The organism is Pedobacter sp. AK013 (assembly GCF_014205835.1).
In the GTDB taxonomy this organism is placed as follows: Bacteria; Bacteroidota; Bacteroidia; order Sphingobacteriales; family Sphingobacteriaceae; genus Pedobacter.
In genome coordinates, this window is the sequence record NZ_JACHCQ010000045.1 from 1 (window position 1) to 40,710 (window position 40,710).

The window sequence follows — 40,710 nt, forward strand, 5'->3', positions numbered from 1 at the left end:
AATATAACACTACAAAGGGTAGACTTAAAGCTACCCTTTTTTATAAACAAAAAAATATTTCTCCGGACAACAGTGAAATAAATTCAGCATGACGAACATTAAAAAACAATGAATTACAAACAATACTTCGAAAAAGCAAAACAGGCAAGCCGTACTTTGATTAGTTTGAGCAAAGAAACTACAGATGCTGTCTTACTAGATTTAGCCGCTGCTTTAGTGGTAAACACAGACGAGATTCTTACAGAAAACGAAAAGGATTTAGCTAAAATGCCCATCGAGGATCCCAAATACGACAGGTTGAAGCTGAGTGCAGCACGTATTATGGATATTGCGAGTGATCTTAAAAATGTTGCAAGCTTAAGCAGTCCATTAGGTAAAATTCTTTCTGATAAAACGCTGCAAAACCAGCTTCATATCCAAAAAGTTAGTGTGCCATTGGGTGTGGTTGGTGTAATTTACGAAGCTCGTCCAAACGTTACTGCTGATGTATTTTCGCTTTGTTTTAAAACCGGAAATGTTGCTGTATTAAAAGGAGGCAGTGATGCTGAATTTTCGAATCGGGCTATTGCAAAGGTGATACACGAGGTTTTGGATAAGTATAAAATCAATCGCAATGTTTTAACCCTATTGCCAGCCGAAAGAGCAGCAACTGAAGCTTTATTGAATGCAAGAGGTTTTGTAGATGTGCTAATCCCAAGGGGAAGTCAATCCTTAATTAATTATGTCCGCGAAAACAGTAAAATCCCGGTTATTGAAACCGGAGCCGGAATTGTACACACTTATTTTGATGAGACGGGTGATTTAGAGAAAGGTAAAGCCATTATTTTTAATGCCAAAACAAGAAGGGTTAGTGTTTGTAATTCTTTAGATTGTGTGCTGGTTAATGAAAACAGATTGAATGACCTACCTGCACTTTTATCCCCTTTGGCTGATGGGAAGGTGGAACTGTATGCCGATGAAAAAAGTTATGAAACGTTGAAGCATTCTTATCCTGCGCCATTGCTAAACCAAGCTTCACCAGAACATTTTGGTACCGAGTTTTTATCGTTAAGGCTAGCCGTTAAAGTAGTGGCCGATTTAGCTGAGGCACTGAACCACATTGCCGATTATAGTTCTAAACATAGTGAAGCTATTATTTCTGAAGATGCCGCTAATATCGCCCAATTTTTAAATGAAGTAGATGCTGCTGCGGTGTATGCCAATGCCTCTACCGGGTTTACGGATGGTGCACAGTTTGGCCTTGGTGCCGAAATTGGGATCAGCACACAAAAACTTCATGCCCGCGGACCAATGGGACTTGAAGAATTAACCAGTTATAAGTGGGTGGTTAGAGGTGATGGACAAGTGAGGGGTTGATAAATTGATTGTCATTCTGAGCGCGGCGAAGAATCTGCAAACGTTGGAAATTGTCATTAAATTTGTCACAATTAGTAAGCCTTAGTGAAGTATGGCTAACTCAAGGATTCTTCGCTGCGCTCAGAATGACAGCAGAGCATTAAAGCTCAAACGCAGCTCCCCTTTCAGGCACCTCCACGTTAAAACCATCTTCTTGTAATGCCAATGATAAACTTTGCAGGCTTTTATCTTCGCCATGTACCAGGAAAACTTTTTTCGGCTGACCGGTTTGTTTAATTGTTTTTACTAAGTCGTTATGATCGCCATGGCCGCTGAGTAGATCGGTTTGGCGGATGGTGGCGTAAACCATCATTTCCCGGTCTTTAATACGGACAATTGGTGCTCCGCTTAGTAATTTATATCCAAGCGTTCCTTTGGCACAATAACCAATAAAAAGAATGGTGCAATAATAGTTCTGAATGTTGTAATACAGGTGATCCTGTATCCTTCCGCCTTCTAACATGCCTGCAGAAGAAATAATAATGCAAGGGTCAAAATAATTGGAAACATCTTTACTTTCTTTCATGGTTTGAACATAAGCCAGGTGTTCAAACTCAAACTCATCGCCCATGGTTTGGTAAAAATCTTTCGCTTCCTGGTTTACCAGGTTATGGTGCTTGCGGTAAACCTCGGTAGCTTGGATGGCCATTGGGCTATCTACAAAAATTTGGACAGGTGGTAACAGTTTTTTGGTGAAAATCTGGTTTAAGGCAAATACCAGCGATTGTGTACGGCCAATGCTAAATGCAGGAATAATCAATCGACCAGGACTTTTAATACAGGCTTCGGTAATCTCCTGAACCAATCTTTCTTCCAGTGTTTGGTCTTTGGTATGCATTCTGCCTCCATATGTGGCTTCACTTACTACATAATCTACTTCTGGCAATGGCTCTGGATTAACCAAAACCGGGTAGTTCTCTCTGCCGATATCGCCTGTAAAAGCAATTTTCTTTTCAATGCCCTTATCATTTATGGTTAAAATAGCGGCCGCAGCACCCAGCAGATGGCCAACAGGAACAAAGGTTAAACTAATATCACCATTAATCTTAAAAGGTTTGTTAAAGGCAATGGTTACAAAACGATCGATGGTATCCATTACATGTTTGTGCAGGTATAAAGGTTTTGGTCCGCTGAAGTTGCCGCGTTTGGTTCTGGGTTTTCGGCTGGCCTTTCTTAAGAAAAGTTCAACAGAATCGAATAATAATATCGAAGTAAGATCGGCTGTTGGTGGTGTACAAAGCACCTGGCCTTCAAAACCCAATCGAACCAATGTTGGCAAATTACCTGAGTGATCGATATGGGCATGGGTTAAAATGACCAGGTTTATACTTGCCGGATCGAAAGGGAATTGTTGGTTTTCTTCTTGGTAGGTTTCCTTCTCGTAATCTAATCCGCAATCTATCAGTATTTTATAATGCCCAATTTCTAGCAGGTGCATACTGCCTGTTACCTGCTGTGCTGCACCCCAAAACGTTAACTTCATCTTCTTATCTATCGCGTAAAATCTTTAGCCGTAAAGTAATATAATTGACCGGATTTTTAAGCAATAAGACGTAATTTTTTAATTATAGTTGACCTGCTTCTCTAAATTTAACCTCAAAAGATTTTTATCTTTGTAAGAAAATATCAGTTATGCAAGAACCTTTTGATATAGAGATAGGACCGATTAATTATTCAGTTTTTCCTGAAGGAAATGATTCTTATACCATTTTTAAAGATGGAAAGGAATACATTCAGATCCAGAAAGATACTTCAGCTATCTGGTTAAAGATGGACTATAAAACCGAACTTCCGATTTTTGAAGAAGATGAAGAAGTGAATGCAATTGGACAGGCGATTGAAAATTATGTGCCTGAACCTGAAGACGAGGAAGAAGACGAATTATAACAGGAAATCCTCAACAGAGATAGGCAAAACCAATCGCTGTTGAGGATTTAAATTTAAGCAAGGAGCTTTAGCAACTCTTCTGCAACTTTTTCTGATGAAGCCGGGTTTTGTCCGGTAATCAATAAACCATCCACTACGGCATAAGGATTCCAATCGGCTATTTTGCTGTAATGTGCACCATTTTTTATCAACATATCCTCTACTAAGAAAGGCACTACGTTTGTTAATTGTACAGCTTCTTCTTCGGTATTGGTAAATCCAGTTACATTTTTTCCATTCACCAGGTATTCGCCGTTTACCTTTACATCCTTAAGCACTCCTGGAGCATGGCATACAAATGCAACGGGTTTATTGGCGGTATAGAATTCGGCAATGAGTTGTTGTGATGTTGCGCTTTCTGCCAAATCCCAAAGAGGTCCGTGGCCACCAGGATAAAAAACTGCATCATAATCATTCATCACTACATCAGTCAATCGGGTAGTATTCTTTAATTTGGCCAAAAGAACAGTGTCTTTGTCCATTCTTTTCGTTGTTTCAGTTTGAAAAGAAGGATCTTCACTTTTAGGGTCGATTGGCGGCTGACCACCTTTTGGCGAGGCCAATACAATATCTATACCTTTATCGGCTAAGGCATAATAGGGCGCAGCCAATTCTTCTGACCAAAAGCCTGTTTTTAAACCTGTGTTTCCTAATTCGTCGTGGCTCGTAAGCACGAATAAAACTTTCTTATTCATATTTTTATGCTAAGTGTATCACAAAATTAGTGCTGTTGATTCCGGTAGCAAAGGACTTCAATCACAAATTTAATGTGCGCAAAATCACACTTTTGCTGAGAGTCTGCTTAAGGTTTCTCTTGAAATGCCCAGGTAAGCAGCAATTATTGTTTTTGAAACCCGTTGCATCAATTGCGGGTACTGTTGAGCGAGTTGTTCGAAACGCTCTTTCGGGCTTGTAGTTAAAAGCGACAAAATCCTTTGCTGTAAAGCTACATAGCCTAAACTGTTTTTTATCCTGAAAAAACGCTCCATTTTATGGCTTTCGCTGCATAACTGATCTAAATTCTCTTTGCTAATGGAGAGTAGCTCAGCGTTTTCGAGGCAGCTGATGTTGGTAATCGATTTAACATGACCATAAAAAGCCCTGAAATCGGAAAGCCACCAGTTTTCCATTGCAAACTGGATAATATACTCTTTACCATTGGCATCAGTAAATGTGGCCTTTAATAAACCTTTAACTACAAAATAGATATGATTAACAAATTCATCTTCCTGAATCAGATACTGGTGTTTTTTTAGCGTTTTGGGTTTAAAATAAGTTGCTATGTGCTCAAACTCCTGGTCGCTAAGGGAAATGATTTCCTCAAGGTGTGTTTTTAATTCAAAACTCATGCTATAAATTTAGCTAAATTAAGCATGAAACTCATTTTTGATTTCAGAATGAACTCAGGACAAAAAAAAGGCCCGATTATGAACCGGGCCTTTTTTTTGAATTATTCCTTGTTATCTGGTACAATCTGCAGTCCAGATTTGACTGTCTTTAGCTACCCTGATGGTTAGATTGCTGGCATCGATGCTAATGCCTGTTAGGCCCGAACCGATACTCACATAGCTGTTATCACCTTTCTTTTCAAACTTTACCCCTGTAATATCCGGAATGTTGTTGCCAAAGTAAAAATTATAGGTTTCTCCAACTTTACTCACGGTTACTTTTCCATCGCTGCTGGTAATGGTATTTTGGCCGCTTCGGTACGAAACAGATCCTTTGTAGGTACCTACAAAGAAATCGCGATCGGCTGGATCAGTATCTTTTTTACACGAAACCATCACCGTTAATGCTATCAAAAGCATACTGAAAATTTGAACTGTCTTTTTCATCTCTTTCACTTTTTTTAATTTTAAATAGGTAATAAATGTAACAGTGTTATGACAACGACTGTGCCAAAGCATTGCGGCCATAGGCTGAACAAGTCTTTAAAATATAGTAAAATGAAATTATTTTTAATTTTAAATTGTTGTGATACAGTGTTTTGGTGAGTTTTCAAAAAGAAAGAATATGAAAGCCTTTTAAACCTCAATCCAGGAGTTAGCGTTAACATTTTAGAATGGTAAAACTGTTCAGTTTAAAAGAACTTGCTCAAATAAGTACCTCCATATGGCTATCTTTTTTTGGAATGGGGTTGCAGGTGAAAAGTGATAAAACCAAAAAGATATGAAGTATTTCATATTATTCTTTGGTGTAGTTTGATGGACCATTAATATTAATTTTTTCGCCTAAGAAATGAGGTTTTCTACCAATCATCAAGTCGATTGTAGACTTTACAAGAGCAAAATACTCTCTGAAGGAAACATATTTGAAACCTTGGTATGTTCCTTGATCAGCAATAAAACCGTAAGACTTTATACCCAATTTATTTCCGATATTGACACATCGGTTTAAATGATATTTTTGTGAAACCAGAATGGCTGTATCAATATTAAAGATATATTTTGACCTGTATAAAGTAGAGTAGCTATCAAATCCAGCATAATCAAGATAAATTTTATTGGTATCAACACCATGTTCGCAGCAGTAAAGTTTCATCACTGTTAATTCGTCGTGTGTTTCACTGCCATTATCTCCTGACAACAGAATTTTATCAATTTTATGGTTTTTATAAAGCTTTATGCCAGCATCAAGCCTGTCTTTTAAATATTTGCTAGGTTTATTGTTGTTTATTCCTGCTCCGAAAATAATGGCCACTTTGGTTTTTGGTGCATCTTGTTCATTCGGGTAAATTACCGGATCGGTCTGGTATTTTACGAACAAGTTTATACATAACACGACAGTAGCACTTAAAATAAGGCTGTAGAATAGCAGTTTTTTGATTTTCATTTATTGATGCGTTAATTATTTACTTTTTGAGCTGTGGTTTTGGATTATTGTTTTTCTTTAAGACTGCATCAGTCTCTTTATCCAGATTTAAATTGTCAGTGTCATCAAAAGGTTCGCCAATTTTGTATAGTATGTGCTTTTTATCGAGCTTATATAACTGATAATAATTGGTGCCTGTTAAACCATAACTTACAATTACTTTGTGTTTTTGGTCATAGCTGGGGTTAACAATTTTGTCGAAATCTTTCACCCTGGTTAAGGTATGAGTTTTAGGATTGACGAGGTAAAGATTATAGAACGAATTTCCTCCCCTGGCACCTGTATCTTCGAAAATTAACAGATCTTTTATACCGTCGTTGTTATAGTCTTCGTAAGTAATATTGTCTTTGACGTGGCGCATTTCTATGTTTTCTTCCCAAAAGATTTTATCGGCTTTTACACCTCTCTTACCAAAATAGCTATTGGCATAGCATAATTCTCCTAAAGGTTCTTTTTCAGTAATTAAATACTGTATCGCGAGTATATAGTCTTTATTTTTAAAAGGATAAATGTATTGCCAAATTCCAGATTCACTTGGCTGATGGAATATTTTTTGCGCAAACGAATTAGTGGTAACGAGTACAAAGATTAGATAAAGGGTCTTGTTCATGTTTCACTTTGCTTAATCTGCTAAATATCGGTAAAAATCGTTTACAAAGGTCTTCTGCCCATCATGAAAGATATTTATACTATTGAAATTAATAATTAAGCCTTGTGGTGCTTCTAATAACTTCATATAAGTTAATAGCTGCGCCTCTGTAATGGCCTCAATATTTTTTGAAGCTTTTATTTCAACAACAAGGCAGCCTTCGATAAGTAAATCACATCGCAGCGTTGTAGCAACAGTAAGTTCTTTATAATAAACTGGTGTTGCTATTTCTGTTAGGAAATAAATATCCCTGAGTGATAGTTCATGTTTCATACATTCATGATAGACACTTTCTAATAATCCTGGACCAATAGCTTTGTGAATTTCAATTGCAGCCCCAATTACATTGTATGTTAATTCCCTTAAATAAGATTTTGAAACCATAAATTTTAGTTTTTAATGTTGTTATCTTGATTGCGAACTATATGAGCCATTTTTAACAATCTAAATTTTGCCATATAGTTATTTAGATCATATAGTTTATTGTTGCGTTGATTGCTAGCTATATGCACTATCTTTCTATATGGTAAGAAATATTTAACCCTGATTTTATTGTTAGCTATGTGAGTCCTTTGTTAATAATCTAAATTTTGCCATATAGTTATTTAGATCATATAGTTTATTGTTGCGTTGATTGCTGACTATATGTGTTATCTTTCTATATGGTTAATCAAGTGTATGTGATTATATATTGCCTGGCCATATTGAGCTTGTAGTATACTTTGTCTCTAATTATTTTTAGTAATCATGGTACATGGTTTTACCCAGCCCAACCCTCTCTATCCAGACTCCTGTAATTAATAGATTCTGCTAAATGCTCGAGCTCTATATTTTCACTGCCATCTAAATCTGCGATTGTTCTGGCTACTTTCAGAATTCTATCATACGCTCGGGCAGATAGACCCAATTTTTCCATAGCAGTTTTTAAAAGGCTGGTACCTGCCTCACTGATCTCACATACCTTCCGAACCATTTTCGGACTCATTTGGGCATTGCAATGCAACTCTTCTCTGTCTGCAAAACGTAGATCCTGAATTTCCCGAGCCTGAATTACGCGTGTCCTGATGTGATTGCTTTTTTCTGCTTCTTGCGAAGAGGCAAGTTCCGTAAAATCAACAGGAGTAACTTCTACATGAAGATCAATCCGGTCTAAAAGCGGTCCTGATATTTTACTCAGATATTTTTGAACCACACCAGGTGCACAAACACAATCTTTCTCCGGGTGATTGTAAAAACCACATGGGCATACATGCGTTGCCTTGTTTGCGATATGATAAGAGCACATCTAAGCCGCGACTAATCAGCTATCCACAAAATCCGTCCACTTTAGGCGAACATATACGGAGGAGAAGAATGGACTTAAAAATGTCACAGGCGGCGGTCGCGAGGTCACTGGGCGTAGTAGAAGATTGCATCACCTATTGGGAGAACCACCGGAGTGAGCCGAAAGTATCATACTATCCACGCATCCTTATGTTTTTAGGATACTCCCCATGGCAGCTTGATATGAGCACATTGCAAGGCCGGTTGAAGGAATATCGATATCGACACGGGCTGAGTTATAAGAAATTCGGAATGATCTTCGGAATGGACGCTGCGCAGATAAGGAAACTTGAAGAAGGAAGTACCGTTCCGTTCCGCAAGACGATTGCAAAACTGGAACAGTTGTTAACCCTTCCCCCTCCTTAATAGGGTAATATTTGTCACGATTAATACCATAAAATGGTTTTGGCAAATCAAAGAGATTATCAAATTTATGTTCGGTAGTCACATGCGTATCTAAATGACTAGGTCTACACCATTGATATTTCGTTTTCGGGCTGGTTTTTTTTCTCTTTGGTCAATAATTTGTTAGTAAAACTTAATAAGGAGAGAATGAGGATGTTCTTGAAAAAATAGTTTGTAATTATTTTAATGTTAATAGTATCTTTAATCATATGGCGTTTCTTATCTTTTTGTACTGCAATTGAAAAGAAGTATTTTGTTTTGCTTTTCCAAGAAATATTTCTGGAATAGAAATGAACAATATGTCATTTCTCTTTCGTAAACAGTAAGCATGTGCGGGCAGGTTTAATTTTCAGATCGGCATTGTGGTTGGTATTAACATAATTGAAATAGATGTCTCATGCTAAAGAATCCAGAACTTGCACTTTGTTCAAATAGAAACGTGCTGCCAAAGAGAAATGAAAGAAGTGGGTCTCCTGAAGATTGGTTCTCCAACGATTTATTGTTAAAGAAAGGACTAATTGGAGTAAATTTTGATTTTTTTGTTGATTGGTCTGGCAATCCAAATGTATTAACGCCAGTAATATGGATAAAACAGGTTCTGTCTGACGGCAAAGTATATGCTGATTTTTTGGCTAATATAAAGGGTAATATTATTAACCGATTTGGTGAGGAATTTGTAAGAAAACTATTTCAGTTCTCTTTAAATAGTGCGTTGCAACTTAGCTTTATTATTTTGGAAGATAAACAGGATTGGAATAATAGTGAATCCAAAGTTTGTTTAACCTCTGTCCTCGAGGATTTCAATTTCAATACAGAGTTGCTGACAATTGGTGCTTTTAAAAGCGTCATACAAACTTATTCAGGGGGGGCAGTCCGTATTGGCAACAAAGGACTCATTTATGGAACAACAAATCTCGAATGTGCTTTATCTAAAACTGATAGTGCTTACCCAGGAGATTTAGATATGCTTTTACTTGATGAAAACGGCATACCTGTTGCGATTTTCGAATTCAAAAAGCATACGCTTTCAGCGGATGTATCGAGACAAACACTCTCAAATTATTATCCTAATCCCGATGGCAGGAAATATGACCGATTAGCAATATTCAAAGAATATATTCTCGCTAAACTTGGACACGATATACCAATAATTCTCTTGTTTTATCCTACAAATCCATTAGCTGAATACGGCCGTGCAGAGGTTCTAACAGGCTCTCCTGGGGGACTAAAAGCAAAAGCTGGCGGGAAATTCAGATTACCTCAAGATAATTCAGAAAACGAATACGAAAGAATAATAAATTTAATTCCTAAATTCATTAAGCTTTATCAAGAAGGGGCCCTGTGAAATATAGTTTTTTAAGCTAGGGAAAGGAATGGCTATCATACTTATAAACTCAAAGCCTTATACTTTTCCTTATAGGCTAACAACTCGATTAATTTGTCATCTTCTTTTACTTTCCAAAAAATCCAGCCACTTATACTAATATTACGAATAGCGCGAGCCGCCCCACTAGGATAGGGAAAAGTTTTTATGACATCATCGATTTTCAAAGTGATGGAGCCATCACCATTTAATGTACCCGTAACTGTATTATCTGAAGCGGCATAAATTTGCGTGCCTGGTTTTAATAGTCCAGCATTTATGACCATCTCTAAAGTAATGTCTTGTTCTTCCAAATATTTCACAGCAATTTTTTTTTAAAGATAAGGCAAATTTGATAAAATTTAATTTGCTAATATTGTTAGTATGTCTTACGTTTGCAAACGGCTGTCCATATTTTAAGCTACAGAATATTTATAAGCTCGTGTTCTGCGGATACAAGCAGGTTTTATCATTTTGTGATTGAGCGAATTACTATTGTCGGATTTAATAAGTCTTTCAAAAGTCAGCAAAATGCGTTAATTTGTGATATCTTCGTATGGTCAAACTTTTACACAAGTATTCTATTTTTGAACTATTAAAAACCATAACAGCAGATGAAGTACCGTGGAGGTGATATTTATGAGGGAGATTGCCTTGAGGTTATGAAAAAAATTAACAGCGGCTCCGTTGATATGATTTTATGCGATTTGCCTTATGGGACTACTCAAAATAAGTGGGATAGTGTAATACCCTTAATGGAACTATGGAATGAATACCGTCGAATAATAAAACCTAAAGGTGTAATTGCACTTTCCTCCCAGGGAATTTTCACCGCTAAGCTTATCTTAAGTAACGAATCATGGTTCAAATACAAATTCGTTTGGGTTAAAAGTAAACCCACCAACTTTCTGAATGCGCGTCGCCAGCCTCTAAGGCAACATGAGGATATTTGTATCTTTTATGGAAGTCAGCCTAATTATTATCCCGTAATGTCTCCCGGAGAACCGTACAACAAAGGTGTAAGAAAAGCACAATTTACGGGAAGTTATGGTGATTTTAAGCCGGTGCAAGTTAAGAGTGATGGCGAACGTTTTCCTACTGACACTTTGTATTGTAAAACAGCTGAAAGTGAGACTGGAGGACGTGTTTGGCATCCTACACAAAAACCTGTCGCTCTTGGGCGATATTTAATACGTATGTTTACCAAAGAAGGCGATGTAGTACTTGATAATGCATTTGGTAGTGGCAGTTTTCTTGTAGCAGCGGCATTGGAGCAGCGCAGATTTATCGGCATTGAAAAGAATGAAGAAGTGCATTTGTTCAAGGAAAAAAGTATAGATTATATAAAAGTAGCAAAGCAAAGATTAGGGGAAGTAGAGAAAGCGTTTAAAAATAAGGAAGAACCTCCTGCATTATTTTCAGAACTGCAACCTTCATCTGGCACAACACAACTTAATAAAAAGGGAATGGTTGATGTTAACTTGGTTATTAATCAAGAATCAAGTATAGCATTATGAGAAACCCAAACGCTTCTTATAACGAAAGATCTTGGGCAATCGATCTGATTGGACATATAAAGAGCTTAGCAATTTCAAGTAACCGCTCAATAAAAGATGCAGGCGGCGAGCAGACTATAAAAGTCGATGGCGGCAGTTTATTTCCGGATGTATTACTATTTGGCGACCGCGAAACTGCAAGGATTTTGCAGGGATGGGAATTAAAGATGCCTGATACAAGTATTAGTGATGGCGAATTTCGTCATAATGCTGAAATAAAGGCAGACGCTCTGGGCTTGGATAGTTTTATTTTATGGAATGTAACATACGTTCATTTATATATTAGAAATAGGAATACAAGGAACTTCGAACGTTCGCACGTTTGGGATACCTTGGCTGATATCAATACAAGATCAACGGTACTTTCAAATCGATCAAGGTGGGAGGCATTAGCTACTGAAATATTTAATTATTTGAATGATCTCTTTGACCGGGGTGAATTAGAGGGAAGGCAGTTCGTCGAAGCATATCGTAGTGGAGGAGTTACCGCTCTTATCCTGGATAATTCGTCCGAAGTAAAAGATGCGATTGTCGATTCCATGAGACGTAAAAATGTCTTTCGTTCGGAGGTTACCGTTTGGTGGAATAACTACCGCGCGGAATACGGAGGCAAGGAAAAAGAACAGGTTCTCGCTAAGGTTGTCATTTCGAATTGGATTGGCAAACTACTTTTTGCCAATATTCTACGTGAAACAGATATCCGCGCCCAAATTGTTTCCACAATAAATGAAGAAACCACTCCTGCACAAGCTTTAGCTATCTTTCAACAGCTATCCGAAGATTGTAACTTTTGGACTATTTTTTCAAATAGTTTGGGGTTATTGGAAATCACTGACCGCGTTTGGGGTCAACTTATGCAATTTAATAGGTTGCTGTCTGATTTGAGATTGGGGGCGGTTGAACAGGCACAACTGTCGGGAATTTTAGAAGCCACAGTTGAGGTGGCTACTAGAAAACTCCGTGGACAATATCCAACACCGATTGATCTAGCGAGATTACTGGTTCAAATATGCCTTCGCAACGTTGTTGACGATAGGCTGCTTGACCCGTGTTGCGGCAGCGGTACGATAGTTCGGGCTGCTTTGGAGCACAAGCTATTAAATGGTGTTTCCAATGAAAAAGCCGCTTCATTTGTATTCGCAGGTGATCAGGATCCGCAGGCGGTACAAATTGCAACCTTTGCGATTGCAAAGCCCGGTCTTATTCATGTGCCTTTGAGGATATTTCAAAAGGACGCATTTACCCTTCGCAATGACACCGTCATCGATTTTCGGAATCCATCAACTGGTCAACTTTTTTCTGAATCACTTGGTCAATTCGAAGCTATCACAAGCAATCTTCCCTTTGTGGCACAAGCCGGAAGAGATCAATATGGAAATGCATTGAGAGATATTGTTAGCAGAATGGGTATGGCTAACTTTTCGAAGAGAGCAGATGTTGCTGCCTATCTTCCTTTTTCCCTTCATTCCTTACTTTCCGAGAATGGGCGTTTAGGCGTCTTAATAACGAATGCATGGCTCGGAACAGACTGGGGAGATGATTTTTACAATTTACTTGGTCGCTACTATGATCTAAAATACATTATAACTTCTGGAGCAGGCAGGTGGTTCAATAATAGTGAGGTGGTGACAAATATGCTTGTCATGGATAAGAAAAGCGATCCTGAGCAAGAGAGCGGAAATGTGTCTTATATAGTCTTAACAAGACCTCTTGAAGCAATTGGGGATGAGAATGCATTACAACTACTTACTGCACAAATCGAACTTGGCCAAACTCAGAATGATTCGCTAATTGTAAGAAGCATTAGCCCCGCACAATTAGCTCTGTTTAGGGTCTTGGGCCTAGGTGGTAATGCCCAATTCGTAAATTGTGACTGGATATTGGGTCTCCCACTGGTTCCATTAAAACAAGTATTCAATATAAAACGAGGTGAACGGAGAGGGAAGAATGAACTGTTTTATCCTAAGGCAGGCCACGGAATCGAACCTGAATATATTAAACCATTGGCAAAAGGCCCTGCAGACTTTACCCATTTAAGTATGCCTGCTGTAAAAGAAGCTTTCTGCTGTTCTCGATCAGAGGCTGAATTAACTGCTTTGGGGCACACGGGTGCCTTAAGCTGGATAAGAAAATTTGATACCGAAGAAAACATTAGGAAACTATCCCGTGCCAATTTGTTCTGGTACGAAATGGACACTGATGAATTGTCCGACCTTGTTTTATTTATAAATTACGGTGATCGTCTGTTTGTAGGCCGTGTAGATCCTCCGGCTTTCTCCGACCAACGACTTGTCCCGTTAAAGCCAATAAATCAAGTTGACATAGAACTTTACCATGCTATAATGAATTGTGCCATATCAATGTTTATTATTGAAGGGATGGGTTTTGGTCGTGGACTCGGTGCACTTGACTTAAGTAGTGATCGTATAAAACAGTACATGCATATTTTAGATGTAGCCGTATTGAGCAATGAAGGTATACAGGCTATAAAGGATGCTTTTATTCCGTTAGTTAGTCGTCCGGTAATGTCGTCCATTGCTGATGAATTGGAGCAATCTGATCGCATAGCTTTCGATGAAACGATACTTTCTTCTTTCAATTTAAATTTAGATAGACAGACAATTTACGATTCCATATTAGCACTTGTTGAAATTCGGTTAACAGCGACGCAATAGCTTAAAACATTTTTTATCTTTTTTTAAAGGATGTTTTTTAGCTTTTCTTATTAGATGTGACTAATATTCAAACCGATAAGGTATTTGCATTGTAGTAGCGAAATCGGCTGAAGTTTGAAAGATAAATTATACCTTTCCGAGAGAATTTGCAGCACTCATTTCAACTATTATGGCTAAAACAGATACAATCTATCCCCTCAAGGCAGTTTTTTCGGAGTTTCTATTGGCTACAGAGTGTGATAATTTTCTAATTCCAACTTACCAGCGCGGCTATAAATGGTCATCAGGTGATGGAAAGGGCCAAGTCGATCGACTCCTCAAAGATCTCTTCGATGCTTTTCAACAACAGGGAAATGCATCGCGTCGAGGTTATTACCTTCAGTTCATTACGCTGAAGGAAAACGCAAATTCATTAGAGGTAATAGACGGCCAACAGCGCCTGACAACAATTACTATCTTATTTAGTGTATTAGGGCATCTAGCGGGCAAAGACCGATTGGCAGACTTTGTTAGCGGGAAGCTGATTTATGAAGCGCGGAGTAACTTTATACGAACTTTTATTTACGAACAGATTGACGAGTTATTGGCAAGTGCTTCCTGGGATGAATTTATCTATGACAGAGAGGAATATAATAATCAAGATATCTATTTTATATATCGGGCTGCGCAGACGATTGCCGCGTTCCTATTGAAGAATTTATCCTCTAGATTAGAACATTTCTATCAGTTTCTATCTGATGATGTTTTTTTAATTATCAATTTACTGGACGCTGGTCTGAACAGCGAAAAGATATTTGTTAATGTAAATAAAGGCGTAAAACTAAACGACGAAGATTTAGTTAAGGGTTTCCTTATAACTAAGATACCCGCTGATATGCGAGATACGCGTTACCGAATAACCGATATCGAAATGAATGAAATTCGGGCTAATCTTGGACGACAGTGGGATGAGATTGCTAACTGGTGTAGTCGGCAGCAGGTAAAAGATTTTTTTAAGGTTAGCTCAGAGGAAAAAGGTTTAGAATGGCTAATTCGCATGGCCTACCCGGATTTTAAACAAGATGAGAGCGGAAGTGCGCTGTTCAACTATTTTGATGAGCAGCACCGAGCCGGACAACTACAGGCTATCGAAGTCTTTCATAAGATTCGACAAACCAAACTATTGCTAAACGATTGGTTCTGTGCTCCTGAGATCTCCAATTTATTAGGCTATGCACTGCATGCCAAAGGTGGGCGCGATCTGATTGCGATCTTCAAGGACTTGCAAGCGCAATCGACTAAAGTTGGTATTTTGTCAGTACTTAAAGATTTAGCCCTGCGGCTCATACCAGTGAATCTTATTGATGGTAAGCTGCTCGAAGTCAATTACGAGGATCATTGGAATTCCATTTATAATTTGTTTCTGTTGTTGGATATCGCTAAGTTCCTGCCAATAAATGGACGGAAATCTGACCCTTATAACTTCTCGAACATCGCGGGAAAAGGTTGGAGTTTGGAACATATCTTTCCTCAGAACGCCAATGATTTTAAAAAAGTTTCATTACTTGAAGCTGATGACCTTGAGGTTATTCGTGAACTACTACCATCAAAACTCGACGAGGTATCTGTTGACGATGATGCGAACTTGAGGGCTGCAAAACAGGTTTATATCCGTATCATGAAGGCGCAGGGGTCACTAAAATTGAGAGATGAAGATAAACCTGCTTTGGGCTTACTCTTGAACGATAACGCCAAAGAACTGCATACAATTGGTAACCTGGCATTGCTGCAGCAAAATATCAATTCGAGTCTTTCAAATCATTTCTTTGAGGGCAAACGAACCATCCTTGTAAATAAAATCAGCCAGGGCCACTTTGTACCTTTTCACACTTATGATGTTTTCAGTAAACTTGTCATCTCTGGCAGCACTGGCTTACATACTTGGTCGGCCAACGATATCCAAGCTCATGAAGGTTACATCAAACACCAGCTTGTTTCTGTTTTTACTTATCTAAAAACCCAACCTATAAAATGAGAACTCAGAAATATACGTTTGCGGGTCTATTCTCCGACCGCGAGCTTGAACAGTTCATCGTTCCTGAAATCCAGCGCGATTACGTATGGGAAACTTCCGATGTTGCCGACTTGCTTGGTTATATCCGAGAGGGTTATGACGGCGGTGAGGCCGATGTGCCTTATCTCGGCTTTATTTATGCTTATGGTGACCGCGACTTTGTTTATAAGTACTTTTTGATTGATGGGCAGCAGCGATTAACGACAATATTTCTCATGTTAATTGCGGGTTATGTGCATGCAGGCAAAAAAATACCAGAATACCTATTTGATCGGGGTCAACTGAAACTGGATTATAAAGTACGGCAGTCAACCCATGATTTTTTAAGTGCTTTAGTAAAGCATTGCCTTCAAGGGACGCTCGCACCTGATTTTTCTATAGTAGACCAAGTCTGGTACCATGATGAATATAAAAATGACCGTTCAATAAGGCAAATGATTTCTAATTTCACGTTCATCCGCAATTGGCTAAATGAAATAAACGATGTGCCATCGTTTATTCGTTTTATTGAAGAGCGCCTGGAGCTATCCTATTTTGATATACCCGACGGTCGGCAGGGCGAAGATTTGTATATTTATATGAACTCCCGTGGTCGACATTTAGAGCCCAATGAAACGCTTAAGGCCAGATACTTGGCCCGGGTGGACGACAAGAAGTATTGGGGTGCTAAATGGGAACTGTGGCAGGATCTTTTTTGGAAATTTCGACTGCACAGACCGGATGCCGATGAAGGGTTCAACGACTTTTTAAAAATGTCGCAATTGATTGAGATGGCGCACCAAGGTTTAGCTTCCGACGTAATAAGTGGCTACGCTCGCGGTGCCACCGATCAGACATTGCTGCCGGAGCAGCTGCCTGAAAAGGTGGAAGATCTGCAGAAGCTGTTCGAGGCTTATCAGTGGTTGATTAAGTCGACTATTGTAAAGGAGTTTTTCAAAAAACATGAAAAAGAAGAAAATTACTTATTGCTAACACCTCCAGCAGATCGCGCTCAGATTTTTTACTTCCGACTGCTTCCGATAATTGTATTCCTAGCCGAAACCGGCTGCCGGGTAGAAACTGTGGTAATGCGATTTATCCGGTTTTTTTATAACCTTTCCCGCAAACGCGGGAGCATCGGCAAGGATATAGGTGCACAGTTAGTCGTTGCAATACGTTTGATGCAGGAATACAGTCGTACAGAAAGTGATGTGTTTGACGTCTGTAACCTAATCGCGTATCAAAAGAGACGCACTACTTTAATAGATGATGAGGAAGTCCGTAAACTTTCACTGTACAAGCAGCCCCCAGTTGGATTGACGCGGTTAGAATTAGAGAGTTTATTCTGGGCAGTAGAGGATCACAAGGTATTCGAGGGGCAGATCGGATTCTTTTTATGGCAATATTCAGATGCTGAAACGGGTGCATATGAACATGACCTATTTCTTGCAACCTGGGCAATGTTCCAAAAGTTGTTTCAAGAAGAGTCAGAAGGACTTATTGTTATGGCACTTCTACATTACGGCAACACTTGGGTACGTGAATCGCCTTTTTATTATGTCAACTACAACTGTGCAGATTGGAACGGAATGGTACAAACAGAAAGAGGTGTCTATCTGATGCAGTTATTGGAAGATCTGGCCCTGAATGGATGGAAGAACCTAGATAACATCATTACAAAAAAGAGCGGCCAATATTTAAAAGCGCGAGGCTATATCACGGTGGCAGCCATTAAGGAAGAGACTGACTTCTACAAGCAGGTAAAGTTACTTGCGGTATTAGATTATTTCAGTGAGAATGAAATGTTTCCAGAAGGATATTACCATATTGCTAATGATGGGAGATATAATTGTAAAAGCTATGGCGATAAGCCCTTCTTTACAAACTCTGTGGTTATACACAATATCAAACGATATATTGATAGTGGTTTGAATGGACGAGTGATTCATGATCTTTCTGGATTGCTGAAAAGTGAAACTAAAGTTCAGTTACTAATTGATGAGATACTTGCGGCGGGTCGCAAGCGTCGCTAGGAAGCAATTTGGGAATCAAAAGGAATAATTTTGAATAAAGTGGTTATCTATCATATGGCAACTAGCACGAAAGAAAGAACAGATTATTAGCTATAGTCGAAGAAATTTTGCTACGTTTCAAAACAAGACGGATGTTTATCATAACTTCATTGCTCTGGTGCACTTTTCAAGAGCTGCCCCATGTCAGTGATTATCAAATAAAGCCATTTTCTCCGATTAATAAATAGCCAGATGAGTACACCAAAAAACCACCATTATGTTTCCAGGGTATTAAGTAACAATTTTCTCTCTACGGATGGGAGAATCTATCGATACAGTAAGATAAGCAGAAGGATATCGGAACTAAATTCGACTAAAGGACTCTTTTCTAGTCCGTACCTCAATACTGTAATTGATGACGAAGGAAACTTGGACCACGCCTCCATTGAACATGTAATAAGTAGTCATTTCGAAAAAGACTTTCCCAAACATTATAAAGTGATCCTGGAGATGCTTAAAGAAGACCATGAGATTGGAAAGCCTATTCCCAATTCGGAGATGGTTCTTGATTCAGTTAAAAGCATAGTGGAAATGGGCTTTATCGGGAGAATGAGGCATCCCTTGGATATGCAGCGCACCGAAAACGTCATATTCGGGGCCATGATGACCCTAGCCGAGGGCTTGGAAGAAGGACTTAGAAATAGCATGATTTCCCATTTTGTGAGTAAGGCTAAAGTTCCTAATAAGATCCCCCTAAATTTTCCTGAGCTATCACAAGGCATGGTTGAATTGATGGGCGAGACCACCTATTCAATTATGCTTGCTCCAAAAGACCATTACTTTCTTCTTCCCGACTGTACTGCAGCAACCAAACGATTCAAAATGAAGGATGATGTCATCGATGGACAGGTATTTATCAATCCTGCAATGGTAATCGGATTGGTTATAATGCCCATCAGTAGCAAGGTGGTTCTTGCTGCGACTAAAACCGAATTTGCTCCGGATCAGGGTAACGGAACTTATATCCTTTCAGAAGAAACACTACTCAGCTATAATAGTACATTCTTCGATAACGCAATCATTGAAGTGGCGTGCGAGAATAGGGATTATTTAAAACATTTCATTAATTCGATATAACTTAAAAGATCGGCTGGAACTTGGCAATGTCGTATGTTTCGCTTCTGATTACTTTGGGCCAAGAGTATATAGCTAATAGTAAATTATTCCTATTCTGATATCATCTCAACCTTGTCAAAGATAATTTCTAGCCTATCAGCCATTTTTGTGTCATCCTCTATATTGGTTCCATCAAGTAATTTCATTGCATGATAAAGTCCATGACGCATATCTATCACTTCTTTACCCTCCAGTTCCAACACATGAGTTTGCGATTCGTTTTTTTCGAGAATAGCTTCAAGCCTGGCAGCAAGTATTCTATCTGAGCCACCACCTGTGTATTTTTTAAGCTCGGTAATTGCCAATTTAACGCCGTGCTGTATGTCCAACGCATCATTTCCTTTAAGTTCTATCTTTAAGCTCTGTAATTTTTCCATATTCAATAAAGCCAGGGGGAGTTTTTTCATATTCAAATATCGTAAAGACTAAATGCTATTTTTTACGGTTTCCCGTAATCATACAAAAAAAATGTAAAGTGAACAAGTTATGCCTTCTGAAACTAAGTTAAGTTATGGTTGTTATTAAGGAGAGAACTAAACTGTTTTTCTTAATTTTAAATATGAGGGAATTGGAGCCGCCGTTTCAAGTTGAATTGGATGGAAGCTGGATCAAGGTGTCAGAGCATGAGCTAGCGGGGAAGCGGGTCTTCCATGCATATTTCAGTGACAACAGGAAACCGTTGGCGATCACTGTTGGATTGGGGCTGAGGGACCAGAAGTTCTGGACGTCAATCCCTCAAGGTAGACAAGCTGAAGCGGAACAGATAGGGAAATTAATTGCGGAGTACATCCGTGCTAAAAAGAAATAGTATGTGCTACTACAACGGACAAAGAGTGACAAAGGCTGAGTTTATACAGTTGAAAAAACTGGAAAAAGCAGTTAGGGATTATGATTTTTTAGATAAGGGGGTGCACAACGGGTTCAATTATGCGCCTTGCGCAATCATTGTGCCTACTGATGATCGCAGAGATTTTGAGATCCAGCAGGCCGAATGGGGATTTATTCCAGGTTATGCCAAGGATCGTGAAGAGGCGAAGAAATTCCGGGCTATATACACTACTTTGAATTTTAAAGGTGAAAATCTCTTCAAAAAAGAAGATGGGAAAAAATCGATGTGGGCAGAAGCAGGCCGTCAACGCCGTTGTCTTGTTCTGTCTACCGGCTTGGTGGAATCCATGCACGTACCTACCTATGGTAAGAAAGGGCAATTATTAAAAGCGACCGAGAAAATTCCGTACCAGGTTGGTGTGATCGGTAAGGAGTATTTTTGGTTTGCAGGTGTTTATAATGACTGGTTTGATAAAGAAGCTGGTAAATGGATCAGAACTGTAGCTTTTGCAACTACGGCTGCAAATGGACTTATGCAGCAGATCCACAACTCCAAAAAAAGGATGCCTACTATATTAACAGACGACTTAGCTTGGGAATGGTTAATGGAAGAACCGAGCGAAGAGCGTTTAACGGAAATCGCATTAACCCAAATCCCGTCCAAATTGATGGAAGCCTGTACAATTGATAAAGATTACCGTTTTGCAGGAGAGGCTACTCCTATTGAATATCCTGACCATCCTGCTTTGGACATGACTTTTGTAGATCAGGAAAAATTGGATTTTGATTTTTGGCGGGTTTCTTAATTGCTAAGCATAATGCGCGTCAATCGCCTCGCCAATTAAGTCCACTTCTTCTTGCTCCATTTTCCCTTCCAGAATTTTCCAGGCGTTATCGGAATCCGGAGCCAATACAGCCAGCGTATCATTATCTTTATCACGGGTGATTTTGAACGTTAGTTCATAATCCTGGTCAGGAATCTTGGTTTCCTCAACGATTATGGTGAGCGTCATTGGTTCAAGCCCTTTATTGATTTGTACTGTAACCTGAAATGTTTCCTTCTCGTGTTCCATGACTGTATATTTTATATACCTAAACACTTCGTTATCATATTTGTTAGTCGGAAATAATTGATAACAAGACAAAATGTACTATTGTGGAACAGTTTTATAGACTAAGATTTCCCTGTATCCCTGAACAAAAGGCCGCTCTTGGATAATTTAAATGTATTTTTTTCAAAAATTTCTTTCATGATCATCCATACCTGATCTACTAGCTGGAATGATTTCTTTGTACTTTCATCGCTCTCAACCAAAAATCCACTGAATTCCATTTTTTCGATCTCGACTTCAATATCGGAATAGTTTCTGATCAGTTTCCCTTTAACATGCGGGAAGGCTAAAGTAATTGTTTTTAAAAGTTGTTCTCTTTTACCAACTTCTTTACAATAGGTATTCACAAATTGGTCAAAGGCAATTTTCCTGCCATCCGGTGTCATAATAATTGCATGACCAGGAAAGCGTAGCATCATCAGTTCGTCTTGATCGGTAATCTGGACACTACCAAAATCAATAGACGTAATCTTTGGACGTGTGAGGGTGACACCGAGGTTTACTTCCAGTGTGCCTACGTCGATTTGCCTACCATTCGTGTCATCTTGGCCCACTTCCCGCAGTTCAACCAATTTTATACCCAGATGATCCGCAAAGGTCAGAGTGTCTGGAGTAAATCCAGTTGTTGTAACAATGATACCGCTGGCGATATCGGCATCGCGCATGGTTTCCGAGAGCTTCATAACAACCTCTTTAGTCACCTTCTTTTTCAGAAATTTACATTCAATTGCCGTTAGGATTGTCTTATCGCCGTTGATTTGCTCGGTAAGTACATCGATCTGATGTTTTATCCCTGATTTTCCCTGGATCTTGGATTTGCTTCCAAAGCTCCTGATCTTAATACCATATCCGGCGCCAAGCATCTTATAGATGTATTTTGTGATTTCCTCATAATCTTTCCAGTCGAGACCTATGTCTTTATCTTCAGCCATATTTGTTGATGAATGCCTAAAATAATCTATTTTTCTAAATTTTACTAGGTAATGATCATGGCCTATTATTAAAACTTGGATAGACCTGATAGGCAATTATGTGATGTGGCATGGTAAACCGGTTTTGAGGATTCTGAGATCCTGAAAGTGAGGTTGATCCTGGGGCCAATGGCTCTGGTAGTTTTAGGGACGTGATGCTCATAATATTCCTGCATAGCCTCTCCCATCAACAGCAAACTTCCATGGGTTAAGGGAATGTCCAACTGCCTGATCTCTTTATTGAATTTATGCCGCACTTTAAAAATCCTGGTATCGCCAAAGGTTACCGAAGCGATGTGATGGTGCTTGCCGTCTGCTGGTAGGGTATCACTATGCCAGGCCACCGAATCTTTGCCGTCCCGGTAGAGATTTAACAGTACGCGATCAAAGTTAATTTCAGTGATCTGTTCCATTATCTTTTTAATTTCCAATAAGAGCGGTGTCCAGGCATTACCGTTTTCTCCACCGTAATATGCGGTCAGCCGGGGATCGGCAATTACCTTGTCGTACATCTTCCTTGAGCGCTGCTGCCAGGGGGATTCCTTCAGCAGCGTATTGTAGTAATTATCTGCTTCCCGCTTTACGAAAAAATGCTGCCATAGTCGCAATTCGGTATCCGGCAAGTTGAAGTCGGTATACTTCTTAATGCCGCCGTCAAACAGTTCGGTTTCTGCAAAGAGGTTCATGAGGCAAAGATAATATATTTGCTAGATAACTAAAAATATTAGCATTGCAAATGGTGTTTGGATTTAATAGAGCTTGATTATCAACAAAAATCAGGTAATTTTCAACATTTCATATTTTACTAACATTTTTAGCTTTATGTTTGTTGTGTATTTGAGCAGCTAATTAAAATGCTATCATTTATAGAACAAATTATGGATACGAAAAAGGAAATATTTCTCAAACTGCAACAGGATATCCTCCTGTGGCAGGGCTTCAAGCCGCAGGCTACGGGTAAGGCCGAGCGTGTTGGGCTTGGAGAAATTGAGCAGGCTTTTCCTGGTGGCGTATTTCCCAAACGTGCCATCCATGAATTTATCACCGTGCTGCCGGAAGATGCTGCGGCAAGTGATGGTTTTATTGCTGGACTGTTGGCCATCCTGATGCAGGATGGGGCAGCTTGTGTGTGGGTGAGTACTTCGCGCCGATTATTTCCTGCATCGTTAAGCACATTCAATGTAGAAGCCGAGAGGATCATTTTTATGGATGTGAAGACAGAAAAGGACGTACTTTGGATTACCGAGGAGGCGCTGAAGTGTGAAGGACTGGCGGCCGTGGTTGCTGAATTGAATAATTTAAGTTTGATAGAATCACGTCGATTGCAGCTGGCTGTTGAGGAAAGTGGGGTAACTGGTTTTATCCTGCGAAAAGATGCCAGTAAAGCGGCAACTACTGTTGCTACGGCAAGGTGGAAGATCAGTCCCATGCTTACCGAGAATGAAGAAGGCATGCCGGGTCTAGGTTTCCCGCGTTGGCGGGTGGATTTGCTAAAAGTTCGTAACGGGAACCCAGGAAGCTGGGTGATGGAATGGGCTGGTGAGTGCTTCGAAGAAGTTAAGAACGTTAGTAAAGCAGACGATGGTTCTGTTTGGTCTGAAAGGGAGGACAGGCAAATTGGATAAGGGTTATGCAAAGGCGTTTTGTTTCCATATGGTTCCGCCAGCTGCTGGCTGACTGGCAGCTTATCCACCGCCCAGAGTTAGCTGAGGTGCCATTTGTTTTTGCTGCGCCCGATCATGGGCGCATGATGATTAATGCGGTGAGCCCGCTTGCCGCTATATCTGGTGTTGAGTCGGGAATGCGGGCAGCGGACGCGAAGGCGATTTGTCCGGGATTGGAAGTGCTGGATGACAAGCCTGGGCGCCCCCGGAATTTGCTTCGTGGTCTTGGTGAATGGTGCGTCAGGTATTCCCCTATTGTGGCTATTGATGAATTTGGGATGGATGGCTTATTGCTGGATGTTTCGGGTTGCGCACACCTTTGGGGTGGGGAGCGCGGGTATTTGAAAGAGATTGTTTCCAGGTTAAAAGGTAAGGGATATACCGTTAGGGTAGCTATTGCTGACACGCCGGGCGCTGCCTGGGCGATCTCCCGTTTTGGTAAAGTTACGCCGCTAATCCCAATTGGAGGCCATCCAGAGGCTTTGCTTGATCTGGTACCGGAGGCTTTGCGTTTGGAGCGGCCGGTACTGGCTAAGCTCCGTAAACTTGGCTTTTATCATATTAAGAGTTTTATCTCTATGCCCAGGTCTGTATTGCGCAGACGTTTCGGGGAAGATTTCTTGTTACGTTTGGCGCAAGCATTAGGGACGGAAGATGAGATACTCATTCCTTTGCAGGTTCCAGTACCTTTCCAGGAACGCTTGCCGTGTCTTGAGCCGATCAAAACCAGAACAGGAATCGAGATTGCCATTACTAGAATGTTGGAAAATCTGTGTAAGCGTATGCAATCCGAGGGCAAAGGCCTACGTACAGGGGTTCTGACAGGTTATCGGATTGATGGGAAAGTAGTACAGGTGACTATCGGCACTAATGGCGCCACGCATAGCATCAGTCATTTGTTTAAGCTATTCCAGTTGAAGATCGACCAGATCCGCCCGGCCTTAGGCATTGAGCTCTTTGTGCTGGATGCGCCAAAGGTGGATGATGTGGAAGTTCCGCAGGAGCAAATGTGGACGGCAAAGCCAGGACTGGATGACCAGAGTTTGATCCGCTTATTAGACCGCGTTGCAGGAAAGGTGGGCTCAGAAGTGATCCATAGATATTTACCCGCTAAACGTTACTGGCCGGAGCGGGCAGTTTTGCAGGCAAGGTCAGTAACGGAAAAACCAGCATCGAATTGGCGGGCAGAAAAACCCCGCCCTACTGAACTGTTGAAACGACCTGATCCGATTGAGGTGATGGCGCTGATTCCCGATCACCCACCAAAATTTTTTATTTATAAAGGGGTGCGACACCAGGTCATTAAGGCCGATGGGCCTGAGCGCATTGAAAGGGAATGGTGGCTGGATACCGGAGAACACCGGGATTATTACCAAGTGGAAGACGATCAGGGTGGTCGTTACTGGCTGTTCCGTTCGGGGCATTATGGTGGTGAACAGCAATACCAGTGGTTTATTCACGGATTTTTTGCTTAAAATTTGGGGTTATGGGCTATAGTGAACTACAGGTGACTTCCAATTTCAGTTTTTTGCGCGGGGCTTCCCATGCTCATGAACTGGTGACCCAAGCGGAGGCTTACGGGTATAAAAAGATTGCGATCACTGACCGAAATACACTGGCTGGGATTGTCCGGGCGCATGCGGCCTGCCGCGAAAAGAATGTGAAGCTAATCCCCGCTTGCAGGTTGGACTTACTGGATGGGCCAAGTTTGCTAGCTTACCCCACGGACAAAGAAGCTTATGGACGGTTGTCCGCACTGTTGACTCTAGGCAATATGCGTGCGGAAAAAGGTTCTTGTCATATATCTCGTGATGATGTGTATGCCCATAGTAAGGGAATGATTTTTACGGTGGTTATGCCTGGAGTTCTGAACCGCAGGTTTGAGTATGATCCAAGTTTTATTGCTGCGGTGGCGCAGTATCGGGATGCACTGGGCGGGCAGCTATACTTAGCGGCTACAAGATCCTATTTAGGTAACGATGACAAGCTGATTTTCCGCACCAAGCAGCTTTCTGATTTTTACAGAATTCCGGTTGTGGCGACCAATGATGTACATTATCATGATTCATCGCGGAGAGAGTTGCAAGATATATTAACATGTGTCCGCGAGAAATGCACGATCCAGGACGCGGGCTTTCTATTGCACCAGAATGCTGAGCGCTATATGAAAGAAGTCGCGGAGATGGAGCGACTATTCCGAAAATATCCTGAGGCTATTGAAAATACGCAGATGATTTCCGAGGCTTGTCGTTTCTCCTTAGATGAATTGAAGTACGTGTATCCTGAAGAGATCAACCCAAGCGGACGCAGTCCGATGGAGGAGCTGGAACATTTGACTTGGAAAGGAGCTCATGAATTTTATGGTGAGATCGTGCCGGAAAAGGTAGTGAACATGATTAACCATGAGATGGCTTTTGTTAAGCAGATGGACTATGCCAATTACTTTCTGTTTGTAGAGGACATTGTGAGAGAAGCCAGGTCAAGAGGGATTCTTTGCCAGGGTCGTGGTTCGGCGGCCAATTCAGCGATCTGTTTTGTGCTGGGGATTACTTCGGTAAATCCCATGAAATTTGACCTGCTCTTTGAACGCTTTATTTCCCCGGCCAGGAATGAGCCGCCTGATATTGATGTGGATTTTGAGCATGAACGCCGGGAAGAAATTATCCAGTACATCTATAATAAATACGGGCGTGACCGGGCGGCTATTGTTGCTACGGTTACCCAGCAACATCAGAAGGGTGCGATCAGGGATGTGGGTAAAGCGATGGGGTTATCAGTAGATACCATTAACAGACTTTCGGGTTCTCTTTGGGAATATACTGATGAATGGTTTGAGGGTAAGCGGGTGACGGAATCTGGTTTGGACCCTAACGATCCGCATTTGAAAAAGACGCTTGAACTGACTGGGCAGATGATGGGGTTTCCACGTCAGCTGGGGCAGCATACTGGTGGCTTTGTGGTAACTCAGGGTAAGTTAACCGATCTGTGCCCGATCTTAAATGCGCGGATGGCAGACCGTACGAATATCGAATGGAACAAAGATGATATTGACGCCCTGGGTTTTTTAAAGGTTGATGTGTTGGCTTTAGGGATGCTGACGTGTATCCGAAAGGCATTTGATTTATGCCGGGATCATTATGGCAAGCAGTTCACCTTGGCCAATATCCCACAGGACGATCCTGATGTCTATGATATGATCTGTTTGGCGGATACACTGGGGGTATTCCAGATCGAAAGCCGGGCGCAGATGTCCATGTTGCCGAGGTTAAAGCCCAGAGAGTTTTATGATCTGGTGATCGAAGTAGCGATTGTGCGGCCGGGGCCGATTCAGGGAGATATGGTTCATCCTTATTTACGCAGACGGAACGGGGAAGAGCCGGTGGTTTATCCTTCAAAGGAACTGGAGAACATCTTGGGAAGGACATTGGGCGTGCCGCTCTTCCAGGAACAGGCGATGAAAATTGCAATTGTTGCCGCTGGATTTACCCCTGCTGAAGCCGATGGCTTACGTCGGAGTATGGCCACTTTTAAATTTAAGGGGATGGTCAACCAATGGGAAGAAAAACTGATTCAAGGTATGGTTGCTAAAGGTTATACTATTGAATTTGCCAAACGGATCTTTAAACAGTTGGAAGGATTTGGAAGTTACGGGTTCCCGGAAAGTCATGCCGCTAGTTTTGCTTTACTAGTTTATGTTTCCTGTTGGTTGAAACATTATTACCCTGATGTTTTTGCGGCAGCGCTTTTAAACAGTATGCCCATGGGGTTTTACCAGCCAGCGCAAATTGTCATTGATGCGCAGAAACATACCGTACAGGTTCGAGAGGTGGATGTGAACCATTCTCAATGGGATAACAAGCTCGAAGAAAAATTAGGTAAATATTTTGCTCTTCGTTTGGGTTTTCGGGAGATCAAGGGAATTCGGGAGGATGAAATGGATATTTTGGTGAATGCCCGTGGGGATGGTTACAGAAGCATTACGGCTTTGCGGGATGCGGGTGTTTCCTTGGGCGCTTTGGAAAAGTTAGCCGACGCGGATGCATTTCGCTCAATGGGGATGGATCGGCGGAAGGCATTATGGGAAGTTTCTGCTTTACAGGATATGCCGGTAGAGTTATTCAAAGGGCAGGCTTCCGAAAGTGTTCTCGAAACACAGGTGGAGCTGCCGTTAATGAGTAAGGGCGAGCATGTCGTACAGGATTACAATACCGTTGGACTTTCTTTAAAGGCACACCCAGTCAGTTTTGTCCGTTCGCAGTTAGATATGCTAAATATTCGATCCTGCCACACCATCAACAACGATTCGAGCAATGGACAACTAGTCAAAGTCGCAGGGCTTGTACTGGTTAGGCAAAGACCAGGAACTGCAGGCGGTGTGTGTTTTATTACCATTGAGGATGAAACGGGCTACTCTAACTTGGTGGTATTTGAAAAGCTGTTTGAAACCTACCGGAAGGAGATTCTACATTCCAAGTTGCTGATGGTGGAAGGGCGATTACAGCGAGAAGGCCAGGTAGTGCATGTGATCGTAAGCAAGTGTTTTGATTTTACTAAAATGCTGGGTAAGCTGGTGCAGCGGGAAGTTGATGATCTGCCCGTGTTGACATTGGCAAGGGGTGATGAAAAGACTGCGCCTTACTCCGTGCAAGATAAGCGGGCGCAAGTGCGGGAGGATCATACAGAAGCGGCCAAAGCAGCTTTTCACGGAGGAAGGAACTTTAAATAGTTGGTGGGCGTTGCTGTAGTTTATGGCCATGACAAGTGTCACTTTTAAACCAATATATCCCTATTTTTAACTCCGATACGGGAATATTTAAAATACCACCACACCTATTAAATACCGTTGTACTATATTAAATCGGCCTCGTATTGTTGTTCAATAAGTTTAATTTCTTCATCAAGTAGCTTTTGCAAGACATAAGTTAAAAGTGTCAGCATTAAAGCAGACAAAATAATAAAAAGTACGAGATCAAAAATCGTAAGATCTGGCCTGAAGTGCACATCTTGTGGAAGATATAATTGGGAATATAGCTGGAGATCGTAATCTGCATTTGATTGATATACCATAATACAAAAAGAGAAACGAAAAATTAAATTTAATAGTGCATCCCCTATATTTCTCCTTCCATATTCATATGGATAACATTTTCATTACTTATCAAAATCAATAAAGTATGCTTTTCAAATTTTATTACCTGTTTTTCGCCGAGTCTTTCTATAACTAAACAATAGGCTTGGGGAGCCTCTTCGATTTCCAGGATTTTGCCGAGATTGGCCACTACTTCACCAACTTCTACTTCGGAAATTACTTTTGTACATATTTCAAAAGGTAGTGACGTAGCGTTTGACATAAATGAAAGTAAAGGGACAATATTCAAGCAAATGACGGAGGTAATCCAAAGATATACCCCCGAACATTAACGCTCTCGGAGTCAAAGTTACAAATTATAACTAAAAACTTAAATAATTGATTTGCTTACAGATTCGAATACAATCTTTGCTAATAAACAATTAAAAACGTATTAACCTCAGCTGTAGATTGAGGATTTATTTTGTGGTATTTCGGTTAGCTGCTTCGCTAGAAAGCAAGCGTTCATATAATTCTATTACTTTATCAAGCGGGTTGAAATTGCAGTAATATAAGTTACTGCCAACATTTCCAGTACTAGAATCATTAAAGGTATTGGAGAAGAAATTATTTACAGATTTTTCATCGTATTTTTCAATCATTTCGGGGGTAACGTTTAAAATTTTTGCTACCTGTTTTAATAGGTCTGCCTCGATACTTTCCCTTGCTTCCAACAGGGAAACTTTGCTTTGGTTCCACTCTTCCCCCAGCTCTAATGCAAAGGTTTCTTGTTTGATTCCTTTTATCTCTCTTATACGCTTGATATTTTGTCCTATGTGGACTTTTTTGGTGTTCTCAGTGGTTTCCATTTTGCAAATTTACTTTTTCTTCTATAGCTAAGATACGGCTATTCTAAATAAATTATTTGAATCCCTCAAATAATTAATTCGGCGCTTTGAATATTATATATGGTAAAATAATTATTTATCATTTAGCAGGATTTGTTGGTTTGCCAACTAAAACCAGATTTCATTATGCAAGAAAACCGTATCAACATCCCCCAGGGCATTATCCCTTTATCCATTAAACTGAATCTCACAGAAGACTTTGTGAATATCTGTCAACTGATGAATATATCATTTGATGAAGCTCTGCAGACTTATGCAGATCATATTAAAGTTTACAATCAACTTTTCAATGAACACAAAGGGGTAGATGCTCAAGCCATGCACATTTTCAAAAAGTTTCAGAAATCCTGCATTAGCAAGCAAGGGTTGAAAGTGGCCGTTTATTCACCGCTTCACGTAAATCCTATAAAGGAAATACTAAAACTTGGAAGGGCAAAAAAGGGCTCTGAATGCGCCGAATATGAAAGTATAATTAAACAATGGTATCACACAATTATGAAAGCCAAAGATGGAGACTCAAATTAATATCAAAATATCATATGATTTTGAATTGATATGTATGGTGTTTTCCTTAAACACAGTTGATGTACTTCAGGATTATGTGAATAGGATTTCATTGCCAAAACATTTAAGTAACCATCCCGATGATCCATCAGGTGAGGATTTAGAGCTTATTCTTTGTAGTACGAAAACTCAAGATCCAAAGGTTATTGACAAGAAGATAGTGAAGTTTCTAAAAAAGGAATTTAAGCAAGAATCAGCAAAGATTCTTAACCAAGGATTAGAGCAGCCAGAAACCGAAGCCTTATTAAGGAAAGTAATTAAAAATTGCTGTCCCGCAATAATAAAGTTAAGACAAGATTTAAGGAAGCAATTGGCGCTGGATTTTAAAATTGTAGGTGATGATAATTAATACTTCAGGATTCCCAGAATTTGAATTGGCCTGTGATCTACTGTATATCAGACCACAGGAAGCTATCGAGGCTTTTATGAATAACGTTTCGCTACCATACTTGTGCGGTACTGGAAGGTATTTAAGCGAAGGAAGTGATAGCCCTGTCTTGCCGATAGTTGATTTAACAAACGACCCAAAAAGTGTTGCCGGCTTAGGAAGCAGCCCCACAAGATTTATAGCCACAAATTTCTTAGTGACGTATTGTTCTCTGTTTAGTGAAAGGCTACTACCTGCGCAAAGGATTCAAAAAGAATTTATAAAGAAATTTAAGCCTCTGAAATTAAAGTTAAGAAAAGAAGAAAACGAAGAACTGAGATACTTCATGTTAGTAGGATTTTACATGGATTGGCATAGGGCGCTTATTGAAAATATTAGTGAACATGATGCTATAATCGATGTCAGATCAAAAAGAGAAAACTTTATACAAAAGTGAAATGAAAAAACAAAAACTAAAAAACATCCCAATAGTACCTAAACCGACTGAAGCTGAGAACCAGCTTAAAGAGATAACGACGATAATCGCAGAGCAATATTCATTCGAAAAAATCATTTCCATAGGAAGCGAAATAAACAAAATTCAAAAAGAAAGTTGTTTTGCGAATGTTGATGACACTAATGTAAGTCCTAATCTCTTAAACAGCTATTTTCTTCTATTGATACCCTGCCAGTTGGAGAGGTGTAACGATGTATTAATTCAGCAACGCTTAGAAGAGCAATTAAAGCCCATCGCCTCGGTGACTATTCTTATCCATCGGATGGACGAGTTCAACACCGCCTTGCAAAATGGTAGCACTTTTTTTAAATCTGTATATAAAAAGGGCATCGTTTTATATGACAGAAACGAAGAGCCATTTGTTCCTCCAGGTGAAGGGGCACCTATTAGAAATCGCATAACAAAACGAGAAAAGCTCTGGCATAAGTGGCACCAATTAGCCACAGATTTTATAAAAGGAGCAAATTTCTTTATTGCTGAAGGAAATAACGAATTAGCCGTTTTCATGTTGCATCAAGGGTTGCAACACTGTTATTCTGCCATGATTAGGGTTTTAACTGGCTATAGAACAAACAGTAATAACTTACGCAGACTAATAAAGCTTATCGATCTTGCCTTACCCGTTTCATCTTTTGTTGTACCAAATAAAAGCACACCAGAAGATTTACGGCTAATGAGCATAATACTAAAGGGATATGGCGATGCAAGGTATAGTGGTGGGTTCATAGTAACAAAACAAGACGTGTCCCTAATATTCGGCAAAGTATCGGTAATCATAGATAATGCTAATAAAGTATGCCTACAACGTATAAATGATCTGAAAGATGGCAAAATAAAATACAGTATTTAACACGTTCAATCCAGAAATTTTATGAACGAATCAGAAGTTAAACCTAGGATCTGCTTACGAACGAGCAGTTATAGCGGATACATAGACCAGCACGATTTTATTGAAAGAGTCCTATTTATAAAAAAAAGGATAAGTAACTCCCTAACGAGGGAAGAATTGGCATTTCTGATGGGACGAACGCCATACTTTATCAATGATTATGAAGAGATGACAAACACAATCAAACTAGATTTAATCGACATGGATTTATTAAGCCTTACCCTAAAAAGGAATTTTAATGGAGGGATATCATTTGATAAAAAAGATGGTTTGCATGACATTTCACATGAAAAACGCATGGTCAGAGTTACTAAATATGAATATCCAGATAAATTAGAATATGTTTTCAACCATCGCTGGGTTGAATATGGAAAAAACAAACCATTGAAATTAATAGAGCCAGCATTTCAGCCTCCCAATGATGGAGGTGAACAAGTTAGGTTAATTACAAATGAATTAACCAAGCTATTATCAGGGAGCTATTTCAAAACAAAGCGATCTCCATTTGAAATATATCAGTATGTTTGGACAGCCCATAAATACCGATCAAGTGCATGGTCAATATTACACCTGAAAAATTTGATTTACGAACTTATAAGGACCGAACATTTAAGGATGTCCAATTTGAATGGTCACTTTGTGTACCGATCTAGGATCAACTAATATTTTTCAGAAATCTTTTTCCATTTTTTAAGAGCGGAGAGGCAACAGCGTTTCCGCTCTTTTTAAAACAATGAACCCATATTGTTATAGCTTGACCAATTTTGCAATCAGGCTTAGATCCGAAGCATCCACATATAGCTTTACTCCTGAAGGGTATTCTAATAAAACTTCCTTCTGTTTCTGGATTGTATTTGTAGAAAAGGTAGAATTGGGCAAGACTTCAGTATCAGGATTTCCCCAGGAAGGTGATTCATTCAAAATATTACGGTCTGATATGTAATCACCTTTATTTGAATGCATGTTAAATTCAGAATTATGTTGAGCCTTTTGGTTATTGCCTTCAACAATTCCAGTTTCAGTAATTGAAAGCCCGGAAAGTACATCTACTTTGCTATTGGATTGGCGCCAGTAATTTGAAAATGGCCGTGGCCGGAAGTCAATCAGCCAGGCAAGAAGCTCCATATTTTTTTCACGGGTATTAAGGCCCTTTTGTAAAAAGTTGCATAGTGGCTTAAATTTCTCAGTGTCACATCTTTTGATTGCTAAGTCGGAAAGTTCGGCGTCAAAAGGGATGGCAAGAATTTCTCTTAGGTTTCTTTTATCAAATATATCGCACCGACCGTTAAATTGTGATCTTAATTCGTTTCGAATGTTGGCGCAGGTTGGATGCATGAGGTTTGGTGAAAGTTCGCCTAATGCTTTTTTTTTTCATAGAAGCTTAGTAGCTCTGATCTGTATTTCTCTACCATTTTTTCATAAATTAGGATATAAAACTACAGAAATTCCAATACTTCCTAATCGACTGCTCTTTAACTGGTGTAGAAAATAGTACAAGGTTTAGTCATGGTAGACGAAAGAGCCTGTAATTTTTTGCTTATATCTCTTTAATGATCCTTTTTTGAATGCGTATAGTAATGCGCTTGAAAATTCACTTGTTTTAAAATCGTTCCGAAATCGAGTTTGAGAATCTTTAACAATTCTGTTTAAAGTTTTTTCTTCATCAACTTTATCCGTCTTATTAAAATACCCGTCGCTAGAAAGATTACGAATTGCCTCTGCTGCCGTAATTGGTTTCTCTTTTATTTTCTCTGTCTTTACTTTGGATTTTTTTCTGTAGAAGTCAATACTCACATCATAGGTCGGAATTTTAAAATCAATCACAAATAATTCCATTATATGAATTTCCATAGCTTTAGCTATGGCAAATATGTTGCTTATGGATGTGTTGGCTTCGCCATAAATAATTCTATAAATCTGTTTTGGTGTAAACTCAGTACGATCCGACAATGCCTCAAGAGGTATATTTTTATCTATGATTAGCTGTTGCATCCTACTTCTTAGCAATTTCAAATTTTCTTTGTCAATATACTGTGTTTTACCCATCCAGTAAAAGGAATTGTATTATTTTTATTTCATAAGTCTAATTTGACATATTAATTATTTTTTCATATATTTGATTCACGTTGTTTTTCAGCCTTTTAGTAGCAATAAATGAATTAAAAAATAATAATTGAATTGCCTTTTTGAAAAGGCATTTAACTAAGAGTCTCGTCGCAAAAAGTTTGACAGCCAAGAAGCGAGGCAGTAAGATTAATGCCCATATCACTTTAAGTACATATCTTTGTGCTTGAAATAGGTATGGGCTTTACTGTAAACCCACGTTCTTGGCTGTCAACTAGGATGCGGTGGGTATGTAAAGTCCTGCCTATTTTACTATCCACCCTGCTCAACTTTGAGGCTCGTTGTAATTAACGAGTTATGAAAGAAAAAAATATAAAGTACTATTCAATTCATCTATTAGTCGGATTTCATCCACCCTAATATCCCGCCTTATTTGGTTTATATTTTCTAAGCCGTCCCTGCCAAGAAGCGAAACTTAGAAAACTGTTGAACCATACCTAAAATGGGTATGGTACTTCACTTGTTATTTCAATCCTGGCAGGGACGGTAACGGGTGTAAGTCCTACCCATTTAAGGTTTGCTAACCCGTTGCATAATAGATGTTCAAATTAATATGTACGGATAAACATGAATACTAACTTAAACATTGACCATATAGAACACATCTACATATATCCTTTTGTTTTCCATGCTAAGGGGCTTTTTATTTCCATTGTAAAGGATTTCCTCAACTATCTCTTTTATAATCATCATAGATTCTACATAGCCCTGTATGAAAACATAATTAAGCCTCCAGTTTAGCTGATTTAGGCACAAATCATCCCATACATTAAATAATCAATTAAACTAACCAACAATGAAAAAATCAACGATATATATCGTAATGGCCACGCTTTGCCTGTTTTCAAATGTAAAGGCACAGGTCAAAACGATTACAATTAAAGGTAGAATCACCGATGAAAAAGGGTTTCCAATTTCAAACGCTACCATAAAAGTGAAAGAATCTAAAACCCTAACAGTGGCAAATGGGAAGGGACTTTTTGAATTAAATAATATCCAATTAGGCACGAACATAATAATTTCTAGTATTGGATTTAAACCGAGTGAGATTCATAATATACAGACGGATGAATTTCTAAATGTTCATATGCTTACTGAAGATAAAGGACTAGAAGAGGTACAAATTGTTAGTACCGGTTACCAAAATATCCCAAAGGAAAGAGCAACTGGAAGCTTTGTTTTAATTGATAGTGGTTTGTTAAATCGAAAGGTAAGTTCAAATCTACTAGATAGATTAGACGGTGTAACAAGTGGTTTGATATTTAATAAAAATAAACTCAGTAGTAATACTTCTGATATTAGCATACGTGGACGAAGTACTATCTCATCTAACACCAATCCGTTAATAATTTTAGATAATTTTCCTTATGATGGCGATCTTGCAAATATTAATCCACAAGATGTAAAGTCCATCACTGTTTTAAAGGATGCTGCCGCTTCATCTATATGGGGATCAAGAGCAGGTAACGGAGTAATTGTAATTACAACTTTTAATGGTACTTATGATAAAAAACCAGTTATAAGCTTAAATTCAAATATTTCGATTGGTGATAAGCCTGACCTATATTACAGACCCCAGCTTACTAACCAACAATTTATAGGTATTGAACAATTTCTTTTTGATAAAGGAGCCTATAATAGTATTATTAATAACGGATATGGCGCTTTATCTCCAGCAGTAGAGATAATGCTTAGTAATAGAACTGGTGCAATAACAAGTGCGCAGAAGACTATAATGCTTGATTCGATAGCGAGCTTTGATAACAGGAAGGATTTATCTGAATATTATTATCGCAAAAGTGTTAATCAGCAATATCAATTGAGTGTAAATGGAGGCGGGCAGAATAATAAATACTACATATCATTGGGGTATGACAAAAATTTAGCGAATACTGTCATCAACAATAATGACCGCCTTACTCTCAATGTAAATAATACTACAGATTTGATAAACAATCGATTAGAGCTCTATACAGGTGTTTTATTTAGTTCAACAAACAACAACATAAATGGACAAGGTTATCAGCCGCGTTACCCATATGAAAGGATTGCGGATCAAAATCGAAATGCTTTAGCAGTAACAGATGGAATCCTAAGACTTCCCTACATTGCGACAGCCGGCAATGGAAAACTTCTTGACTGGCAATATCGTCCATTAGACGAAATTCAAAATGCCTACTCCTACGAGAACGTAAAAGGAACTGACTATAGAATTAACTTAGGAATCAACTATAAAATAATTCCTGATTTAAAATTTTCAGTTAATTACACTTATAATAAAGGCATGATAGATGATCAGCTAAATAGAACTTTGGCATCATACTACACCCGAAATCAAATTAATACTTTTACGCAGATTTCACCAACTGGAGTTGTAACCTACCCTTTTCCCTTAGGAAACATATTAAACAATTTTTCCAGCACATATTTTTCAAATTATGGACGTGGACAACTTGGTTATGACAAAAGCTTTAATAAAAAGCATGTAATAAGTGCATTAGCCGGATTTGAAATCAAGGATTATCAAAGTTCTATCTCGAGAGTAAATCTTTATGGATACGATGAAGGAACGGCAACCAATAAAAATGGAACAATCAATCCTACTGTTTTGTATCCATATTTTTATGGGGCCAGCTCCGCTATGATTAATCAAGGTAATAGTAATTCTGGTACAACTGATAGATATAGATCTTTTTATGCGAATGCGTCCTATACTTTCGACAATAGGTTTATTTTGTCAGCAAGTGCACGGAGAGATGAGTCTAATTTGTTCGGTGTTAGTACTAACCAAAAAGGTGTTCCACTTTGGTCTGGGGGATTTTCGTGGAATATCAGTAATGAGAAATTCTATAAAAGCAGTCTTATTACATTTTTAAAACTCCGAGCAACTTTTGGATATAATGGAAATATAAATAAATCAGTATCGGCCTACCTTACAGCCATGTCCTTTGCTGGATATATCAATGGATTTGCGCAACAATATCTAGAAATACAAAACCCTCCAAATCCATCTCTAAAATGGGAAAGAGTGAAAAACTTAAATTTGGGTGTTGATTTTGCATCAAAAAATAGCACAATTACAGGGAGCGTTGAGTATTGGATAAAAGATGGCCTTGATTTAATAGGTGCTACACCAATTGCTCCTCAAACTGGAATAACTGTTTTCACAGGTAATTCAGCCGATATGCGCGGACAAGGAATTGATTTAATTTTAAATTCAAGAAATCTCGCCCGAAATGATTTTGCATGGACATCGAATTTTCTATTTAATTACAATACGGATAAAATCACTAGCTATAAGGTAAAAGCTACCAAAAATAGCGACATAGTCGGATTGAACTATATTCAGCCACTAGAAGGCTATTCTTACTATTCTGTGTTTACATACAAATGGATGGGGTTAGATAATCAAGGTAAGCCTCAGAGTATCTTAAATGGAAATACAAGTAAGGATTATGTTGCGATGACGAATTCGAAAAACACGGATGATCTTGTATATAGTGGCACTCTACGACCTAAATATTTTGGAAGCCTAATTAATACTATTAAGTTAAAGGACCTTGAGTTTTCATTTAATTTGGTTTACAAGCTTGGTTACGTATACCGCAGATCTTCATTAAGTAGCACCAGTTTGTACAGTAATCCCTCGGGTCTCAATGCTTATCAACAATTTGATTATGACTTAAGGTGGCAAAATCCAGGAGATGAACTTAAGACCGATGTTCCAGCTTTAACTTATCCTATTGATGGAACTGCCAACAATATTTATAATTATTCAAGCATATTAATCGAAAAGGCGGACCATATTAGACTACAGGATATACGATTAAACTATATCCTTTCTAAGAAAAAGTTTAGTTTCTTGCCGTTTTCCAATGTAAATCTTTACTGCCTGGTTTCAAACTTAGGTGTAATTTGGAGAGAATCGAAATACAAGATTGATCCTGATTATCCAAATGGCGTCCCGCTTCCTAGAACCTATGCAGTTGGTTTAAAATTAAATTTTTAATTCAAAGTCATGAAAAATATTAACATATCCATAATCCTTATCTTTTCTGTATTTTTTTGCAATTGTAAAAAAAGCTTTCTTGACGCCAAACCAAGTACGGAAATAGTGGCGCCAAGCTCTTTATCAGATTTGCAAGGGCTTTTAGAAAATACTTCAATCCTAAATACGTGCAGTCCAGCCTTACCTATAATGGCAAGTGATGATTACATTTTCGTAGACTACACTAGTTGGCTTACGACAACAACAAAAACAGAAAGAAATTCCTATATATGGACAAAAGATTTATTTAATGGTGAAAATGCTAGACCAGATTGGAATCTAGGCTACAAAGGAATTTTTTATTGTAATAGTATTCTTGAAACATTACCGAAGATTGAAGTTAAAGCCGACAAACAGGCCCAGTATAATTTAATAAAAGGATGGGCATCATTTCTTAGGGCATATATTCTTTATGATCTAGTGCAGAGTTTTGCGAACGCATATGACCCGAATACTGCTTCGACTGATCTCGGTCTACCTATACGTTTGAAAGCTGGTGTAGATGAAATAGTTGATAGATCATCTTTACAAACGACATATGATCAGATTTTATCAGATCTTACAGAAGCAGAGAACCTACTTGGGCCAACGTTGTCTGTGAATGGCAATCGGCCGTCTAAAGCCTCCGTTTACGCTTTGTTTGCTCGTATTTATTTGAGTATGAGAAATTATCCCATGGCTGAAAAATATGCTGATCTCGAATTGACAATTAACAGCAAACTAATCGATTATAACATCTTGAGCAAAACTGCAACTGCACCGTTTACTACTAATAATGATGAAACAGTATTTTATTCAAATGCGGTCACTGGAGCCTATAATACAATTCTTCCACATTCAATAAACACTGCAATAACTGTTAACCCTGAGCTGACAGGCCTTTATAGGCCGAAGGATTTACGATTGAGCATTTTCTTTGGAACTAACGCTAGTACGGGCAGGTTATATTTCAAGAGACGAAATACGGCAGATCTTAGGACCTTTTCTGGTTTGGCGACGAATGAAATTTATTTGATTAAAGCGGAGTGTCTGGCTAGACGCAATCTTATTACGGATTCGATGGATTGGCTAAACCTCTTACTTAAGAAACGATTCGCACCTGTTGATTATACGGCCACAAGTGCCACCTCACAAGCAGATGCTTTAACCAAGGTTTTACAGGAAAGGCGCAAAGAGTTGCTATTTAGTGGTATGCGTTGGTCAGATCTTAAACGATTGAATAAGGAAGGGGCAAGTATCACTTTAGTAAGAACATTGAATGGAACGACCTATACATTACCTCCAAATGATCCAAGATATGTATTTCCAATTCCGGATGATGAAATTTCAGCTAGTGGAATTCAACAAAATAATAGATAAAATGAAAATTATAAGAAAACAAATTACGTTCAAATTCTTGTTAGTTCTTTTTGTGATTATATTTTCCAAACTGAGCCTATACTCACAAAGCGGAATTGCAAAATCTCGTGTCAGTATAACGGTTCATGTAAAAGATTCTTTGTTAGTCAAAAATCCATTGACACTGAAGTTATTCAAAGATTACATTAACAATAATACTGGGTCTATTGACTATACTGTTTTGGCAGATAAAAATGGATACTATCATTTTTTAATCAATGATGTTCACGAAATGATGAACTATTCTATCAGGTATGAAGCTTTATCCTTTGGTTTCATTAATGGATATCTCGAACCAGGTGATAATGTTCTACTGGATTTTAAAGGAAATAAATCTAAGCGTTCACAAATTACAGATTACGTGTTCCATGGGAAGGGAAGCCAAAAGTATATCGCTAAGATGGAATTAATATATAAAATACCTAATATAAGAATAAGAACCATTTCGTCGGATAAAACTGGAATGGAATTGTTAAATCAGCATTTGGCCAACGCCGATTCTAATTATTATTTTTATAAACGGATCTTGAACAAATATAGGCCTAGCATAAGTAGTGATGCCTATCATGCAATGGATGCAGATATATATGGAAGGGCCTATTCATCTATTTTCGGATACCTTCCTGAGTTTTTAAAATCAAATGCGTCTCTGAGTGTTCGAGATAGCATTATACCCTTTCAAACGGAACTTCAAAAAAGAATTTTTTCTGGGAATTCACCATGGGTTACACAATCGCCAGAATATTTAAGCTTTCTACTGGCAAAGGCACGTTGTGTGCATATACCAATAAATTTGACCCCCTTTCGCCAATTTCAAATTGACCCCCAGAGTTGTTGCTTGAAAAAAGCAGAAGTTGTTGTGCAAAAAG

Annotated in this window: 37 protein-coding genes and 1 pseudogene; 21 read left to right on the plus strand and 17 right to left on the minus strand. The window is 39.0% G+C overall.

Annotation, left to right across the window (positions count from 1 at the left end; translation table 11 throughout):
• Positions 1 to 108 precede the first annotated feature (108 nt).
• Positions 109 to 1,356, plus strand: a complete 1,248-nt coding sequence (locus HDC90_RS22420) for a glutamate-5-semialdehyde dehydrogenase (protein WP_184470428.1) — start codon at positions 109 to 111, stop codon at positions 1,354 to 1,356.
• Positions 1,357 to 1,495: 139 nt separating this feature from the next.
• On the opposite strand, the gene HDC90_RS22425 is transcribed toward HDC90_RS22420, so the two are convergent.
• Positions 1,496 to 2,878, minus strand: a complete 1,383-nt coding sequence (locus HDC90_RS22425; RefSeq protein ID WP_184470430.1) for an MBL fold metallo-hydrolase RNA specificity domain-containing protein — start codon at positions 2,876 to 2,878, stop codon at positions 1,496 to 1,498.
• Positions 2,879 to 3,027: 149 nt separating this feature from the next.
• On the opposite strand from HDC90_RS22425, the gene HDC90_RS22430 reads away from it, so the two are divergent.
• Positions 3,028 to 3,282, plus strand: coding sequence for a hypothetical protein (locus tag HDC90_RS22430; RefSeq protein ID WP_167295857.1), 255 nt, complete (start codon positions 3,028 to 3,030; stop codon positions 3,280 to 3,282).
• Positions 3,283 to 3,335: 53 nt separating this feature from the next.
• On the opposite strand, the gene HDC90_RS22435 is transcribed toward HDC90_RS22430, so the two are convergent.
• The 7 genes and pseudogenes from HDC90_RS22435 to HDC90_RS22465 form a co-directional block, all read right to left on the minus strand.
• Entirely contained in the window at positions 3,336 to 4,016 is a 681-nt protein-coding gene (locus HDC90_RS22435) for a type 1 glutamine amidotransferase domain-containing protein (protein ID WP_184470432.1), read from the minus strand.
• Between the two features lie 84 nt (positions 4,017 to 4,100).
• Positions 4,101 to 4,670, minus strand: coding sequence for a Crp/Fnr family transcriptional regulator (locus HDC90_RS22440; protein ID WP_184470434.1), 570 nt, complete (start codon positions 4,668 to 4,670; stop codon positions 4,101 to 4,103).
• 111 nt (positions 4,671 to 4,781) lie between these two features.
• Positions 4,782 to 5,156 (minus strand): hypothetical protein, encoded by a 375-nt coding sequence (locus HDC90_RS22445; protein ID WP_167295854.1) that lies wholly within the window; start codon positions 5,154 to 5,156, stop codon positions 4,782 to 4,784.
• 349 nt (positions 5,157 to 5,505) lie between these two features.
• Positions 5,506 to 6,153 (minus strand): vancomycin high temperature exclusion protein, encoded by a 648-nt coding sequence (locus HDC90_RS22450; protein WP_184470436.1) that lies wholly within the window; start codon positions 6,151 to 6,153, stop codon positions 5,506 to 5,508.
• A gap of 19 nt (positions 6,154 to 6,172) precedes the next feature.
• Positions 6,173 to 6,802: a hypothetical protein gene (locus tag HDC90_RS22455; protein ID WP_184470438.1), complete on the minus strand. Its 630-nt coding sequence runs from the start codon at positions 6,800 to 6,802 to the stop codon at positions 6,173 to 6,175.
• 12 nt (positions 6,803 to 6,814) lie between these two features.
• Complete coding sequence (locus HDC90_RS22460) at positions 6,815 to 7,225, minus strand: GxxExxY protein (RefSeq protein WP_184470440.1); 411 nt, start codon at positions 7,223 to 7,225, stop codon at positions 6,815 to 6,817.
• Positions 7,226 to 7,601: 376 nt separating this feature from the next.
• Positions 7,602 to 8,087, minus strand: a pseudogene (locus HDC90_RS22465) (ATP-binding protein); the annotation flags it as partial.
• 879 nt (positions 8,088 to 8,966) lie between these two features.
• On the opposite strand from HDC90_RS22465, the gene HDC90_RS22475 reads away from it, so the two are divergent.
• Entirely contained in the window at positions 8,967 to 9,914 is a 948-nt protein-coding gene (locus HDC90_RS22475) for a hypothetical protein (RefSeq protein ID WP_184470444.1), read from the plus strand.
• 41 nt (positions 9,915 to 9,955) lie between these two features.
• Here the strand turns inward: HDC90_RS22475 and HDC90_RS22480 are convergent, their stop codons facing one another.
• Positions 9,956 to 10,255, minus strand: coding sequence for a hypothetical protein (locus HDC90_RS22480; protein WP_184470446.1), 300 nt, complete (start codon positions 10,253 to 10,255; stop codon positions 9,956 to 9,958).
• A gap of 291 nt (positions 10,256 to 10,546) precedes the next feature.
• Here HDC90_RS22480 and HDC90_RS22485 point away from each other — a divergent pair, with 291 nt between their 5' ends.
• From HDC90_RS22485 to HDC90_RS22505, 5 genes are all read left to right on the plus strand, one after another.
• Positions 10,547 to 11,449, plus strand: coding sequence for a site-specific DNA-methyltransferase (locus HDC90_RS22485; protein ID WP_184470448.1), 903 nt, complete (start codon positions 10,547 to 10,549; stop codon positions 11,447 to 11,449).
• Positions 11,446 to 14,163: an N-6 DNA methylase gene (locus tag HDC90_RS22490; protein ID WP_184470450.1), complete on the plus strand. Its 2,718-nt coding sequence runs from the start codon at positions 11,446 to 11,448 to the stop codon at positions 14,161 to 14,163. Before HDC90_RS22485 ends, HDC90_RS22490 begins: the two co-directional genes overlap by 4 nt.
• Positions 14,164 to 14,332: 169 nt before the next feature.
• Positions 14,333 to 16,177, plus strand: a complete 1,845-nt coding sequence (locus HDC90_RS22495; RefSeq protein ID WP_184470452.1) for a DUF262 domain-containing protein — start codon at positions 14,333 to 14,335, stop codon at positions 16,175 to 16,177.
• Complete coding sequence (locus HDC90_RS22500) at positions 16,174 to 18,228, plus strand: DUF262 domain-containing protein (protein WP_184470454.1); 2,055 nt, start codon at positions 16,174 to 16,176, stop codon at positions 18,226 to 18,228. The genes HDC90_RS22495 and HDC90_RS22500 overlap by 4 nt, the downstream gene beginning before the upstream one ends.
• A gap of 231 nt (positions 18,229 to 18,459) precedes the next feature.
• Positions 18,460 to 19,344 (plus strand): DUF4238 domain-containing protein, encoded by an 885-nt coding sequence (locus tag HDC90_RS22505; RefSeq protein WP_184470456.1) that lies wholly within the window; start codon positions 18,460 to 18,462, stop codon positions 19,342 to 19,344.
• Between the two features lie 89 nt (positions 19,345 to 19,433).
• Here the strand turns inward: HDC90_RS22505 and HDC90_RS22510 are convergent, their stop codons facing one another.
• Complete coding sequence (locus tag HDC90_RS22510) at positions 19,434 to 19,790, minus strand: hypothetical protein (RefSeq protein ID WP_184470458.1); 357 nt, start codon at positions 19,788 to 19,790, stop codon at positions 19,434 to 19,436.
• A gap of 104 nt (positions 19,791 to 19,894) precedes the next feature.
• On the opposite strand from HDC90_RS22510, the gene HDC90_RS22515 reads away from it, so the two are divergent.
• On the plus strand, positions 19,895 to 20,191 hold the full coding sequence (locus HDC90_RS22515; RefSeq protein ID WP_184470460.1) for a hypothetical protein: 297 nt from the start codon (positions 19,895 to 19,897) through the stop codon (positions 20,189 to 20,191).
• Position 20,192: 1 nt separating this feature from the next.
• Positions 20,193 to 21,017, plus strand: a complete 825-nt coding sequence (locus HDC90_RS22520; protein ID WP_184470462.1) for an SOS response-associated peptidase — start codon at positions 20,193 to 20,195, stop codon at positions 21,015 to 21,017.
• Positions 21,018 to 21,020: 3 nt separating this feature from the next.
• On the opposite strand, the gene HDC90_RS22525 is transcribed toward HDC90_RS22520, so the two are convergent.
• The 3 genes from HDC90_RS22525 to HDC90_RS22535 form a co-directional block, all read right to left on the minus strand.
• The gene (locus tag HDC90_RS22525) at positions 21,021 to 21,284 is read right to left on the minus strand and encodes a hypothetical protein (protein WP_184470465.1); all 264 of its coding nucleotides are present in this window, start codon (positions 21,282 to 21,284) and stop codon (positions 21,021 to 21,023) included.
• 101 nt (positions 21,285 to 21,385) lie between these two features.
• Positions 21,386 to 22,255 carry a restriction endonuclease gene (locus tag HDC90_RS22530; RefSeq protein ID WP_184470467.1) on the minus strand — a complete coding sequence of 290 codons (870 nt, stop codon included), beginning with the start codon at positions 22,253 to 22,255 and terminating at the stop codon, positions 21,386 to 21,388.
• 68 nt (positions 22,256 to 22,323) lie between these two features.
• A complete protein-coding gene (locus HDC90_RS22535) occupies positions 22,324 to 22,980 on the minus strand; it encodes an alpha-ketoglutarate-dependent dioxygenase AlkB (protein ID WP_184470469.1) in 657 nt (218 codons plus the stop codon).
• A 192-nt stretch (positions 22,981 to 23,172) separates the two neighbouring features.
• Between HDC90_RS22535 and HDC90_RS22540 the strand changes: the two genes are divergently transcribed.
• From HDC90_RS22540 to HDC90_RS22550, 3 genes are read left to right on the plus strand one after another with little or no spacing between them, the layout of a single operon-like run.
• Positions 23,173 to 23,919 carry an ImuA family protein gene (locus tag HDC90_RS22540; RefSeq protein WP_184470471.1) on the plus strand — a complete coding sequence of 249 codons (747 nt, stop codon included), beginning with the start codon at positions 23,173 to 23,175 and terminating at the stop codon, positions 23,917 to 23,919.
• A 5-nt stretch (positions 23,920 to 23,924) separates the two neighbouring features.
• Entirely contained in the window at positions 23,925 to 25,433 is a 1,509-nt protein-coding gene (locus tag HDC90_RS22545) for a DNA polymerase Y family protein (protein ID WP_184470473.1), read from the plus strand.
• Positions 25,434 to 25,444: 11 nt separating this feature from the next.
• Positions 25,445 to 28,684: an error-prone DNA polymerase gene (locus HDC90_RS22550; protein WP_184470475.1), complete on the plus strand. Its 3,240-nt coding sequence runs from the start codon at positions 25,445 to 25,447 to the stop codon at positions 28,682 to 28,684.
• A gap of 385 nt (positions 28,685 to 29,069) precedes the next feature.
• On the opposite strand, the gene HDC90_RS22555 is transcribed toward HDC90_RS22550, so the two are convergent.
• Both HDC90_RS22555 and HDC90_RS22560 read right to left on the minus strand, forming a co-directional pair.
• Positions 29,070 to 29,309 (minus strand): hypothetical protein, encoded by a 240-nt coding sequence (locus tag HDC90_RS22555; protein ID WP_184470476.1) that lies wholly within the window; start codon positions 29,307 to 29,309, stop codon positions 29,070 to 29,072.
• 196 nt (positions 29,310 to 29,505) lie between these two features.
• Positions 29,506 to 29,895: a helix-turn-helix domain-containing protein gene (locus HDC90_RS22560; protein ID WP_184470479.1), complete on the minus strand. Its 390-nt coding sequence runs from the start codon at positions 29,893 to 29,895 to the stop codon at positions 29,506 to 29,508.
• A gap of 165 nt (positions 29,896 to 30,060) precedes the next feature.
• Here HDC90_RS22560 and HDC90_RS22565 point away from each other — a divergent pair, with 165 nt between their 5' ends.
• From HDC90_RS22565 to HDC90_RS22585, 5 genes are read left to right on the plus strand one after another with little or no spacing between them, the layout of a single operon-like run.
• Positions 30,061 to 30,459 carry a hypothetical protein gene (locus HDC90_RS22565; RefSeq protein ID WP_184470481.1) on the plus strand — a complete coding sequence of 133 codons (399 nt, stop codon included), beginning with the start codon at positions 30,061 to 30,063 and terminating at the stop codon, positions 30,457 to 30,459.
• Entirely contained in the window at positions 30,443 to 30,847 is a 405-nt protein-coding gene (locus tag HDC90_RS22570; protein ID WP_184470483.1) for a hypothetical protein, read from the plus strand. Before HDC90_RS22565 ends, HDC90_RS22570 begins: the two co-directional genes overlap by 17 nt.
• The gene (locus HDC90_RS22575; RefSeq protein ID WP_184470485.1) at positions 30,837 to 31,322 is read left to right on the plus strand and encodes a hypothetical protein; all 486 of its coding nucleotides are present in this window, start codon (positions 30,837 to 30,839) and stop codon (positions 31,320 to 31,322) included. Before HDC90_RS22570 ends, HDC90_RS22575 begins: the two co-directional genes overlap by 11 nt.
• A 1-nt stretch (position 31,323) precedes the next feature.
• The gene (locus HDC90_RS22580) at positions 31,324 to 32,232 is read left to right on the plus strand and encodes a HEPN domain-containing protein (RefSeq protein WP_184470487.1); all 909 of its coding nucleotides are present in this window, start codon (positions 31,324 to 31,326) and stop codon (positions 32,230 to 32,232) included.
• A gap of 21 nt (positions 32,233 to 32,253) precedes the next feature.
• A complete protein-coding gene (locus HDC90_RS22585; RefSeq protein WP_184470489.1) occupies positions 32,254 to 32,934 on the plus strand; it encodes a hypothetical protein in 681 nt (226 codons plus the stop codon).
• An 84-nt stretch (positions 32,935 to 33,018) separates the two neighbouring features.
• Here the strand turns inward: HDC90_RS22585 and HDC90_RS22590 are convergent, their stop codons facing one another.
• The gene (locus tag HDC90_RS22590; protein WP_184470491.1) at positions 33,019 to 33,606 is read right to left on the minus strand and encodes a hypothetical protein; all 588 of its coding nucleotides are present in this window, start codon (positions 33,604 to 33,606) and stop codon (positions 33,019 to 33,021) included.
• A 165-nt stretch (positions 33,607 to 33,771) separates the two neighbouring features.
• Positions 33,772 to 34,317, minus strand: a complete 546-nt coding sequence (locus HDC90_RS22595; protein ID WP_184470493.1) for a helix-turn-helix domain-containing protein — start codon at positions 34,315 to 34,317, stop codon at positions 33,772 to 33,774.
• 874 nt (positions 34,318 to 35,191) lie between these two features.
• On the opposite strand from HDC90_RS22595, the gene HDC90_RS22600 reads away from it, so the two are divergent.
• The 3 genes from HDC90_RS22600 to HDC90_RS22610 all read left to right on the plus strand — a co-directional run.
• Positions 35,192 to 38,404, plus strand: a complete 3,213-nt coding sequence (locus HDC90_RS22600) for a SusC/RagA family TonB-linked outer membrane protein (RefSeq protein ID WP_184470496.1) — start codon at positions 35,192 to 35,194, stop codon at positions 38,402 to 38,404.
• A gap of 9 nt (positions 38,405 to 38,413) precedes the next feature.
• Complete coding sequence (locus HDC90_RS22605; RefSeq protein ID WP_184470498.1) at positions 38,414 to 39,802, plus strand: RagB/SusD family nutrient uptake outer membrane protein; 1,389 nt, start codon at positions 38,414 to 38,416, stop codon at positions 39,800 to 39,802.
• A 1-nt stretch (position 39,803) separates the two neighbouring features.
• Positions 39,804 to 40,710 (plus strand): hypothetical protein (locus HDC90_RS22610; RefSeq protein ID WP_184470500.1); only part of this gene is annotated, 907 nt, incomplete at its 3' end.

What these genes read in the sequence shown, in the direction of transcription:
- HDC90_RS22420 (WP_184470428.1), top strand. Translation starts at nt 109, where the DNA reads ATGAATTACAAACAATACTTCGAAAAAGCAAAACAGGCAAGCCGTACT.
- HDC90_RS22425 (WP_184470430.1), bottom strand. Translation starts at nt 2,878, where the DNA reads ATGAAGTTAACGTTTTGGGGTGCAGCACAGCAGGTAACAGGCAGTATG.
- HDC90_RS22430 (WP_167295857.1), top strand. Translation starts at nt 3,028, where the DNA reads ATGCAAGAACCTTTTGATATAGAGATAGGACCGATTAATTATTCAGTT.
- HDC90_RS22435 (WP_184470432.1), bottom strand. Translation starts at nt 4,016, where the DNA reads ATGAATAAGAAAGTTTTATTCGTGCTTACGAGCCACGACGAATTAGGA.
- HDC90_RS22440 (WP_184470434.1), bottom strand. Translation starts at nt 4,670, where the DNA reads ATGAGTTTTGAATTAAAAACACACCTTGAGGAAATCATTTCCCTTAGC.
- HDC90_RS22445 (WP_167295854.1), bottom strand. Translation starts at nt 5,156, where the DNA reads ATGAAAAAGACAGTTCAAATTTTCAGTATGCTTTTGATAGCATTAACG.
- HDC90_RS22450 (WP_184470436.1), bottom strand. Translation starts at nt 6,153, where the DNA reads ATGAAAATCAAAAAACTGCTATTCTACAGCCTTATTTTAAGTGCTACT.
- HDC90_RS22455 (WP_184470438.1), bottom strand. Translation starts at nt 6,802, where the DNA reads ATGAACAAGACCCTTTATCTAATCTTTGTACTCGTTACCACTAATTCG.
- HDC90_RS22460 (WP_184470440.1), bottom strand. Translation starts at nt 7,225, where the DNA reads ATGGTTTCAAAATCTTATTTAAGGGAATTAACATACAATGTAATTGGG.
- HDC90_RS22475 (WP_184470444.1), top strand. Translation starts at nt 8,967, where the DNA reads ATGCTAAAGAATCCAGAACTTGCACTTTGTTCAAATAGAAACGTGCTG.
- HDC90_RS22485 (WP_184470448.1), top strand. Translation starts at nt 10,547, where the DNA reads ATGAAGTACCGTGGAGGTGATATTTATGAGGGAGATTGCCTTGAGGTT.
- HDC90_RS22490 (WP_184470450.1), top strand. Translation starts at nt 11,446, where the DNA reads ATGAGAAACCCAAACGCTTCTTATAACGAAAGATCTTGGGCAATCGAT.
- HDC90_RS22495 (WP_184470452.1), top strand. Translation starts at nt 14,333, where the DNA reads ATGGCTAAAACAGATACAATCTATCCCCTCAAGGCAGTTTTTTCGGAG.
- HDC90_RS22500 (WP_184470454.1), top strand. Translation starts at nt 16,174, where the DNA reads ATGAGAACTCAGAAATATACGTTTGCGGGTCTATTCTCCGACCGCGAG.
- HDC90_RS22505 (WP_184470456.1), top strand. Translation starts at nt 18,460, where the DNA reads ATGAGTACACCAAAAAACCACCATTATGTTTCCAGGGTATTAAGTAAC.
- HDC90_RS22510 (WP_184470458.1), bottom strand. Translation starts at nt 19,790, where the DNA reads ATGAAAAAACTCCCCCTGGCTTTATTGAATATGGAAAAATTACAGAGC.
- HDC90_RS22515 (WP_184470460.1), top strand. Translation starts at nt 19,895, where the DNA reads ATGGTTGTTATTAAGGAGAGAACTAAACTGTTTTTCTTAATTTTAAAT.
- HDC90_RS22520 (WP_184470462.1), top strand. Translation starts at nt 20,193, where the DNA reads ATGTGCTACTACAACGGACAAAGAGTGACAAAGGCTGAGTTTATACAG.
- HDC90_RS22525 (WP_184470465.1), bottom strand. Translation starts at nt 21,284, where the DNA reads ATGGAACACGAGAAGGAAACATTTCAGGTTACAGTACAAATCAATAAA.
- HDC90_RS22530 (WP_184470467.1), bottom strand. Translation starts at nt 22,255, where the DNA reads ATGGCTGAAGATAAAGACATAGGTCTCGACTGGAAAGATTATGAGGAA.
- HDC90_RS22535 (WP_184470469.1), bottom strand. Translation starts at nt 22,980, where the DNA reads ATGAACCTCTTTGCAGAAACCGAACTGTTTGACGGCGGCATTAAGAAG.
- HDC90_RS22540 (WP_184470471.1), top strand. Translation starts at nt 23,173, where the DNA reads ATGGATACGAAAAAGGAAATATTTCTCAAACTGCAACAGGATATCCTC.
- HDC90_RS22545 (WP_184470473.1), top strand. Translation starts at nt 23,925, where the DNA reads ATGCAAAGGCGTTTTGTTTCCATATGGTTCCGCCAGCTGCTGGCTGAC.
- HDC90_RS22550 (WP_184470475.1), top strand. Translation starts at nt 25,445, where the DNA reads ATGGGCTATAGTGAACTACAGGTGACTTCCAATTTCAGTTTTTTGCGC.
- HDC90_RS22555 (WP_184470476.1), bottom strand. Translation starts at nt 29,309, where the DNA reads ATGTCAAACGCTACGTCACTACCTTTTGAAATATGTACAAAAGTAATT.
- HDC90_RS22560 (WP_184470479.1), bottom strand. Translation starts at nt 29,895, where the DNA reads ATGGAAACCACTGAGAACACCAAAAAAGTCCACATAGGACAAAATATC.
- HDC90_RS22565 (WP_184470481.1), top strand. Translation starts at nt 30,061, where the DNA reads ATGCAAGAAAACCGTATCAACATCCCCCAGGGCATTATCCCTTTATCC.
- HDC90_RS22570 (WP_184470483.1), top strand. Translation starts at nt 30,443, where the DNA reads ATGGAGACTCAAATTAATATCAAAATATCATATGATTTTGAATTGATA.
- HDC90_RS22575 (WP_184470485.1), top strand. Translation starts at nt 30,837, where the DNA reads ATGATAATTAATACTTCAGGATTCCCAGAATTTGAATTGGCCTGTGAT.
- HDC90_RS22580 (WP_184470487.1), top strand. Translation starts at nt 31,324, where the DNA reads ATGAAAAAACAAAAACTAAAAAACATCCCAATAGTACCTAAACCGACT.
- HDC90_RS22585 (WP_184470489.1), top strand. Translation starts at nt 32,254, where the DNA reads ATGAACGAATCAGAAGTTAAACCTAGGATCTGCTTACGAACGAGCAGT.
- HDC90_RS22590 (WP_184470491.1), bottom strand. Translation starts at nt 33,606, where the DNA reads ATGCATCCAACCTGCGCCAACATTCGAAACGAATTAAGATCACAATTT.
- HDC90_RS22595 (WP_184470493.1), bottom strand. Translation starts at nt 34,317, where the DNA reads ATGGGTAAAACACAGTATATTGACAAAGAAAATTTGAAATTGCTAAGA.
- HDC90_RS22600 (WP_184470496.1), top strand. Translation starts at nt 35,192, where the DNA reads ATGAAAAAATCAACGATATATATCGTAATGGCCACGCTTTGCCTGTTT.
- HDC90_RS22605 (WP_184470498.1), top strand. Translation starts at nt 38,414, where the DNA reads ATGAAAAATATTAACATATCCATAATCCTTATCTTTTCTGTATTTTTT.